The 55931-nt window shown below is 66.9% G+C and carries 58 protein-coding genes and 1 tRNA gene (1 of these 59 running past the window's edge); 45 read left to right on the top strand and 14 right to left on the bottom strand.

Going from position 1 to position 55931, the window contains the following annotated elements:
* From M9978_RS16465 to M9978_RS16335, 27 genes are all read left to right on the top strand, one after another.
* Positions 1-640 carry the end of a ClpP-like prohead protease/major capsid protein fusion protein gene (locus M9978_RS16465; RefSeq protein ID WP_254295098.1) on the top strand. It extends 1256 nt beyond the left edge of the window, so 640 of the gene's 1896 nt are visible here — the last part of the coding sequence; its start codon lies beyond the left edge, outside the window; the stop codon is at positions 638-640.
* Positions 641-703: 63 nt separating this feature from the next.
* A complete protein-coding gene (locus tag M9978_RS16460) occupies positions 704-1003 on the top strand; it encodes a hypothetical protein (RefSeq protein ID WP_254295096.1) in 300 nt (99 codons plus the stop codon).
* Positions 1000-1332 (top strand): DUF2190 family protein, encoded by a 333-nt coding sequence (locus M9978_RS16455; protein WP_254295094.1) that lies wholly within the window; start codon positions 1000-1002, stop codon positions 1330-1332. Before M9978_RS16460 ends, M9978_RS16455 begins: the two co-directional genes overlap by 4 nt.
* A gap of 61 nt (positions 1333-1393) precedes the next feature.
* On the top strand, positions 1394-1708 hold the full coding sequence (locus tag M9978_RS16450) for a hypothetical protein (protein WP_254295092.1): 315 nt from the start codon (positions 1394-1396) through the stop codon (positions 1706-1708).
* On the top strand, positions 1708-2025 hold the full coding sequence (locus tag M9978_RS16445) for a hypothetical protein (protein ID WP_254295090.1): 318 nt from the start codon (positions 1708-1710) through the stop codon (positions 2023-2025). The genes M9978_RS16450 and M9978_RS16445 overlap by 1 nt, the downstream gene beginning before the upstream one ends.
* The gene (locus M9978_RS16440) at positions 2022-2465 is read left to right on the top strand and encodes a hypothetical protein (protein ID WP_254295088.1); all 444 of its coding nucleotides are present in this window, start codon (positions 2022-2024) and stop codon (positions 2463-2465) included. Before M9978_RS16445 ends, M9978_RS16440 begins: the two co-directional genes overlap by 4 nt.
* A 9-nt stretch (positions 2466-2474) precedes the next feature.
* Positions 2475-3713, top strand: coding sequence for a hypothetical protein (locus M9978_RS16435; RefSeq protein ID WP_254295086.1), 1239 nt, complete (start codon positions 2475-2477; stop codon positions 3711-3713).
* Between the two features lie 11 nt (positions 3714-3724).
* Positions 3725-4438, top strand: coding sequence for a hypothetical protein (locus tag M9978_RS16430; RefSeq protein ID WP_254295083.1), 714 nt, complete (start codon positions 3725-3727; stop codon positions 4436-4438).
* 121 nt (positions 4439-4559) lie between these two features.
* The gene (locus tag M9978_RS16425; protein ID WP_254295081.1) at positions 4560-5252 is read left to right on the top strand and encodes a hypothetical protein; all 693 of its coding nucleotides are present in this window, start codon (positions 4560-4562) and stop codon (positions 5250-5252) included.
* A gap of 36 nt (positions 5253-5288) precedes the next feature.
* Positions 5289-5528, top strand: coding sequence for a hypothetical protein (locus tag M9978_RS16420; RefSeq protein ID WP_254295078.1), 240 nt, complete (start codon positions 5289-5291; stop codon positions 5526-5528).
* A 79-nt stretch (positions 5529-5607) separates the two neighbouring features.
* On the top strand, positions 5608-9555 hold the full coding sequence (locus tag M9978_RS16415) for a peptidoglycan DD-metalloendopeptidase family protein (protein WP_254295076.1): 3948 nt from the start codon (positions 5608-5610) through the stop codon (positions 9553-9555).
* The gene (locus tag M9978_RS16410; protein ID WP_254295074.1) at positions 9555-9917 is read left to right on the top strand and encodes a hypothetical protein; all 363 of its coding nucleotides are present in this window, start codon (positions 9555-9557) and stop codon (positions 9915-9917) included. The genes M9978_RS16415 and M9978_RS16410 overlap by 1 nt, the downstream gene beginning before the upstream one ends.
* Positions 9914-10720 (top strand): hypothetical protein, encoded by an 807-nt coding sequence (locus tag M9978_RS16405; RefSeq protein ID WP_254295072.1) that lies wholly within the window; start codon positions 9914-9916, stop codon positions 10718-10720. The genes M9978_RS16410 and M9978_RS16405 overlap by 4 nt, the downstream gene beginning before the upstream one ends.
* Before the next feature lies 1 nt (position 10721).
* Positions 10722-13889, top strand: coding sequence for a coiled-coil domain-containing protein (locus tag M9978_RS16400; protein ID WP_254295070.1), 3168 nt, complete (start codon positions 10722-10724; stop codon positions 13887-13889).
* Complete coding sequence (locus M9978_RS16395) at positions 13886-14179, top strand: hypothetical protein (RefSeq protein ID WP_254295068.1); 294 nt, start codon at positions 13886-13888, stop codon at positions 14177-14179. Before M9978_RS16400 ends, M9978_RS16395 begins: the two co-directional genes overlap by 4 nt.
* 1 nt (position 14180) lies before the next feature.
* On the top strand, positions 14181-14876 hold the full coding sequence (locus M9978_RS16390) for a hypothetical protein (protein WP_254295066.1): 696 nt from the start codon (positions 14181-14183) through the stop codon (positions 14874-14876).
* A gap of 40 nt (positions 14877-14916) precedes the next feature.
* Positions 14917-16578 (top strand): hypothetical protein, encoded by a 1662-nt coding sequence (locus M9978_RS16385; RefSeq protein ID WP_254295064.1) that lies wholly within the window; start codon positions 14917-14919, stop codon positions 16576-16578.
* 25 nt (positions 16579-16603) lie between these two features.
* Positions 16604-16852: a hypothetical protein gene (locus M9978_RS16380; protein ID WP_254295062.1), complete on the top strand. Its 249-nt coding sequence runs from the start codon at positions 16604-16606 to the stop codon at positions 16850-16852.
* A gap of 3 nt (positions 16853-16855) precedes the next feature.
* Positions 16856-17404: a hypothetical protein gene (locus M9978_RS16375; RefSeq protein WP_254295060.1), complete on the top strand. Its 549-nt coding sequence runs from the start codon at positions 16856-16858 to the stop codon at positions 17402-17404.
* Positions 17401-17778 carry a hypothetical protein gene (locus tag M9978_RS16370; RefSeq protein ID WP_254295058.1) on the top strand — a complete coding sequence of 126 codons (378 nt, stop codon included), beginning with the start codon at positions 17401-17403 and terminating at the stop codon, positions 17776-17778. Before M9978_RS16375 ends, M9978_RS16370 begins: the two co-directional genes overlap by 4 nt.
* Positions 17779-17806: 28 nt before the next feature.
* Positions 17807-18493, top strand: coding sequence for an N-acetylmuramidase domain-containing protein (locus M9978_RS16365; RefSeq protein WP_254295056.1), 687 nt, complete (start codon positions 17807-17809; stop codon positions 18491-18493).
* Positions 18490-18870, top strand: a complete 381-nt coding sequence (locus tag M9978_RS16360; RefSeq protein WP_254295054.1) for a hypothetical protein — start codon at positions 18490-18492, stop codon at positions 18868-18870. The genes M9978_RS16365 and M9978_RS16360 overlap by 4 nt, the downstream gene beginning before the upstream one ends.
* On the top strand, positions 18863-19180 hold the full coding sequence (locus M9978_RS16355; RefSeq protein WP_254295052.1) for a hypothetical protein: 318 nt from the start codon (positions 18863-18865) through the stop codon (positions 19178-19180). Before M9978_RS16360 ends, M9978_RS16355 begins: the two co-directional genes overlap by 8 nt.
* 42 nt (positions 19181-19222) lie before the next feature.
* Complete coding sequence (locus M9978_RS16350) at positions 19223-19669, top strand: hypothetical protein (protein ID WP_254295049.1); 447 nt, start codon at positions 19223-19225, stop codon at positions 19667-19669.
* A gap of 9 nt (positions 19670-19678) precedes the next feature.
* Positions 19679-19918 carry an aminoglycoside phosphotransferase/kinase family protein gene (locus tag M9978_RS16345; protein ID WP_254295047.1) on the top strand — a complete coding sequence of 80 codons (240 nt, stop codon included), beginning with the start codon at positions 19679-19681 and terminating at the stop codon, positions 19916-19918.
* A 55-nt stretch (positions 19919-19973) separates the two neighbouring features.
* Positions 19974-23195: a hypothetical protein gene (locus M9978_RS16340; RefSeq protein WP_254295045.1), complete on the top strand. Its 3222-nt coding sequence runs from the start codon at positions 19974-19976 to the stop codon at positions 23193-23195.
* A gap of 285 nt (positions 23196-23480) precedes the next feature.
* Positions 23481-24227, top strand: coding sequence for a Mom family adenine methylcarbamoylation protein (locus tag M9978_RS16335; RefSeq protein ID WP_254295043.1), 747 nt, complete (start codon positions 23481-23483; stop codon positions 24225-24227).
* Positions 24228-24409: 182 nt separating this feature from the next.
* Here the strand turns inward: M9978_RS16335 and M9978_RS16330 are convergent, their stop codons facing one another.
* Positions 24410-24580, bottom strand: coding sequence for a hypothetical protein (locus tag M9978_RS16330; protein WP_254295041.1), 171 nt, complete (start codon positions 24578-24580; stop codon positions 24410-24412).
* Positions 24581-24660: 80 nt separating this feature from the next.
* On the opposite strand from M9978_RS16330, the gene M9978_RS16325 reads away from it, so the two are divergent.
* Positions 24661-25080, top strand: a complete 420-nt coding sequence (locus tag M9978_RS16325) for an HIRAN domain-containing protein (RefSeq protein ID WP_254295039.1) — start codon at positions 24661-24663, stop codon at positions 25078-25080.
* A 2-nt stretch (positions 25081-25082) separates the two neighbouring features.
* Here M9978_RS16325 and M9978_RS16320 read toward each other — a convergent pair whose 3' ends face one another.
* Both M9978_RS16320 and M9978_RS16315 read right to left on the bottom strand, forming a co-directional pair.
* The gene (locus M9978_RS16320; RefSeq protein WP_254295037.1) at positions 25083-26354 is read right to left on the bottom strand and encodes a tyrosine-type recombinase/integrase; all 1272 of its coding nucleotides are present in this window, start codon (positions 26352-26354) and stop codon (positions 25083-25085) included.
* Between the two features lie 177 nt (positions 26355-26531).
* Positions 26532-26617: transfer RNA gene (locus tag M9978_RS16315), tRNA-Tyr, on the bottom strand.
* Between the two features lie 117 nt (positions 26618-26734).
* Here M9978_RS16315 and M9978_RS16310 point away from each other — a divergent pair.
* Together M9978_RS16310 and M9978_RS16305 are read left to right on the top strand one after the other, a co-directional pair.
* Positions 26735-27487, top strand: a complete 753-nt coding sequence (locus tag M9978_RS16310; protein ID WP_254295034.1) for a TrmH family RNA methyltransferase — start codon at positions 26735-26737, stop codon at positions 27485-27487.
* A gap of 14 nt (positions 27488-27501) precedes the next feature.
* Positions 27502-28296 carry a hypothetical protein gene (locus tag M9978_RS16305; protein ID WP_254295032.1) on the top strand — a complete coding sequence of 265 codons (795 nt, stop codon included), beginning with the start codon at positions 27502-27504 and terminating at the stop codon, positions 28294-28296.
* 125 nt (positions 28297-28421) lie between these two features.
* On the opposite strand, the gene M9978_RS16300 is transcribed toward M9978_RS16305, so the two are convergent.
* Positions 28422-28739 (bottom strand): 2Fe-2S iron-sulfur cluster-binding protein, encoded by a 318-nt coding sequence (locus M9978_RS16300; RefSeq protein ID WP_254295029.1) that lies wholly within the window; start codon positions 28737-28739, stop codon positions 28422-28424.
* Between the two features lie 63 nt (positions 28740-28802).
* Here M9978_RS16300 and M9978_RS16295 point away from each other — a divergent pair, with 63 nt between their 5' ends.
* From M9978_RS16295 to M9978_RS16275, 5 genes are all read left to right on the top strand, one after another.
* A complete protein-coding gene (locus M9978_RS16295; protein WP_254295027.1) occupies positions 28803-29426 on the top strand; it encodes a DNA-3-methyladenine glycosylase family protein in 624 nt (207 codons plus the stop codon).
* Positions 29427-29631: 205 nt separating this feature from the next.
* Positions 29632-30744: an S-(hydroxymethyl)glutathione dehydrogenase/class III alcohol dehydrogenase gene (locus M9978_RS16290; RefSeq protein WP_254295025.1), complete on the top strand. Its 1113-nt coding sequence runs from the start codon at positions 29632-29634 to the stop codon at positions 30742-30744.
* Between the two features lie 54 nt (positions 30745-30798).
* On the top strand, positions 30799-31182 hold the full coding sequence (locus tag M9978_RS16285) for a VOC family protein (RefSeq protein WP_254295023.1): 384 nt from the start codon (positions 30799-30801) through the stop codon (positions 31180-31182).
* 14 nt (positions 31183-31196) lie between these two features.
* Positions 31197-32039 (top strand): S-formylglutathione hydrolase, encoded by an 843-nt coding sequence (gene fghA / locus M9978_RS16280; protein ID WP_254295021.1) that lies wholly within the window; start codon positions 31197-31199, stop codon positions 32037-32039.
* A complete protein-coding gene (locus M9978_RS16275; protein ID WP_254295018.1) occupies positions 32036-33643 on the top strand; it encodes a phytoene desaturase family protein in 1608 nt (535 codons plus the stop codon). Before fghA ends, M9978_RS16275 begins: the two co-directional genes overlap by 4 nt.
* Here M9978_RS16275 and dapF read toward each other — a convergent pair.
* The gene (gene dapF, locus M9978_RS16270) at positions 33640-34572 is read right to left on the bottom strand and encodes a diaminopimelate epimerase (protein ID WP_254295016.1); all 933 of its coding nucleotides are present in this window, start codon (positions 34570-34572) and stop codon (positions 33640-33642) included. The genes M9978_RS16275 and dapF overlap by 4 nt on opposite strands.
* A 137-nt stretch (positions 34573-34709) precedes the next feature.
* Between dapF and M9978_RS16265 the strand changes: the two genes are divergently transcribed.
* From M9978_RS16265 to M9978_RS16250, 4 genes are read left to right on the top strand one after another with little or no spacing between them, the layout of a single operon-like run.
* Complete coding sequence (locus tag M9978_RS16265) at positions 34710-37202, top strand: DUF2339 domain-containing protein (protein WP_254295014.1); 2493 nt, start codon at positions 34710-34712, stop codon at positions 37200-37202.
* Between the two features lie 46 nt (positions 37203-37248).
* Positions 37249-37677 (top strand): hypothetical protein, encoded by a 429-nt coding sequence (locus M9978_RS16260; RefSeq protein WP_254295012.1) that lies wholly within the window; start codon positions 37249-37251, stop codon positions 37675-37677.
* A 2-nt stretch (positions 37678-37679) separates the two neighbouring features.
* Positions 37680-38012 carry a hypothetical protein gene (locus M9978_RS16255; RefSeq protein ID WP_254295010.1) on the top strand — a complete coding sequence of 111 codons (333 nt, stop codon included), beginning with the start codon at positions 37680-37682 and terminating at the stop codon, positions 38010-38012.
* The gene (locus tag M9978_RS16250) at positions 38009-38170 is read left to right on the top strand and encodes a hypothetical protein (RefSeq protein WP_254295008.1); all 162 of its coding nucleotides are present in this window, start codon (positions 38009-38011) and stop codon (positions 38168-38170) included. The genes M9978_RS16255 and M9978_RS16250 overlap by 4 nt, the downstream gene beginning before the upstream one ends.
* Here M9978_RS16250 and M9978_RS16245 read toward each other — a convergent pair.
* Positions 38167-38646, bottom strand: coding sequence for a DUF6456 domain-containing protein (locus M9978_RS16245; RefSeq protein ID WP_254295006.1), 480 nt, complete (start codon positions 38644-38646; stop codon positions 38167-38169). The genes M9978_RS16250 and M9978_RS16245 overlap by 4 nt on opposite strands.
* Positions 38647-38733: 87 nt before the next feature.
* Here M9978_RS16245 and M9978_RS16240 point away from each other — a divergent pair, with 87 nt between their 5' ends.
* Positions 38734-39303: a helix-turn-helix domain-containing protein gene (locus tag M9978_RS16240; RefSeq protein WP_254295004.1), complete on the top strand. Its 570-nt coding sequence runs from the start codon at positions 38734-38736 to the stop codon at positions 39301-39303.
* A 72-nt stretch (positions 39304-39375) separates the two neighbouring features.
* The gene (locus M9978_RS16235) at positions 39376-40674 is read left to right on the top strand and encodes a tetratricopeptide repeat protein (protein ID WP_254295002.1); all 1299 of its coding nucleotides are present in this window, start codon (positions 39376-39378) and stop codon (positions 40672-40674) included.
* Positions 40675-40690: 16 nt separating this feature from the next.
* On the opposite strand, the gene M9978_RS16230 is transcribed toward M9978_RS16235, so the two are convergent.
* The 3 genes from M9978_RS16230 to M9978_RS16220 all read right to left on the bottom strand — a co-directional run bounded on the left by M9978_RS16230 (position 40691) and on the right by M9978_RS16220 (position 43245).
* Entirely contained in the window at positions 40691-41860 is a 1170-nt protein-coding gene (locus tag M9978_RS16230; RefSeq protein WP_254295000.1) for a dipeptidase, read from the bottom strand.
* 117 nt (positions 41861-41977) lie between these two features.
* Positions 41978-42454 carry a dihydrofolate reductase gene (locus M9978_RS16225; RefSeq protein WP_254295218.1) on the bottom strand — a complete coding sequence of 159 codons (477 nt, stop codon included), beginning with the start codon at positions 42452-42454 and terminating at the stop codon, positions 41978-41980.
* Positions 42451-43245 carry a thymidylate synthase gene (locus M9978_RS16220; RefSeq protein ID WP_254294998.1) on the bottom strand — a complete coding sequence of 265 codons (795 nt, stop codon included), beginning with the start codon at positions 43243-43245 and terminating at the stop codon, positions 42451-42453. Before M9978_RS16220 ends, M9978_RS16225 begins: the two co-directional genes overlap by 4 nt.
* Before the next feature lie 122 nt (positions 43246-43367).
* On the opposite strand from M9978_RS16220, the gene M9978_RS16215 reads away from it, so the two are divergent.
* Positions 43368-43763, top strand: coding sequence for a JAB domain-containing protein (locus M9978_RS16215; protein ID WP_254294996.1), 396 nt, complete (start codon positions 43368-43370; stop codon positions 43761-43763).
* On the opposite strand, the gene M9978_RS16210 is transcribed toward M9978_RS16215, so the two are convergent.
* The 4 genes from M9978_RS16210 to M9978_RS16195 form a co-directional block, all read right to left on the bottom strand.
* Positions 43760-44500, bottom strand: a complete 741-nt coding sequence (locus M9978_RS16210) for a class I SAM-dependent methyltransferase (protein ID WP_254295217.1) — start codon at positions 44498-44500, stop codon at positions 43760-43762. The genes M9978_RS16215 and M9978_RS16210 overlap by 4 nt on opposite strands.
* A 41-nt stretch (positions 44501-44541) precedes the next feature.
* On the bottom strand, positions 44542-45669 hold the full coding sequence (gene prfB, locus M9978_RS16205) for a peptide chain release factor 2 (RefSeq protein ID WP_254294994.1): 1128 nt from the start codon (positions 45667-45669) through the stop codon (positions 44542-44544).
* A 186-nt stretch (positions 45670-45855) separates the two neighbouring features.
* The gene (locus tag M9978_RS16200) at positions 45856-48369 is read right to left on the bottom strand and encodes a penicillin-binding protein 1A (RefSeq protein ID WP_436977197.1); all 2514 of its coding nucleotides are present in this window, start codon (positions 48367-48369) and stop codon (positions 45856-45858) included.
* A 67-nt stretch (positions 48370-48436) separates the two neighbouring features.
* The gene (locus tag M9978_RS16195) at positions 48437-49684 is read right to left on the bottom strand and encodes an N-acetylmuramoyl-L-alanine amidase (RefSeq protein WP_254294993.1); all 1248 of its coding nucleotides are present in this window, start codon (positions 49682-49684) and stop codon (positions 48437-48439) included.
* 611 nt (positions 49685-50295) lie between these two features.
* On the opposite strand from M9978_RS16195, the gene M9978_RS16190 reads away from it, so the two are divergent.
* The 3 genes from M9978_RS16190 to M9978_RS16180 all read left to right on the top strand — a co-directional run bounded on the left by M9978_RS16190 (position 50296) and on the right by M9978_RS16180 (position 55235).
* Positions 50296-53001, top strand: a complete 2706-nt coding sequence (locus tag M9978_RS16190) for an Rne/Rng family ribonuclease (RefSeq protein ID WP_254294992.1) — start codon at positions 50296-50298, stop codon at positions 52999-53001.
* Between the two features lie 135 nt (positions 53002-53136).
* Positions 53137-54486 carry a M48 family metalloprotease gene (locus tag M9978_RS16185; protein WP_254294991.1) on the top strand — a complete coding sequence of 450 codons (1350 nt, stop codon included), beginning with the start codon at positions 53137-53139 and terminating at the stop codon, positions 54484-54486.
* Complete coding sequence (locus M9978_RS16180) at positions 54483-55235, top strand: DsbA family protein (protein WP_254294990.1); 753 nt, start codon at positions 54483-54485, stop codon at positions 55233-55235. Before M9978_RS16185 ends, M9978_RS16180 begins: the two co-directional genes overlap by 4 nt.
* A 29-nt stretch (positions 55236-55264) precedes the next feature.
* On the opposite strand, the gene M9978_RS16175 is transcribed toward M9978_RS16180, so the two are convergent.
* The gene (locus M9978_RS16175; protein WP_254294988.1) at positions 55265-55738 is read right to left on the bottom strand and encodes a hypothetical protein; all 474 of its coding nucleotides are present in this window, start codon (positions 55736-55738) and stop codon (positions 55265-55267) included.
* Positions 55739-55931: the final 193 nt, after the last annotated feature.

The raw sequence follows: 55931 nt of genomic DNA, 5'->3' as shown, positions 1-55931 counted from the left end.
GACCAAGGGCAACATCATCACCCTGTCCCGTCAGGCCCTGATCAATGACGATCTGGGCGCCTTCTCCGACATCGCGACCGACCTCGGCCGCGCGGCGAAGCTGACGATCGAGGTGGACGTGTTCGCGTTCATCAACTCGAACCCGAACACGAGCGACGGCAATGCGTTCTTCTCGGCCGCGCATGGCAACCTGCGCGCGTCGGGTGCTGCGCCCACCGTTGCCGAGGTCGATGCGATGCGCCAGCTGATGGCCTCGCAGAAGGACATCAGCGGGAACGAGTTCCTTGAGATCAGCCCGTCGATCTGGCTCGGGCCGCTCTCGCTGGGCGGCGCCGCGCGGGTCACGAACGGCAGCCAGTATGATCCGGACACGGCGAACAAGCTGCAGCGCACCAACATCGCGCTGGGCGTGTACAGCGATATCGTCGACACCGCCCGCCTGACCGGCACCGCCTGGTACAACTTCGCCGACCCGGGCGTCGCCCCGGCGATCGTCGTGGGCTTCCTTGATGGCGTCGAGGAGCCTTTCCTCGACAGCGAGGAAGGCTGGCGTGTCGACGGGACCGAGTGGAAGGTCCGGCTCGACTATGGCGTCGCGGGCGTCAATCCGCAGTCCGCAGCCAAGAACAACGGCGCTTAATCGCCGCTGACCGCAACTTGCGGGGGCGGTGCAGCGCCGCTCCCGCACAGTGGGAGAACCACCATGTCGAAGTTCGTCAAGCTGCTCACCTCTGCCTACGTCAACGGCGTGCTTCGGCACCCGCACGAAGGCGCCCTGCACCTCGAAGACGATGAGGCCAAGCGCCTGATCGACAACGCGGCCGCCGAAGACGTTTCCGACGGCTTCACCAGCGCGCAGGCCAAGGAAGTCCCGGTCGAATCGATCGAGGCCGCCAAATCCCCCGCCGCCCAGCTGGCCGACGAGGGCATCGACCATCAGGCCAATCTGCCCCCGGTGACGGGTGAGCCGACCGCCAAGCCGAAGAAGGAGACCTCGAAGTGAAGGGCTATATCCAGGACGGTGACACGATCACCCTCACCGCGCCGTATGACGTCGTCAGCGGCGGCGGCGCACTCGTTGGCGCGATCTTCGCCGCCGCCCTCCAGCCGGTGCTCAGCGGCAAGACGGGCGAGTTCCGGCGTCGCGGCGTCATGGACCTCGCCAAGGCCACCGGCGAAGCGTGGACCCAAGGCCAGAAGGTCTATTGGGACAACACCGCCAAGAAGCTGACGACCACCTCGACCAGCAACACGCTCGTCGGCGCGGCCGCGCAGGCGCAGGCGTCCAACGACACCGTCGGCCGCGCGATGATCACCGGCCAGGTGGTCTGATCCAGTCCCCTGCCTGGCGGCTCAGCTCCGGCTGAGCCGCCATTTCCTACGGGAGAGCGATATGCTCAAGAAAATCGTGCTGCATAGCTCGGCGGTGGACAGCACCGGCAAGTTTCACGATGCCGGCGCCGAGCTGGACGTGATCAGCGAGGGCTCGAAGGCCGGTGCGGTGGTCGCCTCGGTCGCGCAGGACCTGATCGGCCAGAGCCGCGCGCTGTCGATGACGCAGGCCGTGGCTGCGAAGCCGAAGGCGCCCGCCAAACCGACCCGCAAGGCAAAACCGAAGGCAAAGAAGCCGGCCCCGCCGGTTCCGGCGCCAGCGCCGGCGGTTGAGCCTGCGCCGGTCACGCCGGTGAGCGAACCGGCTGACGACTGATGCTTGCCCATGAGCGCGCGGCGCTCGAAGGAATCCGCGCGCTCTACGGGCGGCCGGTCGCCTATACTGGGGCCGGGCTGACCGACGAAACGATCATCGCGATCCGCTCGGACACCCGTGCCGTGCCGCATGAAGGTTTCGCAGGTCGCCCGAACGGCCTCAGCTTCGAGATATTCCGCGACGATTTCCCGCAGGAGCCGCGCAAGGGCAACCTCATCGTCGAGGAAGACGGCTCGCGCTGGTCGGTGATCGACCGCAACGAGGCCGACGACATCGACAGCTGGATATTGTCGGTCGAGGAGGCCCCTGCGCCATGACCGCGCTGTCCCAGATTTTCGGCGCTATCGACGAGCGCCTCGCGCTGCTGATCGCGCAAAGCAACGGCAGCTATGAGCGGATGCCGTCGGGTGATCCCGACATCTTCCCAGCGCTGCATGTGTTCGACGAGGGCGATGACCCGGCTGAGCAGGAGGCCGTAGCGACCCGCCTCGATCTGGAGATTTCGGTCGAAGGCTACATGGAGGGCCATGGCGGCGCGGCGACGCACGACGCCATGCTCGCGCTCCACGCCGACACGGTCAAAGCGATGTGCGGCGACATCCTCTTCAATCTCGACGGTTTGGTCGAGAATATCGAAATCATCGGCCGCCGCCGCGTTCAGGTCGTGCCCCTCGCCGAAAAGCGCCGCCTTTCCTTCGCCCAGGACTTCCTCATCACCTTCGCCACGGTTCGCGGCGATCCCAACGAGTTTGCATAGGAGACAGCCATGCTCGAGCCTACCATTCGCCCGCAGAACGCCCTGCTGCTGATCGCCGTTCAGAGCGGTCCCGGCGCGCCCGCTACGCCAGATCCCACGCTGCATGCCATCTCGTTCGAAGCCGACAGCTTCACGAAGGGCCAGCCGTGGGGCAGCGAGGACGTCAACGAGGCAACGGGCAGCTACGTCGCCGGTGCGCCGATGCGCATCGGCCAGGAGGTGCCGCTCAGCTTCCGCTCGCGTATCCGCGGAGCCGGTCCCAACGTCACCTATACCAGCTCGGTCAAGCCGCCGCTCCATGTGGCCCTGCAGGTGGCCGGCTGGCGCGGCCAGTTCACCGCGGCGATCACCGCCGCCGCGCTGACGGCGGGCTCGACCACCTCGGCAACGCTCGGGACCGGCTTCGGTACCACCGCCCAGGCATATCGCGGCATGCCGCTGGCGATCACCGCAGGCGTCGGCAATGGCCGCATTCCGCTGATCTCCGACTATACCACGGGCAAGGTCGCAACGCTGGTCGACCTGTTTGGCGCCACGCTCGACACGACCACGACGGCGGGCATTCCGGCCAACTGGACCTATGCGCGCACGTCGCCGGCCGACGCGACCGCGCGCGAGACCGACCACCCGCTTGCGACCGTCTATTACTACGAGGACGGCAACCTCTATAAGTGGCAGGACGTCCGCGGTGTCCTCGACATGGAAGGCCAGACCGCACGTCCGGGCATGGGCACGTTCAATATGAGCGGCACCTATCTCGGCTCGGAAACGGCCGCCATGCCCGCGAATGCGGTGGTCGCCAGCCATTCCGCGCCGGTGCTCGCCAAGGGCGTCGGCGGCGTCAACGGCGCGGCGCTGGTCAACCGCGCCGAAGTGGCGATCAGCCGCTGGGCACTGCGAACTGGTGGCGATCTGGAAGGCGTCGTCGATCCCAACACGCCCTACGGGTTCGGCGCGAGCGAGATCGTCGGCCGCGCGCCCACGTTCGAGGCCGATCCGCTGCGCACGCTGGTCAGCACCCGCGACGCCATCGCCCAGATCGCGAATGACGAAGAGCATATCATCGCGCTTCGTCACGGCTCGATCGTCGGCAACCGCTGGGGCCTCATCTCGCCCAAGAGCAAGCCGATCACCGCGACCGACGAAATGCGCGGCCGCCTTCGTGCCGATGCGATGGTGTGGCGCGCGTTGAACCCGGGCCGCGACAATCAGGGTCGCGATGGCGATGCCATCCTGACCTTCTTCTGATCGGAGCGGGCATGATCCGAACCACGAAAGCACCGTTCGCCTGGCCGATCCCGTGGGGCGACGGCCAGGCGGTGTTCTGGCTGCGCGCCGGCGACGTGATCGAACGTAGCGAGTTTGAAGCCGAGCTTGCCGAATATCGCGCCCCGCGCGTGTTCGATTTCCAGCTGTCCGAAGCACTCATGGCGGGCGTCGCCGAACTGCTGAAGGACGATCCCGACGACATCGAGCGTATCCGCGAGATCGCCGCCGCGCTCGAATCCGGCGATGATGTCGACGCCGCCGATCGCGCGCTGTTCAGCGGCGTGCAGGAGGCGGTGGCGCAGCACTGGCCAGCGTACCGCACGCTGATCGGTCAGGCCGCGCGCCGCAACGAGCTGATCCCGACGCTGGCGTTTCGGCGGTTCTGCACTGGCTGGGAAGGCGACGGCCTGCCTCTGCACCAAAAGGGGCCGGACGGGTTGCTGACCCTCGCCGCCATGGACAAGCTCGAACCGCTCCTCATCCGCCTTGCCGGCATGCGCGCTTATCAGGCGCTCTATGCGACGGACGACTCGGGAAACTCCGTGCTGCTCTCGCCACCCGGCGCGAACCAGCAGCATTCGAAGCCGGGACAGCAGAAAAAGGCTGGATCATCGGCGAAGCGATCTGGCTCGAAAACCCGCTCACCACGGTCCCGCAAGGCATCTTTGGCGTCGTCGACCTCTGGCTCTCCTGCCGGCGCCTGACGCCGGTAAGCGCGATGGGCCAGGGCGTTCCGCCGCTGCCGTGCCCGGGTAGCGTCGGCGAGCAGCCTGCCGCGCTGATGGACGCGTTCGCGCTGCTCGATAGCTGGGCAAAGGATGGCTGATGGCTGGCCTTGATCTGATCTTCGACATCGATCTCGACCAGATCGCGGGCGTTCGCGACGACCTCACCCGCAGCCATCTGCGCGCGGCGAAGGACGCGGTCGCGGACACCACGAAATGGCTCGAACGCGAGCTTGAGGCGATTACCCGCGGGGCGGTGCCGGGCAGGCTATGGCGAGCATGGGCGTCGAATGTCTATCCGCGTGAAAAGGGCAAGATCGCCCGCGATCCGGCCGGCGAAGTGTACGTCAACGGGCGCGACCGAACCGTCGGCGCCATGACGTTCTGGAGCAAACCGGGGCGGATCGTCGGGAAGCGCGGTCAATGGCTGGCAATCCCCAGCGCCGCCGTCCCCCGGCGAGGCCGCAAGCGCCAGCCGCTCACGCCGGTGGAAGTTGAGGCGGAGTTCAACAAGGAACTGATCTTTCTCCCGCCCGGTCGCGGCAGCAAATATGCGTCGCTGGTGCTGGAGGGTGTGACCAACGGGCGAACGGGTGCCTTTCGGCCGCGGACGCGCCAGCGGGTCGCCGCCGATCGCCGTCGCGGCATCGAGCGGCATCTTGAGCGGATCCTGATGTTTACCCTGATCCCCTTCGTCGCCCATCGGAACGCATTTGCAGTCGAGCCCGTGGTGTTCCGCGCTGGGAGGCGACTGACGGACGAATATGTAGCGCGGGCCGGTCGCATTCGGTAAGCAAGCGGCATGAAGGGTGCCTCGTTCGCCGCCATCATGTTCGTGCTGACCTTGTCCGGTTGCGGCAGGCCAGAGCCGACCGCCGTGGAAAAGGCCGAGCGGCGCTATACCGAAGCGAGGAAGACCGGCACGAAGGAAGACCAGTGCCGTGAGGGCCGACGTCTTCTCGAGGCATGGACTGAAGCTGGCGAGACGCGGAACGTGCCGATGTGGAAGAACAACATCGACATCACATGCGGCGCGCTCGAAATAGAGCGCGCAACCCGGGTTCGCTGACATCGAACTAAGTTGAGCGCGCGGCTTATCGCCGCATGCGCGCGCCTCCTCATATCATCGAATGTTGCCGGAGGTGCCGATGGGCCGCCAATCGACGGACATTATTGCCCGGCTTCAGCTCAATGGAGCGCAGTTTTCGTCCGAGACCCAGCGGGTGTTCGGGCAGATGCAGAACGGCGCCCGGGCTGCTGCGGCGGACCTGAAATCCGAATTTACGAACGCGTACCAGCAGATCGAGCGAATGGCGCAGACCGCCGTTACTGCACCTCGAACCAAGTCCGGCTCGCTCGACATTAACGCGGCTGGCGCTCGGCTCGCGGCGCAAGCCGCGGAAGCCGAGGCGATTGCGCTCCGCGAGGTTGCCAACGCCGCCGAGCGTTTGGCAAAGCAAAAGGGGGCTCTTACCGAAGCGAACTCTGCTCAGGTCATGGGCATGCGCGCCGCCGCGGATGCGGCCGAGGCGCATGCGCGCGCAATGGTGCAACAGGCCAATTTCGCCGACCTGCTGCAGGCCGAGCTGGGCCAGACGGCCAGCGCAACCGAGCTAATCGTGGCCAAAAATCTTCTGCTCGAACGCTCCACTCGGGGCGGCGGCATGGCGGCCATGCAGGCAGGGCAGCAGTTTCAAGATTTTGCTATCCAGGTGCAGTCTGGGCAGAACCCCATTGTCGCCGCCAGCCAGCAGCTCTCGCAGTTGGGTGCGGTCCTCTACGCTTCCGAGGGTGCGGCAGGCAAGTTCGGACGGTTCCTGGCGGGCGGATGGGGTACGATGCTGTTCATCGGGGTCGCCGCGCTGTCGACCTTTATTTCCGCAATCTCGAAGTCGGGCAACGAGGTCGCGAACGAGACCAAGGAGCTCGAAAAGAACGCGCAAAAGACGCGCCTGATGGAGGCCGCCAAGGCTGCGTACGCGAGGACGGTCTGGGGCCATATCGAGGCGCTGAAGAAGGAAACGGCCGCGCTTGAGGCGCAGAATCGGACGATCGAGCAGAACATCCAGCTTCAGCGGGACCGTCTCTATGCGCAATTGAATAGCGCCCGCGGAGACCGGCCGAACATTGCGCTGAACCAGCTCCAAGCGCAGCAGCAGCTCGAAACCGCGAAGGAAGCGCTTCGCATCCAGAAGGAGTTGATGCGCGATCCGGGCGCAGCTGGGGACGCAGCCCGAGCCACGCTGCACCTCTATCAGCAAGAGGTTGAGCGCCTACAAAAGCGCATTGAGAGCCTAAACCGCGCCCGCAAAGAGAACGAGGAGATGATTGCGGCCGGCGAACGCGGCATGCGCCAAATCGATCGGCAGGAATCTGATATCCGGGTCCAAGAGCGCATTGACCCGGAGGCAAAGGCGGCCGGGGAAAAGCGCCGCGCGCTGCAAAAACTGGCCGAACAATACGATGCCAACCGCATCAGCCTTGAGAAATACGAGGCCGAGAAGCTCAAGGCCGAGAAGCGCTATCAGGCTCAGATCGAAGCGATCCGGGCGACCGCGAAGGCTGAGCGTGACGCTGGAAGTGCGCGCGAGCAGCGCATGAAGTTGCTCGACCCTGTCACTGGGGGCCAAGTTCGTTCGGGATTCGGCGCGCGCACGCCGCCCAAAGCGGGCGCGTCATCGAACCATAAGGGGATCGACATCGCCGTGCCGGTCGGTACCGGCGTTAGGGCGGGCGCCGACGGTGTCGTCGTGTCGGTTGGCAACATGGGCAAGCTCGGCAAGGCCGTGATCGTCGATTACGGCGACAAGGTCATCGCGACCTACGGCCATCTGAGCGAAATTCTTGTCGCCAAGGGGCAAACGGTGAGCGCGGGCGACACGATCGCCCGCTCCGGCAACACTGGCAACTCGACCGGCCCCCACCTGCATTACGGCGTCACGAAGGATGGTCGGCCGATCGATCCGCGGCGCGCCACCGTGCGTGAGGGTGCCGGCGACAAGGCGGCGACCGATGCCGCGCGTGAGCGTGCGGAGCAGCAGAAGCGCGAAGCCGACCAGCGTGACCGTATTCTGGCCGCATCGCAGAAGCAGCTCGACGTCGAAGCAGAGAGCCTGCGCTTCATTGGCATGCGTGTGCGCGGCCTAGACGAAGAGGCCGCGGTCGAGGCGGATATCGCGCGCAAGCAGCGCGAGCATTATGAGCGCATGGCCGAATTGACGGCGGCGGATCGCGCCGAGCAGTCGAAAGTGCACCCGATGCTCATCGCCGCACTGGCCGTGCTGCGATCGCAGGCCGACATCTACGCCGATCTGGTCGAGAAAGCCGGGGATCAGACTGATCTGACCGAGGATCAGCGTAAGGCGCTCGACGATGCGAATGCCGCCATGCTGACGCAGCTCGATGCCGCGCGAACCCTCGCAAAAACCGCCGAGGAGCGGTTTCAGATCGAGGCCGCCATCGCGAGGGTCCAAGCCAGACTTTCGACCGCCCAAGACAAGGGCAATGATCGCTCGAAGGCCGAGAAGCGTGCAATTGAGGAGGCGGAAAAGGACCGCGAGAAGTCCGACCGCGATCTGCACGAGCGCCGCCGTGATCAAATTTACTCGCTCGCCAGCTTTTATCGCGACGCCATGGACGGCGGCACGAAGGGCATCGTTCAGCGCTTCCGCGACGAGATGAAGGACGCGATCGCCGAGATCGCGGCGCGCTACACCGTGGCGTTGCTCACCGGGCAGAAAACCTCGTTGGGCAGTATCCTGTCCGACATGGGCGCGACCTCCGGCGGCGGTGGCGGCGGATTGCTGGGCGCGCTCGGCGGACTTCTCGGCGGCAAATCGAAAGCGGACAAGTTCGCCGGCGGATTGATGCCGGGCGGCGAAATCTTCGGCGCCACGAAGGCGAGCGGCGTGCTTGGCGGACTGGGCGGGATCGGCAGCGCGATCAGCTCGGCATTGCCCTACGCGGCGATCGCCATGGCGGTTCTGCCGATGATCACGAGCCTGTTCACGTCGCCGAAATGGGGCAGCGCGAGCCTGTCGCTCAATGGTGGCGTGGTGTCCGGCGCGCAGGGTGTCGGCAAGGGTGCGAGCCAGATCAAGGCCGCGACCGGCAACGCCGGATCCGTCGCGGAAGGCATCAACCGCCTGGCCGAACAGCTCGGCGCAACGATCAGCAGCATCCCGGGCGTCACCATCGGAAGCTGGGACGGCAAGGCCCGCGTCGCGCTCACCAGCACGAACGCCAAGCTGCACAGCAAGAATTTCGGCCCCGATGTCCTCAAGGATTTTGGCGAGGGCGGCGAGCAGGAGGCGATCCAGTACGCCATCCAGTATGCGTTCACGAACGCGGCGCTGGAGGGGATCAGCCAGGCCTCGAAGAATATCATCAAGGCCGGCGGCGATGATGTCGCGTCCGCGATCACGAAAGCCCTGCTGATCGAGGACGTGCCGAAGCGTCTGCAGGCGATCATCGATCCCGTTGGCTACGCGGTCGATACGTTCAACAAGTCGTGGGAAAAGACGATCGCCGCGCTCAAGGAAGGTGGCGCGTCCGCCGAGCAGATGGCCGAGGCGCAGAAGCTCTACAAGCTGGAGCTCGAGCAGACCAAGGCCAGTGCGCAGGAGGCGTCGGCTGACCTCAAGGCGTTCCTCAACGGGCTTAACATGGGGTCTTCTTCGCCCTACTCGATCCGCGATCAGGAGCGGATGGCATACAATGCGTTCAAGCCGTTCGAGGAAGCGATCTTGCGCGGCGAACGCGTCGATCAGGGCAAGTTCACCGAGGCTGCGCAGACCTGGCTCGATCTGCAACGCCAGCTGTTCGGCTCGACCGGATCGTTCTTCGAGGCGATGGACAAGGTTCAGAGCCTCACCAACAAGGCGATCAGCGATATCGACAATGCCAAGCCGATCCGGGTTGAAACCGACCCTTGGGTGAAGGCAACGGCGACCAGCACGCAGGCGAGTGCCGAACTGCTTTCGCAGGTTTCCGACCAGCTTAGCACCATCAGCGCACAATTGGCCGCGATGGGCGGCGGAAGCGGCGGCGAGTTCATCGGCGCTGACGGCCGCCTTTTTGACAATCGGGCCGCCTGATGCCCGCGCTTCCAGCAGACATCGCCGCCGGCACGCGCTCGGCACGCATCGAAACATGGTCAGACCCGGACATGAAAACCCGGTATCCGAATGCGCGCGACGGCAGCGAAACACCGTCGCCGGCGTATTTCGACAGTGCAGCGAACGCTGTCACAGCGCTCGTGGCCCGCGGCGCGCTGATCGGCGTCGAGCGCCGCCGGTTCAAGGTGGTGGTCGACCAGCTGGTTATCCCGCACCCGGAACTGGGCATGCCGACCGTCACGTTGCGCGATACAGAGCAGGCGGTCGACGCGCCTGCCATTGTGTGTCGCGTCGAATGCCAGCCCGAAACCGAACAGACGATCTATGAGGTGATGGCATGAACGCCTGGGCGATGTTGCCGCTGCGTCCGGCGTCCATTTCAGCATCGTCGAGCGCGTCGGGCCACACGGCCGACCTTATGCTCAACGATTATGCCGGCATTGTCTGGAAAAGCGCGGGTGGCGCGGCAAGCGTCATCATCGCCGTAGATCTCGGCGCGGAAAAGTCGGTCGACGCCGCGCTGTTCTTCGGATGCACCGGCGCATCGCTCGACTGGACGCTCAAAGTCGAGAGCGCGACCAACGCCAGCTTCACGACTGGCGTGACCACCCTCGCCGACGGCATTCCGTTTCTGGCGGGCGAACGCTTCCCGACCCATGGGCGAGGCGTCGGGTTTTGGCAGTCGGAGGCGGCGGTCACCGCGCGCCGCTACTGGCGGTTCACCATCGCATCGCTATCGAGCGCGCAGGTCAGCGTTGCCCGGCTCGCGCTGGGCGCGCGGCTGCAGCTCGGGCGCAATTTTGCATTCGGCGGCGGGCAAGGCGTGCGCGATCTGGGATCGGCGGACTTCTCGGCACAGGGCGTTCTCGTCCGCCGCCGCGCCGCCCGGTTGCGCACGCTCGGCGTCACGTTCCCCTCGGTATATCGCGATGAAGTCGAACAGAAGGTGCAGCCGCTGATCGAGATGGCCGCCGGGCAGGAGCCGGTCGTTATCGTCACCGATCCCGAGGAAGGGCCGGAGCGTCAGCGCAATTGCTGGTTTGGCCTGCTGTTCGGCGAACTCGGGACGGTCCGCCGCAATGCCGCCGGCTGGGAATGGCGCGTCGGCCTGGTCGACCTCGTACCGATCCCCAAGCAGGCCTGACGTGACCATCATTCTCGCTCAGATCGACGGGCGCGACCCGGTGAGCGGCGATGCCGTGATCCTGCGCGCGGCCAGTGTCGACGATGATCGGGTTTGCCACCTCGACGGCCAGCTATGGTGGCCCGCGCTCTCGGCCCTGCCTGCGCTGCGCTATGATCTGTTCGACGGCGCATTCGGCGCAGCGATCACCACGCCGCAGTCGAGCATGGGCCTCGCGATCGGCGCATGGCCGAGCCTTCCGGCCCTCATGCTCGCCGATGCCCGCGTGCAGCTATGGGCTGGCAACATCGGGCAGGCTTGGGCGGATTACGCCCCGCTATTCGACGGCCGGATCACCGCGCAGCCGCAGATCGCGAATGGCAACGCCTCGCTGAATGTCGCTGTCGACGACCGGTGGCTCGACGAGCCCTTGCTTGACACCTATGCGGGCACGACGGGCATTGAGGGGGATGCGGCGCTCAAGGGCCAGCCCAAGCCACTCGCGCTGGGCGCGCCTCGCTACGTGTCGGGAACGCTGATCGACGCGACCAACACCGTCGTCCAGCTGTCGGCCTATGGTGAGATCGAGGCCGTCGAAGTCGCAATGGACCGGCTCGCGCGCTTTTCATCGTCCGTCGGCAATTATGCCAGCTACGCCGCGCTGGTCGCCGCGACGATCCCCGCGGGGAACTGGGCGACCTGCAGGGCGCAGGGCCTTGTTCGCCATGGGGCACCGCCCGAAGGGCGGCTCAGCTATCTGGTTCGCGGCGACAAGGCCGGAACGGGGGGATGGGTCCGCAAGCCCGGTGCGGTGATCAAGCGCATCGCGATGATGCGCGGCGCGAGCGACCGCATTGATCACGATTCGCTCGACGCGCTCGACACCGCGCGACCGTGGAATATCTCGGTCTATGTCGGGGAGCAGACGACGGCCCGCGCGCTGATCCAACAGATCGCAGCGAGCGTGAATGCCGTCGCTGGCGTGACATGGCTCGGCAAGCTGTTCGTGACCCCGGTCGAGTTCGGCACGCCTGACACGACGCTCGATGCTTCAGGTGCCACGATGCCCCCCGTGGCATCGGTCGAGCAGCTGGAAATCGCTTCGCCGTTCCACAAGCTGGCGATCGAGGCAGAGAAAACGTGGAGCGTCCACGGTCTCAGCGAGGTCGCATTCTCCGCCGTGCTGGTCGAGCGCGGGCTGTACGATCCTGCGGAAAGCTATCGTGAGGGACATATCGTCGCCCTCTCGGACGGATCGCGTTGGCTGTACGTCGCCACCACGCCGAGCAGCGGCAACGCGCCAGCGGATGGCAGCATCTATTGGGACATGTTGAACGGCCCGACCGTGCCGATCTACGCCGACGGCACCCCGGTCGAGGATCTCAAGCCTGCCGCGCCGGGCGCCACGCCAGGTGCCCCCGATGGCTGGATCATCGGCGGTACGCTCGATCCGCAGACCGGTGAGGTGGTCGGCGGCGTCGAGGCGGGTGAACTGGTCGGCATCGTCGAGGATACCGAATCCGGGCTGGCGATCGTGGAGATCGAGGTTGCCGCCGCCGAGGGGCGTCTCGATGACGCCGAGGGGCGGATCGATGCGGCAGAGCTCGAGCTATCGTCAGCGGTACTTGATATCGTGGACCTCGACCGGGCGCGGCTCAGCAGTGAGGCCGCAGCACGGCAGTTGGAGCGGCAAACTTCTACGGCGGCCGATGCGCTGCTGCGGACCATCATGGATGCCCGCAAGACCCGCGTGCGGATGCGCGACGCTGGCATCGTCGTCGATCCGGCGGACGGGTCCGTCAACATCCGGGCCGTCGACGAGCAGGGCGAGCGGCTCAACGCCGCCGAGATCAGGCTCGTCGCCCAAGAGGCGCTGATCCAGCTGCGCGCGACGTCGTCATGGGTGCTGGAACAGATCTCGCTCGCCGCGATCGACCCCAGTCAGATCGCGGAGCTCGAAGACATCTTCGCCCGGTTGAGCGAGGCCGAGATCGCGATCAGCGGCCTGCTCGCCAGCATCGAACTCAAGGCCAGCACGGCCGATCTGTCGGCGCTGGGGCTCACCGTTACCAATCTCGGCATTACCATCGACGCGCTGGCCGGCACGATCACGACGAAGGCCGACACCAGCGTCGTGACCGCGCTCGACGCCCGGGTCGGCAGCGTCGAATCGGTGATCGAAACGCTCGGCGACGTCAGCTCGATCACGACGACGATCCGGCAGGTCCGGTTCATCGCCGAGGACAATGCCGAGGCCACGCTCAAGGGGTTGCTCGCCCAGCACGCCGCCAACAAGACGCGCCGCGTCCAGCTGGCCGAGGTTCGCACCGAGGGGTTTGCGCGGCTCGCCGATGGGCTGGCGGCGGAGGCCGGTCAGCGCTTGCTCATCGCGGCCGACGTTTTGTTGAACAAGGCAGCGATCGCGGCCGAGCAGACCGCGCGCGCCAGTGGTGACGCCGCCAACGCGACGGCGATCACCACGCTATCGGCATCCGTCACCACGCTCGAAGGCGAGGTGGAGGCCGAGATTGCCCGGCTTGATGTCGCGGACGCGACCGAGACCACGGCGCGCGCCGCGGCGATCTCAGGGCTCGACGCACGGCTCGACGGCGCCGAGGCCTCCATCCTCACCGTGCAAGAGGCGATCGTCGACCTTGAGGCGGGCAAGGCGGAAGCGAGCGATCTGACCGCGCTTGAGGTGCGGATGGATGGTGCCGAGGCTGGCATCTCGACGATCAACCTCGCGATCATCGATCTTGAGGCCAGCAAGGCCGAAGCGAGTTCGGTCACGGCATTGTCGGTGCGCATGGACGATGCCGAAGCGGAGTTGGTCACCGTCAACGCGGCGCTGGTCGACCTCGATGAAGGCAAGGCCAGCGTCAGTTCGGTCACTACGCTGGCCGCGCGGATCGATGATGCGGAGGCCGAACTGGTCATCATCGCCGCTGTCGCCGCCGAAGCCGAGGGCATCGCAAAGGCGACCTGGGGCTTCCGCATGACGGTAGGCAACGAGGTCTCCGGCATGCTGTCCGAAAATGACGGCGAGTTGTCGACGGTCACGTTCAAGCAGGACGTGTTCAAGATCGTCGGCGAAGACGGCGAGCCTCGCACGGAATACAGCGACGGCCTGTGGAAGGTGCTGAGTGGTTCGGGCGTCGCCATGCTCGAATGGGGCGTGGAGGAGGTATGACGCTCGCCCCGGTGTTCCGTATCCGTCGTCCCGACGGCACCGTGAAGCTCGATCTCACAAAGCGGATGTTCCGGTGGCTGGGCACGGTGGAAACCGGGACCAGCAACGGCTCGATCGATCATCCGGGGTTTGCCCAAGGCACGCCGGTCTGGCGGGTGTTGCCGGCCGCCGCCGATGCGGTGGGGTATGCGCCGAAGGTGACCGTCAGCGGAATCACGCTCAGCTGGACGTTCGAGAGCGGTTACAGCGAGGCGAAGGCGAACAGTCGCATTCGCTTCGGAGTGCGCTGATATGCTGGCGCCGGTCGTTCGGGTGTTCAACACCAGCGGCACGGTCCTGCTTGACCACACCTACAAGAACCTCGCCCTGCGGTCGAAGGCCGTGGTGGCAACCGACACGGTGAGCGATGGGGGCAGCTTCCGCACGCTGACCATTTCCGACTGCGACCAGCCCATGGTCGCGATCGCCTGCACTTCGCATTTCGCGACGGTGACGAAGGAGGTGGTATCCGGCTCGGACCTGACCATCACGATTGCGTGCAACGGTCCAGTCGGCACCTCGGTCACGCTCTATTATTTTGACGTGCCGCTGCCCAATCCGACGCCGTCCGGGATCGTGTTTCGCATGCGGACCGACGCCGGCGAACTCACCTTCGATGCCGACTACGAATATATGGATGTCGTCGACTTCCTGCTTGACGGGGAATCGGCCGACGGCGGCGAATATGCCGAGGATCGAGACTACGCCGTTGTCGTATGTCGACCGGGTATCACGGTGCATGACATGCCGCTGACCGGAACCGGGAGCGGTGGGCAGCCGGACGTCGCGGTTGTGATCGGCACGTATGGATTCCGGTCAATCGCCGGCGGGGTGGAGATGCAGGAGTTCTTGACCTCCGGATACATCTACTACGCCCCGAACGTGCCGATCATCTCGCCGTTCAATGCCCCCGGGGATGCCATGATCCTCGACGTGACTCACTTCTAATCGCGCTCCGGCGCAACCCTCTACAAATCGGAGAAACTGCATGACCTGGTATGGCACCGGCACCATTGCCGTGACCAACGGCAGCGCGGCCGTCGTCGGCACCGGCACCGCTTTCGTCGAGAATGTAAAAGCTGGCGACGCGCTGCGCGGTCCCGATGAACGCCTGTACCAGATCGCTTCGGTCAACTCGGCCACGTCGATCACGCTGACCCGCAACTATGCCGGTTCTACGGCGAGCGGGCAGGCCTATGAGATCATGCCGCTGCAGGATGCTCTCGCCACGCTGGCGAAGAACGTCGCCGAGCTGATCGAGGATTATCAGGACGTCGTCGACAATGCCGGCCAGGGCATGTTCGGCGATGGCTCGGTCGGCACGCCGGGCATGCGCTTCGGGTCGGATCAGGACACGGGCGCTTTTCGGCCCGGCAGCAACATTATGGCCTTCGCGACCGGTGGCTCTGAACGGGTGCGCTTCAGCAGCACTGGCGCGGAGGTCACGGGCCGGGTTTCGATCCACCCGACTTCAAACCCGACTTCGGTCGCCACGGCTCGTCAGGTCTATATCGGGGAGAGCTCTGCCAACTCTGCCTATAATGTCACCGTAGGATACTTTGCTGAAAGCGAAGTCTGGAAGGGCTGCATCCAGGCGCTGGCTGGTGGAGCCGGGACGCATTTGCTGCTCAATCCTAGCGGCGGTAATGTTGCTATCGGCAAGACCGACCCCGGCAATTACCGGCTCGCTATTGCAAGGGGTGATAACAACCTTCTGCAACTCGAAAATACCGTTGGAAACGGCACCAAGATCACCCTGATTGATCAGGCGTGGAGTGCCGAGATCGAGCAGTCCCAAGGCAACCTGATCTTCAAGGCGGGTGGCACAACTGAGCGAGGGCGGATTGATACTTTAGGCAACCTGCTCGTCGGCGTGGCGAGCGGAAGCTATCACATCGTCCGTCGCAATGTTGCAGCCTATGAGGCGGGCCACGTCATCCTTGGGGTCGAAAGCAACGCCGGTGCACCTTGCGCCAGCTTTATCGCCGTGAGTGGGTGGGGTGCGAACGCAGCAAATGCCGCTGTGAAGTTTGGCTATGACGCCACAACGTCGCGCTCCCTCAACGCTGGCGGCACGGTCAACGTCAGCGGCGCGGACTATGCCGAGTACATGACGAAAGCCGAGGGCTGCGGCACGATCGCGCCTGGCGACGTCTGCGGCGTGGATGCCAGCGGCCTGCTCGTGACCAACTGGGCGGATGCAATCAGCTTCGTTGTGAAGTCGACGGACCCTTCGCTGGTCGGCGGCGACACCTGGGCGTCGGACCTCGATCCGAAGCCCACGCCGCCGGCCGGGTTTGGTTCGATCGACCCCGGCTTGATCAATCCTGATTATGCCTCTGAGCTCGAGCAATACGAGGACGACCTTGCCGAGTGGGAAGCGGCGTTCGAAGCGGCGCGTCAGACCGTCGATCGCATCGCCTTCAGCGGACAGGTCCCGCTCAATGTCGGGCCGGCCACGCTTGCCTCGATCGAGGATGCGCTTGGCGACGGCGTCGGCGTGTATCTGGTCGCGCAACAGGCCGGGACCGGCATTACCGCCGCGGCCGTGCTGGAACCCGATATGACGCTTCCGCTCTACATGCGCCGCCTCGGCAAGGTCTGGGCGGTCCGAGACGGCCGTCCGATCATCGACGTCCAGCACGGCTAAAATCACCACCACAGGAGAAATGACGATGGCGAAGCTGTCTATCGACGAGATGCGCGCGCAGGTCGAGGCGCATGATGCGAAACTGCGGGCCGAGAAGGCGGTGGAGGTCGGCAAGCTGATCGCCTCGCCAGCATTCGCCGACGTGCTGACGCAGATCGAGGCGCTGGGCACGGAAGGGGACGCCGTGAAGCCGTTCGGACCAGCGACGAAGGCGGCGCGCCTCGGCCTGCAGATGCTCGCCAGCGCGCACCAGCGCGAAGTGAAGGCGGGTTGAGCGATGCCACCGCGGTTCCCGCCCGTCTTCGACGATAGCCCGGTCGCCTATGCGTTCGCGCTGTTCAGCCTCAGCCTGATCTCGGCCATCGCGCTGGCGATGCTCATCGGCTCGATGCTCGAAGAGCGGCGTGCGCGGGAGGTCGACCGGATCGTCCACAACCGCGTCCGCCGCGCCCCGAAGCGGGTCGAGATGACACTGCTGCAGCTGCACCGGCTGATCGTATCCGGCTTCCTGCTTACAATCCTGTTCGGCGCGCTGCCCGATGTGATCGTCATGCTCTCGTGGGGCGAGGCCGACGACGGCACGATGTTCGCGCTGTTCCAGCTCGACCGGTTCTTCGACGGCCTGACCGCCTTCCCACTGGTAGGCTCGTTCATCCTGTCCACGATGGCGGCGCAATCTGTCGATCACCGGCTGTTTACGGACCCGGCGCCGCCGCCGGTGCGGCTGTCATTCCGCTGGACCTCCTTCGGGGACAAATTGAAGATTGGGGGACTGGTGCTGTGCATCGCGGTTGGGGTGACGCTCTACAAGGCTGGATTGCGGTGAAGGATGGCGGCGTTGCCGTTGCCGCGGTCGCCGCGCCAACCATCGGGCCCGCCATCGTCACGATCGCGGGCGTCGATGTGCCGATCATGGCGCTGGCGCTGTCGGTCGCCGGGCTGCTGCTCGCCCGGTTCATCGCTCCGCCGCCGCTGCGCAAGCTGTCGCTGTGGCAGGAACGCGCGCTGACAGCGCTGCTGGTGATCCTGCTGTTCATGGTGGTGACCGGCCAGTTCGGCGACGGAAAGCCGCTTGGCGCGGGCATGGCGGTGATGATGGGGATCGGTCTGGGCTTCTCGGGACTCATGATCGTCGAACTGTTCGGCGACCGCGCGCTCGCCGCTCTCAAGGTGCTCTTCGGCGTCCGCGACAAGCAATAGTCGCCGCCGACAATCGAAAGGACGAATGATGGACGTAGCGCAGCTTCAGCGGCGCCTGATGGCGCTCGGCTTCGATCCGGGGCCGGATGATGGCAAGGCAGGTCCGCGCACGCGCGCGGCCGTCATAGCGGCCCTGACGAACCGCAGCGCGCCGGCGCTGACCAAGGACGACATCGCGGCGGCCGCCAGTGACCTGCGGGTGCCCGTGGGGCATATCAAGGGCGTGCGCAAGGTCGAAGCGCCGCGCGGGCCGTTCGACGATCAGGGTCGCCCCTCGATCCTGTATGAGCCGCACGTCTTCGCGCGTCAGTCCGGGCACGAGTTCAACGTCTCGCATCCGAAGCTGTCCTATCGGCAATGGAAAGCCGGGGCCTATGGTCCGCTCAGCGCGCAGTACCCCAAGCTGCTCGACGCCTGCGCGCTGGCGCCTGATGCTGCGTTCAAGGCATGCAGCTGGGGAGCGTTCCAAGTTCTGGGCGAGAACGCCGGGCTGCTGGGCTATCGTGATGCGCTCGACATGGCGATCGCGCTGACCAAGAGCGAGGCCGCGCATCTCGACAGCTTCGTGCGGTTTGTGCGGAGCAAGCGCGCCGAGGATGAGCTTCGCGCGTGCCGCCCCGGTGATCCGAGCAGCTGCGAGCCGTTCGTGGCGATCTACAACGGCACCGGGCAGGTGAAGAAGTACGCCGGGCTGTTAGCGGAGGCGATCGCGTGAGAGAGCGCACCGACGCCGATGATATCGTGCAGGGTGCCTATAATCGAGCGTTGCTCGACCTGATCCTGCCGCCGATGCGCCGCGTAGCCAAGGATCTCGGCTACGCGCTGACGGTCCACGGGTCGCTCAACCGCGATATCGATCTCGTCGCGATCCCATGGCGCGAACACGGCGTCCGCGATCCCGATCGCCTCGTGACTGCATTGGTCGGCGCGGTCTCCGGTGTGACGGGCCGGTGTTATCCGCACGCGGACTGGACGGAAAAGCCGCACGGCCGCCGCGCGAAAATCCTGCTCGCATGGTGCGGCGAGACGACCGGGACGCTCGACCTCAGCGTCATGCCCGCCCTTTCCCCAACGGAGAGCGAAGATGACTGACCTCAATCCAGACACGCCCGATAAGCCGATCGAAGTTTCGGCATCGCCAGCGCCCGCGCAGACCGCGACCGGTGCTCGCGATATCCTGTTGCTGGTCGCCGCACTGCCTGCGCTGGTGGCGATCCTCGGCAAGCGCGACGTGAAGGCCCTGATCGACTGGCTCGCCAGCGAGCCGGGCCTCGCGTTCGTCGGCCTGCTGCTCGCAATCGGCACTGCGGCGTATCGCCAGTGGCACGCCCGCCGCACGCACGCCGAGCAGCTGAAGATGGCAGAAGCCACGCCGGACCGGGTGGCCATCGTCAAGAAGTGACCCCGCCGGCGGGTCGCCGGCATCCCACGAAAGGAGCGCATCATGCGCCGTCTGATCATCTGCGCCATCGCGTGCCTCGCGGTGGCCTGCACCCCCATGTCCGGCATCGAGCCGCCCGGCTCGGCGCCGCCGTCCCGCACGGACGCGATCGAGCAGGTCGCCGTGGTCGCGGCTGATCTCGCCGATGCGCTGCAGGTCGCGCCGCCGGCGGAACTCACCGCCACAGTGACGATCGACGACAAGGCGGTTCGCATCGCTTTCAAGTCGTTCGACGCCGCGCTGAGCGTGATCGATGCCTTCGTCGCCACCGGCGCGATCGTGAAGAACAGCCCGACCGCGATCCGAATCCGCGATGGCATCCGGCTGACCCAGCGATGGCTCAACGCCGCATCCGCGGCGCAGCGGGTCGGCGATGCGAAGAGCTACCGTGCGGCGCTCGAGCAGGCCAAGGCCGCGCTCGCCGGCGTCCAGTCCGCCCTCGGTCGATAGGAGGCCACCTTGGAAATCAAGAAAATCGCCGCGCACGCGCTGGAGATCGGCACTGCCATCGCCAAGCTGCATCCCGCCACCGCCGGGCTCGCCGTTGCGGCCGAGAAGGTCGTCGCGCTGGTCGACGAAATCCGCGAGACCGCCGAGCTGTCACCCGACGATGCCCGCAAGCTCGAGGAAGCGCGCGAGCAGCTCGAAGCGCGGGTCAACGCCCATGCTGACGCGACGGCGGCCAACCTCGCCGACTGACCTGTTCTGACCCCGCCGCCCAGCTGGCGGGGTCAATTTCTCGAAGGAAGTTCGAATGGCGCGACCACGCATTCCCAGGGCGCTTGCCGCCGCCGTCATTCGCGCTGCCGCGGCCAGCCGTAGTGCAGATGGCACGCCCACGCCTTCCCCAACGCCGGCGCCGTCTTGGTCCGTGCAGCCTTCGATCAGCGGCACGCCACAGGTTGGCGAAACCCTAACCGGCGGCGATGGCACTATCAGCAACGGCACGGTCTCGGCGCGCGCTTGGCTGCGCAACAGTTCAGCGATCAGTGGGGCGAATGGCACCACCTACCTGCTAGTCGGTGACGACGAGGGCGCCGATATCTCGTTCAAGGTGACCGCGTCCGGTGACGGGGGCACGACCGACGCGACCTCGGCCGAGGTCGGCCCAGTGGAGGCTGCGCCCGAACCATCCGAGCCTGCGCTGTTTGGCGTCAACGTCAATCCCAGCTTCCAGCGGACGTACAACAACCTGCTGGCGAAGCGCCCGTGGATCGATCCGGTTGGGGACTACGACTACACAGCCTACCCGCACGTCAACGCCGCTGGCGCGCTGGTGTCGGTGCCCGCGGGCCTGAGCTACGTCTCGCGCGACGTTCTGAACCCCGGCGCAGGCACCACAGGCTGGTTCCGCATCGTCATGACTGGCGGTGGGGATGGCTCGACCGTTTACGTCAGCGCCGACCCGGCCACGACCGAGGGCGCGGTCGTGCAGATCGACTCGCACACCTGGGAGTTCCAGTTCGACGTTCCGGGGGGAACCACTGGGCCGAACTCCGGCGTCGAGGTGCGGTGTACGGCTACTCCCAGCACACCCATCACCAACATCGACTGCCGCGAGATCACCGGCGCTGAGGGCGCGTATGTCAGCGCCGACACCTGGCATCCTGGCTTCGTCGCTCGCCTTCAGGCCAACGCGGACTATTTCCGCACGCTGGATTTGCAGGGCATCAACAGCCCGCATATGCCCACGCGACTCTATGACGACTGGGCCGATCGCGCCCTCAGCCGGGACGCGCTTGGCTACCGCAGCGCGAAGCTGGTGCACGGCACTGGATCGAGCAAGCTCAAGCTGGTCGTCAAAGCTTACGTCGAGACCGATGAGCAGGCAGAGCTGCTGGCTGAGCGCATGGCCACGGACACCATGTGGACAGGCTTGGGCGGCAACGAGCTCACCCTGACGATCTTGGCCGCCTCGGGCGCTGGCTCGGTGGCGCTGAACGGCGACCTGGACATTGTGGTCACACCCGCAGCCGGGGCCACCAGCGCCGCTCAGATCGCAGCCCAGCTCTACGCGCACGCCGAAATCCCGCTGATGGTCAACATCTTCGCTGGAACGAACACGGCACCCGTCGGCTCGGATGAGTACAACGCTGGGCTGGCAGCTGGGGCCGTGGCGACGCTGGCCGAGACGAACTTCAGCGGCGGTTTCGACGGCGCGATGGGCGGCTACTGGCCTGACCTCATCCAGCTTGCGAACGACGTGGGCCAGGCTGGACCCTGGCTGCACATGCCCTTCAACGCGAACGAGAACTACGCCACCGGGCTGGGCGCGATGCTGGACGCCGACCTGGACGAGGAGCTGCGCGACTATACGATCGTGGAGATTCACAACGAGGCCTGGAACTTCGCGACGCAAGCCACCCGCTGGCTGCTCGCCGTCGCCCTGTTCGAGGGCCAGACGGGGAGCACCGAACAGGAGATCATCCTCAAGGGCGTGGCCGACCGGGCGGTGCAGAATTTCGCCGCTCTGCTTGTGGAGGCCCCATGGGTCCGCACCAGCGTCGGCTCGCAGACGGGCAGCCCGCAGGTCACCCAGTGGCTGCTGGATTATCCGGGGTTCGACAGCAGCGTGGTGAAGATGATCGCCTTCGCCCCCTACTTCTATCCTACGCCGCCGCTGCCCTCGGACGACGACGAGTACTTCGCTCAGCTGTACGCAAGCGCCGCCTTGATCCCGGGGCTGGTCGAGGATCAGCTCGAACTGCTCGATCCGGTGGACATCGAGGCTGACTTCTACGAGTGGGGCCAGCACGATAATTTCGAAGATGACATGACGGAGGCGGAGCGCCGGCGCGACGACCCTCGCATGGGCGATGTGCACAACTTCGCGGCTTCCGAACTCGCTCGCCGCTGCGGTGTCGGCGTGACGCGGCGCCTGACCTTCTTCAACGATTACTCCCCGACGGGGCTGGGCACCAGCGGGCAGTGGGGCCTGTATCGGTACGTGGGCGAGGCCCCGACGCCGAAGTCCATTGCCTGGGCTGCCATTCGCACTGGGCAGTATCTGCCTTACAAGCTACCTGCCGCCGCGCTGTCGGTCTCGGGCACGCGCGTCGAAGGCTCGGACCTGACGTATGTGATCCCCGCAGTGTATCGCACAGACACGATCACGGTGCAGCCCACGCGCGATGGCGTGGACTTCGGCTCGCCGTTTGTGCTGGAGCCCGGCGATCCGAACCCGACCTACACACAGGTATCGGGCGATATTGGCACGATCATCAGCGGCTCGATGTTGCTGGAGAACGCACACGCCAGCGTGGAATACACGTTTGCGGATGGGGCCGCGACTGAAGCGGACATCCCACCGTTCAGCCTCGATGACCTGACCGACCTGATGGCGCGCTGGGACGCCAATGTCAGTCTGTCGAACAGCCTCGGGCAGAACGTTTGGCTGGCGGCGCAGGGCAGCGGCACGCTACAATCCGTGGGCAATCCAGCCACCATCGGTACGGCGGACGGGCACCCGGCGCTGATATTTGCCAAGAGCACCTATGATAACGTGCCCAGCAATGTGGACGTAGGCACGGGCGACTTCACGTTCCTGATCGTGGGCAAGCTGGCGGGCAGTGGTATCGACGGCGACAACACCCTGTTCGGGTGCGTAAACAACAACGGCCCAAGCGTTGATATGCAGGGTAGCGGTACGACTCTGCGGCTGGTGCGGCAGATGATCGCGGTGCAGGGCAGTGTGACTGCGGGTATCGACCTCACCGATCGGTTTGTGATCACGGCGCGCTACCGGACCTCGGACAAGCACTGGAGCTTGCGCGTCAACAACGTCGAGGTCGGCAATGGCACGGGTGGCGCGGACTTCTCGGCGGGCGTCATTCACCTCGGCTTTAACGTTGGCAACGGCGCGGGCTTCAATGGGCCGATCCACTGCTTCGCGGTCTGCAACAGCTACCTGTCAGAGGGGCTGGTCGCCGCGTGGGAAGCGTTCGAGGCCGATGCGTGGGATATCACGCTGACGTGATCGGTTCGGCAGCGCCGTGCAATGCCGATTTCCTTTCGGTTAGAATCCGGGGTCAAGGCCGCAGAAAACCGCCACTTTTGACCGATTTCCTCGGCAAAACAGCCGAGTTCGGATCCTACCCTCTTTGAACACGTCCGCAGGTCTACGGGAATCCCCGTAGGCCGAGCGGGGGTGCCGTGCTGAAACACGGCAACCGACGGGCTGGAGACCCGTCACGCGCGGCTGGCCCAGCCGCAACGCCCCGCACCCGCGCAACGGGCAGGGCTTTCGTGAGCCATTTTCCCTATGGAGTCGTTAAACGCGCCCGCGTCGCTGACGTTTGTCGGCGGCGCTGCTGGTGAAACCACCGGCTATCTTTTCGATCCGGCCGCCGATCTGCTCGGCCGGCGCGAGGCTATCGGGTTCGGCGAGGCGGCGTTCTACGTCCGCACGATCGACCGCGACCTCGCCAACCGCATCATCATCGCGAACCACTACAGCCGGCGCGTCTATCTCGCGTCGACGCTGCACCTCGGCGTCTTCATTGGCGGCGAGCTGCTCGGCGTGCTGCAATATGGGTTCGCCATGAACCCGGCCTCGGGCGCCAGCGTCGTCACCGGCACCGGCCTGCGCGAGTATCTCGAATTGAACCGCATGTGGCTGGACGATCGCGCGCCCCGCAACAGCGAGAGCCGGGCGCTGGCGGCATCAATCCGCCTGATCCGGCGCGTGCGCCCGGACGTGAAGTGGATTCAGTCGTTTGCCGACGAGCGCTGCGGCTTGTTCGGGACCGTCTATCAGGCGGCGGGCTTCACCTTCCACGGTGAGCATCGCGGCATCTTCTGGGAACTGGACGGCGAGTTCTATCACAACAGCCTGGCGACGAACGCCAAGACGGCCAACTCGCCGCGCGCCGCCCATCTGCTCGCGAACCTCGACCGCGCCACGCGCCTCACCCTGCGCCAGTTCCGATATCTGCGCTTCCTCAAGCCGCGCTTCGCCAAGGGGTGCCGGTATCCAGCCCGGCCATATCCGAAGCCGGACTATGGATAGGTTGGGAATGCCAACCATTTTCGCCGCGCCCCGAAAAAGGTGCGTGACCCTATGTGCACGCACGATCTGCTGTTGCAGTTCGCCGCGACCAGCGGCACCAGCAGGGGCGCGGCCCGTCCAGCGGACGAGCGCCCTCCCCGGGCGTGCGAGGACGGTGCGACCCCGTCGGGCCGCTCCACCATCTATCCCCCCAGCTCGCTCGGCGGCACGCCCAGAAACCGGGCGAGGCGCGTGATCTCCTCGATCGGCAAGTCGAGCAGATAGGTGTCGGCCTTGAGCCGCTTGCTCAGGTAGCTTTCGCTCCTCCCGATGATCCCCGCCGCCGCCTTCACCGAGACGCGGTTGTCGCGCATGAGCTGCAGCAATCGGGGGAGTGGTCGGATCGGCGCGGCCATGCGTGACAAATTGCCGGAAATTCCGGTATTTTCAATCGATGGATGAGCGCGAACTGAGTCTTGCCGTCGTCGGTCTCGACTTCCCGAATAAGGGCAAGCCGAAAGGCAACCGCCGATTCGAGATGCTGGCCTGCAGGCCCGGCGAGCCCGTCGAACTGCGGCTTGAGCCTAAGAACCCCGCCGACCCGAACGCGATAGCTGTGTTCAGCATCCGCGGCATTCAGCTCGGCTATCTGACCGCCGAGCGAGCGCCGTGGATCGGCAGCAAGATAAGGAACGGCGAGCCCTTTGAGGTCCTGTTCCAAGAGCCGTCCGCGACAGCCGCGTGGATACGCATCCGGTTCGGCGGCGGTGCGCCGACGTTGCGTCCCGCCCGGCCCATGCCTCCCCCGCCCGACGACTTCCCGCCCGATGCCGAGCCGCCCGACGATTTCAATCAGGATCAAGGCGGCTGGTGAGCTTAGTTGCGCGGACCCTCCAGCAGCGTGGCGGCCGGCGCTGCATCGGTTAGCACCATATCGGCCCAGATTTGAGCCAGCTCTACACGGCGCTCCATATGCGCGGCTCTGTTATAGGCTCCCTCAACCTTGTCCTCGACGACGTGCGCCAGCATCAGGTTGATCACCTCGCGATCGTCCGGCCGCCCTTCCTTGCGTCGCCACTCGTTCATGATCGACGAGAATGACGAACGATATCCGTGCGTGCAGTGCTTGTGCCGGTACGCCCCGTCGGCGACGCGGATGATCAGCGCTCGCACCGCGTTTTCGGTCATTGGCCTGTGGGCGTGGCGGTCGTTCGGGAAGACATAGGGCAAGTGGCCTGTCAGCGGACGAATCGCCTCGAAGACCTCAACAGCCTGGCGCGACAGCGGCGCGAGGAACTCGAACGTCTCGTCGTCCTTCAGCCTGAGCATCAGCTTCATTTCGGACGGCGGCACGCGCCACAGAGGGGAGGGGCCGTCGAGGCCCTCCAGATGCTCCCATTTGCAGTGCCGCTGAACCGACGAGCGCACGGCCGTCAGCGCGACCAGCCGGTTCGCGAGCTTGGTGATTGGGCTGGCCGGAGCGGCCTCGACATCGCGGATCAACTGCCGCAGCGCCTCGATGTCGGTGATAGCTGGCTGCTTCGAGGCCTTGGGCTTGGGCTTGAGCAGCGACTTGATCACTGCGGCCGGGTCACCGGTGCGGAGCCCCGCCGCCGCGGCATAGGCAAAGACGTCGCTGGCGCGCTGGCGGATGCGGGCGGCGGTCTCGATCGCGCCGCGCTTCTCGACCTTGCGCAGCGCGTCCAGCAAGAGCGCTTCGGTCACATCCTTGACCGGCAGGCCGCCGACCGCGGGGAATAGATCGGCCTCCAGGCTGTTGATGACGTTCCGGGCGTGCACCTTGCCCCAGCGAGGCGCGTTGAGCGCATGCCAAGCGCGAGCGCATGCCTCGAAGGTGTGTGCGGTGCCGATCGCCTGCGCGGCCTTCTGCTGCTTCTTCTCGACGCCCGGGTCGCGTCCTTCACGAATGGCACGCTTGGCGGCGTCACGACGCTCGCGCGCCTCGGCCAGCGACACATCGGGGTATATGCCGAACGTGAGCAGCTTCTCGACCTTGCCGAAGCGGTACTTGAGTCGCCACGACCGCGAGCCGGTTGGCGAGACCAGCAGGAAGAGCCCGCCGCTGTCAGAGAGTTTGTACGCCTTCTCGCCGCCCTTGGCTTTGCGTACCTGCGTGTCCGTCAGCATCCCGCCTCCAGTGGGGGTATCGCTACCCCCCATTTCCGAATCATACCCCCGCCGATACCCCGGACGGGTCGCGCTTGGGCTGGATCGGATCGGACAATGCCGGACGCTAGAACCCGCGCGCTTCTGCGCCTGTTCTACACATGTTCGGATGATTTCGGAAGCCTACGGACAGGCGCTTGGTGGAAGGGACTGGATTCGAACCAGTGTACGCTCACGCGGGCAGATTTACAGTCTGCTGCCTTTAACCACTCGGCCACCCTTCCATGCGGCACGCCGAAGCGAGTGCGGGCCAATGCCGAAGCCGCTGCCCTGTGTCAACGCCCTGTGCGGGGGATTTGTGCCGCTTCCGCCGCAGGCCGAAACGCTCTAAGCGCAGCATCATGAGCAAGGGACCGAAACGCGGGCATCGCCCCTCCACGCAATCCAGCGCGCGTCCGCGTTTCTGGGGCCGGCATCCGGTGACGGCGGCGCTCGCCAATCCCGAGCGCGTGGTGCGCAAGGTGTGGGGGACGCGTGAGGCGCTAGGGGCGCTGGAGCTGCCGCCGGTACTGCCGATTACCTATGCCGAGGCGGCTGACCTCGCGCGGCTGGTGCCGTCCGACGCGCCGCATCAGGGTATCGTGATCGAGTGCGATCCGCTCGAGGAAATCTGGCTCGGCGACTTGCTCGATCAGGGCGCGGGCGACCAGCGGCCGCTGCTGGTGCTCGACCATGTCACCGATCCGCACAATGTCGGCGCGATCCTGCGCTCGGCGGCGGCGTTCGACGCGCTGGGGATCGTGACGCATGACCGGCACACCCCGCCCGAATCGGGCACGCTGGCGCGAGCCGCTTCGGGTGCGCTGGAGATCGTGCCGTGGGTGCGCGTGGTGAACCTGGCGCGGGCGCTCGACGAGATCGGCGAGGCGGGGTTCTGGCGGATCGGGCTGGCGGGCGAGGCCAAGGGCACGCTGGCGCAGGTGATGGGCGACACGCGCCCCGCTCTGGTGCTGGGCGCCGAGGGCGAGGGCATGCGGCACAACACCGCGCAGCATTGCGACGAGCTGGCGCGGCTGCCGATCTCGCCGCGGATCGAGAGTTTGAACGTGTCCAATGCCGCGGCCATCGCGCTGTATGCGGCGGTGTCGCGCTGACGGGGGGAAGAAGGATGTTCGTGCCGCTAAGGGGTCTGGCGCTGGCCGTGATGGCGCCGCTGCTGCTGGTCGGCTGCGCGTTCAGTCCCGGCAAGTTCACCGCGGCGCTGACGATCCTGGCCGACCGCAGCTTCACCTTCAGCTATCAGGGCGAGGTGATCGCGGTCGATCTGGCGGGCGAGATGGCCAAGGGCATGGGCGACGCCTTCAAGAGCGACGGAAAAGACGAAGAGAAGAAGGAAACGAGCGACACCGCGCTGCTGCAAGCCGCGTCGTGGCAGGCGGCGGATGACGCGGGCAACGAGACCGACAGCGGTGCGGCCGAGCAAAGCGCGGAGGACAGCGCCAAGGAAAAGGCCGAGGACAAGGCCAAGAAGGAAGCCAAGTTCAAGGCGATCGGCGAGGCGCTGACCAGGGAAGCGGGCTATCGCTCGGTCAGCTACAAGGGCGACGGCGTGTTTCTGGTCGACTATCAGATCAGCGGCAAGCTGACCCACGGCTTCATGTGGCCGTTCAATGTCGACGCCGAGGTGATCTTCCCGTTCGTGATTCTGGAACTGCGCGGCAAGGACATGGTGCGGCTAAAGGCCCCGGCGTTCGGCGACAATGATTCGCCGGCGAAGGGCAAGATGGACGACAAGTCGAAGCTCGACGGCGTCTTCACGCTAGTGACCGATGGCGAGATCGTCAGCCAGAATAACGAGGACGGCGCCAAGGCCGACGGCAAGCGCCGCACGGTGACGTGGAAAGCGACCCCGCTGAGCAAGGACGCGCCAATGGCGGTGGTGAAGCTGGCGCCGCTGAGTTGATGTTGAAGCGGCACCGGCCCGCTCCCCCACCCGGCCACCCATAGGATACTGGCGTTGGGTGGCCGGGTGGGGGAGCGGGCCGGTGCCGCAACCGGTTCAGCGTCCGCTGAACCGCGCAAACAACCTCAATCCTCGGCGGCGATGGTGACCTTGAGGCCGTCCAGTTCGGGACCGAACTGGAGCTGGCAGGAAAGGCGCGAATAGTCGTTGCGGTCCGACGAACTGTCGAGCAGGTCGTTCTCGTCCTCGCTCATCGGCGGGAGTTTGGCCGCAAATTCCGGGTCGACATGGACATGGCAGGTCGCGCACGAGCAGCAGCCGCCGCACAGGGCGAGCAGTTCGTCGAACCCGTTGTCGCGGATCACTTCCATGACGCTCAGGCCCGTTTCGCCCTCCACTTCGCGTTCTTCTCCTTCGCGCGTGACGACGATAAGCTTGGGCATGATGGTCTCCTCCGTGGCGCGGGCCAATGCCTGCAAATCGCGCGCGTTTCAAGGATACAAGATATGGGCCTGAGCGCCGACCAGTTGAAAACCTCGCTCGACGCCATTGCCGCGGCCGAGCCGCTGATCGCCGCGGCGGTGGCGCGCGTGGGCTATCCCGAGCCGCGGCTACGCGATCCGGGCTATGAAACATTGCTGCGCACGATCGTCGGCCAGCAGGTCAGCGTCGCGGCGGCGGCATCGATCTGGAACAAGCTGGCGGCGGGGCTGGGCGACCTGACCGATCCGCGAGTCGTGGCGGCGGCGTCGGACGAGGCGCTGCGCGCGGCCGGGCTGTCGCGGCAGAAGGCGAGCTATGCGCGCAGCCTCGCCGAGGAGGTGACGAGCGGGCGACTCGACCTGCACAATCTGTCCGCCGACGACGAGGAAGCGATCGCGCAGCTGGTCAAGGTCAAGGGCATCGGGCGCTGGTCGGCGGAAATCTATCTGCTGTTCGCCGAGGGGCGGCCGGATGTGTGGCCGGCCGGCGACCTGGCGGTGCAGATCGAGATCGGGCGGATCATGGGCCATGACGAACGCCCGTCCGAAAAGCTGACGCGCGAGATCGCCGAAGGCTGGCGCCCGCACCGCGGCGCGGCGGCGATCCTGGCGTGGCACCACTACAAGGCCGACATGGATGTGATTTGATTCGTCTATCACTCAAAGGCAAAACCAACTGGAAATACCCATGACGGCTTGTCAAAGGGCGTAAGTCATTTTTGTCTCGGCACCGGCCCGCTCCCCCACCCGGCCACCCATAGGATACTGGCGTTGGGTGGCCGGGTGGGGGAGCGGGCCGGTGCCGCCGCGGTTCAGCTTGCTGAACCAAAAAACTCGAGGGAGCCGTGAAGCCATGAAGACCCGTGCAGCCGTCGCGTTCGAGGCGAAAAAGCCGCTGGAGATCGTCGAGCTGGACCTCGAGGGTCCGAAGGCGGGCGAGGTACTGGTCGAGATCATGGCGACCGGCATCTGCCATACCGACGCCTATACGCTCGACGGGTTCGACAGCGAGGGCATCTTCCCGAGCGTGCTGGGGCATGAGGGCGCCGGCATCGTGCGCGAGGTCGGGCCGGGCGTGACCAGCGTGAAGCCGGGCGACCATGTCATCCCGCTCTACACGCCCGAATGCCGCCAGTGTAAATCGTGCCTGTCCGGCAAGACGAACCTGTGCACCGCGATCCGCGCGACGCAGGGCAAGGGGCTGATGCCCGACGGGACGAGCCGGTTCAGCTACAAGGGCCAGACCATCTTCCACTATATGGGCTGCTCGACCTTCTCGAACTTCACCGTGCTGCCCGAGATCGCGGTGGCGAAGATCCGCGAGGACGCGCCGTTCCAGACGAGCTGCTATATCGGCTGCGGCGTGACCACCGGGGTCGGCGCGGTGGTCAACACCGCCAAGGTGCAGGTCGGCGAGAATGTCGTGGTGTTCGGCCTTGGCGGGATCGGCCTCAACGTGCTGCAGGGCGCGAAGATGGCGGGCGCGAACAAGATCATCGGCGTCGACATCAACCCCGACCGCGAGGAGTGGGGCCGCAAGTTCGGCATGACCGACTTCCTCAACAGCAAGGGGCTGTCGCGCGAGGAAACGGTCGCCAAGGTGGTCGAACTGACCGATGGCGGCGCGGACTATACGTTCGACGCGACCGGCAACACGGAAGTTATGCGCACCGCGCTGGAGGCGTGCCATCGCGGCTGGGGCACCAGCATCGTCATCGGCGTGGCGGAAGCGGGCAAGGAGATCGCGACGCGGCCGTTCCAGCTCGTCACCGGGCGCAACTGGCGCGGCACGGCATTCGGCGGCGCGAAGGGCCGCACCGACGTGCCCAAGATCGTCGACTGGTATATGGACGGCAAGATCGCGATCGACCCGATGATCACCCATGTGCTGAGCCTCGAGGAGATCAACAAGGGCTTCGACCTGATGCACGCCGGGGAGAGCATCCGCAGCGTCGTGGTGTATTGACCGGACGCTCACCGCCCGACAGGTTGCGATTTGCAACCAGATTAGGAGGGGCCGATGTTCAGTCATGTGATGCTGGGGTCGAACGACGTCGCCGCGTCGAAGGCATTCTATGATGCCGCGCTCGGTGCGCTCGGCGCCCGGCCCGGCCGGGTCGATGACAAGGGCCGCGCCTTCTACATGCATAATGGCGGGGTGTTCATGCTGACCACGCCGATCGACGGCGAGCCGGCGTGCCACGCCAATGGCGGTACGATTGGTTTTGCGGCGGACAGTGCCGAGATGGTCGACGCATGGCACGCCGCCGGGCTTGCGCATGGCGGCACGGCGATCGAGGATCCGCCGGGCGTGCGATCGAACGCGTTTGGCAGCCTCTATCTCGCCTATCTGCGCGATCCGGCGGGCAACAAGGTCTGCGCAATGTATCGCTTGCCGGCCTGAAACAGGATTGATTCATGACCCTCGAGACGCTTTCGACCAACAAGGCGCATGGCGGCGTGCAGGGCGTGTATCGCCACGAGGCCACGACGACGGGCACGCCGATGACCTTTTCGGTGTTCGTGCCCGCGCATGAAGACGGCGCGAAGCTGCCGATGCTGTGGTATCTGTCGGGGCTGACCTGCACCCATGCCAACGTCACCGAAAAGGGCGAGTATCGCGCGGCCTGCGCCGAACATGGCGTGATCTTCATCGCGCCCGATACTTCGCCGCGCGGGGACGAGGTGCCCGACGATGACGGCTATGATTTCGGCAAGGGCGCGGGCTTCTATGTCGATGCCACCGAGGCGCCGTGGTCGGGCAATTACCGCATGCGATCCTATGTCGAGGATGAGCTGCCGGCGCTGATCCTGCGCGAGTTTCCGATGGCGGACCTGTCACGGCAGGGGATCACCGGCCATTCGATGGGCGGGCATGGCGCGCTGACCATCGGCCTCCGCAATCCCGACCGCTTCAAGTCGGTGAGCGCCTTCGCGCCGATCGTCTCGCCGCTGCATTGCCCATGGGGCGAGAAGGCGCTGACGGGCTATATCGGCGGCGATCGCGAGGATTGGCGGGCCTATGATGCGTGCGCGATGATCGCGGACGGGCTGCGCGTGCCCGAAATGCTGGTCGATCAGGGCGATGCCGATCAATTCCTGAGCGAGCAGTTGAAGCCCGAATTGCTCAAGGCCGCGTGCGACGGGGCGGGGATCGAGCTGACGCTGCGGATGCAGCCGGGCTATGATCACAGCTATTATTTCATCTCGACATTCCTGCCCGAGCATGTCGCCTGGCATGCCAAGCGGCTGAACGGGTGACCAAGCGCTACGACGCGCTGATCATTGGCGGCGGGCATAACGGGCTCGTCTGCGCCTTCTACCTCGCCCGCGCCGGGCTGAAGGTCCGCGTGCTCGAGCGCCGCGACGTCGTGGGCGGCGCCGCGGTGACCGAGCAATTCCATCCGGGGTTCCGCAACTCGGCGGCGAGCTATACGGTGAGCCTGCTTCAGCCCAAGGTGATTGCCCACATGAAGCTGGCCGAGCGCGGCTATCGCGTGATCGAGCGGCCGGTGAGCAACTTCTTCCCGTTGGAAAACGATCATCTGCTGCTCGGTGGCGGCGGCGAGCGGACCCGGGCCGAGTTTGCGCGCTTTTCGGCGAAGGATGCCGCTGCGCTGCCCGGCTATGAGGCGGCGCTGGAGCGCGTGGCGGACTTGCTGCGAAGCATGGCGCTGAAGACGCCGCCCAATGCCGGCGGCGGGATCACGGCGCTGTTGGCGGCCGCTGCGCAAGGGCGCGAGGCGGCGCGGATGCCGATCGAGGGGCAGCGCGATGCTCTGGCGCTGTTCGTGCAGTCGGCGCGCGAGTTTCTCGATGGCTGGTTCGAGAATGAGCACGTCAAGGCGGCGTTCGCGTTCGACAGCGTGGTCGGCAATTACGCCGGGCCGTCGGCGCCGGGGTCGGCCTATGTGCTGCTTCACCATGTGTTCGGCGAGGTGAACGGCAAGAAGGGTGTGTGGGGTCATCCGGTCGGCGGGATGGGCGCGATCACCGGCTTCATGGCCGAGGCGGCGCGCGAGGCCGGGGCTGAGATCAGCCTGGAGGCGCCGGTTTCGCGCGTGCTCGTCGATGGCGGTCGCGCCGTGGGCGTGCGGCTGGAGGGCGGCGAGGAGATCGCGGCGGGAATCGTCGCGGCGAATGTCGGGCCGGCGCTGCTGTACCGCAAGCTGGTCGAGCCGGGCGATCTGGACGCGGATTTCCGGCGGCGCATCGATGGCTTCAAGACAGGGTCGGGCAGCTTCCGGATGAACGTGGCGCTCTCCGAACTGCCCGACTTCACCGTGCTGCCGGGCAAGGATGGCGAGCATCACCGCAGCGGCATCATCATCGCGCCGACGATGGACTATATGGATCGCGCGCACGCCGATGCGGTGGCCTATGGCTGGTCCAACGCCCCGGTTGTCGAGATGACGATCCCGTCGCTGGTCGATGACAGTCTCGCCCCGCCAGGCGCGCATGTCGCCAGCCTGTTCTGCCAGCATTTCGCGCCGGAATTGCCGAATGGCCGGAGCTGGGATGATGAGCGCGAGGCGGCGGCGGACGATATCATCGACACCTTTACGCAATACGCGCCGAATTTCCGCGCGTCGGTGATCGCGCGGCAGATCCATTCGCCGCTCGATCTGGAGCGTAAATTCGGGCTGGTCGGCGGCGACATCTTTCACGGGCGCATGTCGCTCGACCAGCTCTGGGCGGCGCGGCCGGTGCTGGGTCATGGCGATTACCGCGCGCCGATCGCCGGCCTCTATATGTGCGGCGCGGGCACGCATCCGGGCGGTGGGGTGACCGGCGCGCCGGGGCACAATGCCGCGCGCGAGATCCTGCGCGACCGCTCGCTGGTCGGTAGGCTGCTGCGGCGTTAGCGGGTGACGCTGGCCCAGGCGGCGACTTCCCCGCCGCGGTCGCGCGTGATGCGCAGCGGGCCGATCTTGTCCGTATCGATCTCGACCACCGCATCATATTCGAAGGTCGCGTTGCCAGCGATGGTGACGCGGTCGCCGCCGCCCGGGCCGCTCGCCATGATGCGCACACGGCCGCCTGGATTGTGGACGGTGATCTCCTGCCCGAACGGGACGCGGCCGGTGAGGCCCGCGGCGTGGGTCGCGCCGCCCATCGCGGTACCGCAGGCGTTGGTCAGGCCGACGCCGCGCTCGAAGGTGTGGACGAACAGCCCGTCGGGCCGCGTCTCGCAAAAGCTGACATTGGCGCGGTCGGCGAGCAGCGCGGGACGCCCCTCGCACCACTCGCCGAGGGCGGTCAGCTCGGCGACGTCGATCTTGTCGACGAAGGTGATCAGGTGCGGGTTGGGCATCGCCAGCGCGGTGAAGGCGCGCGGGTTGGGCAGGCCGGGGATCGCTGCGTCGATCACGGCCGCGTCGACATGCAGGCCGACATCCGCCGGGTCGGCGGAGGCGGGGCCGGCGATGGTCTGGATGGTGACCACGCCCGGCGCGAGCTCGGGCTGGCGCGCGACCTGCGCGGTGCTGGTCTTGAGCTTCACCCGTGCACTGTCGAGAACGAGCGCGTCGAGCCCCGCGCGGCCGATGCAGCGCAGGCCGTTGAGGCAGCTTTCCGGCTCGCTGCCGTCGGCATTGATCACGCGCATGCCGAAAGCGTGATCGTCGTCGCCCGCCGTCAGCAACAGGATGCCGTCGGCGCCGACCGGCCCCGCACGGTCGCACACCAGCCGCGCGACCGGCGCCCAGTCGATCGCGGCAAGCGTCGGATCGCGCGCATCGACCAGCGCGAAATCATTGCCCGAGCCGTGGCATTTGGTGAAGGCGAGTTCCATCGCCCTGCACTTAAGCGCTGTCGAGGCGCGTGCAACCGCAGATCCGCTTGACCCGTTGGTAGCCGGGGCTGGCGCGGGGACGCTGGCGATGCGACAAGGGTGGCGATGACCGACGGCAACGATCTGCGAGCCATCGCTTGACCGGCATCCTCCTGCTGGCGGTGGTCGCGCTGGGCATCGTGGTCGCCAATCTGACGACGCGGGTGAAAACGCTGTCGCGGCGGATCGACCTGCTCGAGCGTGAGCCACGGACGGTCGCGGCGCCACGCGTCGCGCCGATAGTCGCGGCCGAACCGGAGATCGCCGAGGAGGTCTGGATTGCGCGGCCAACGCCGCCCGAACCGCCGCCTGTCGCCGAACCGGCACCCCTTGAACCGCCAGCCCAGCCCGAGCGCGGCTGGAGCAAGCCCGGCTTCGAATCGCTGATCGGTGCACGGCTGCCGGTGTGGATAGGGGCGGTGGCGCTGATCGCGGCGGGCTTCTTCCTCGTGCGTTACGCGATCGAGAGCGGGTTGCTCGGGCCGGGGGTGCGGACGTTCGCGGCGGGGCTGTTCGCGCTGGTGCTGGTCGCAGCGAGCGAAGCGGCGCGGCGGTTGCCCGCCACCGCCGACGATCCGCGCATCGCGCAGGCGCTGGCCGGGGCAGGGATCGCGAGCGGCTATGGCGCGCTCTATCTCGCCGCCGCGCTGTACGATCTGGTGCCGCCGCTACCTGCCTTCATCGTGATGCTCGGCGTGACCGCGCTGGCGCTGTTCCTCGCCTTGCGGCACGGGCCGCCGACCGCGGTGCTGGCGCTGGCGGGCGGGTTCGCGGCGCCGCTGGTCGCCGGCTATGATGCCGCGGGGATCACGCCGCTGCTGGTCTATCTTGCGCTGTTCACCGCTGCGCTGTTCGCGCTGGCGGTGCATCGCGGCTGGGCGTGGCTGGCGATCGCGGCGACGGTCGCCGGGTTCGGCTGGATCAACTTCCTGCTGGTGGTACTCACCGACGGCCATGGCGCCGCGGCGGCGTTCGCGGTGGTGCTGGCGGTCGCGGCGAGCGTCGCGCTGCCGCGTGCCGGCGTGGGATCGCCCTGGATACGGCTCGCGCCCCTGGTCGCGGGACTGGTGCAGTTGCTGGCGTTCGCCCCCGCGCTCGATTTCGGGGGGCTGGCCTGGGCGCTGTACCTGACGCTGGCGGGCGCGACCCTCGTGCTGGCGTGGCGCGACGAGCGCTATCTGTCCGGCGCGCTCGCCGCGGCGGTGCTGGCGCTCGCGTTGATCGCCACCGGGCTCGCGCGGCCGGACGTCGGCGCATCGTTGGCGGGCGCTGCGGTGACGGCGGTGATGTTCGGAGCCGCCGGCGTCGCGCTGCTGGGCCGGGCACGGGGTTGGAGCATGGTGGCGCTGGCCGGGATTGCCGGGCCGTTGCTGATTGCCAATGCGTTCGAGCCCTCGCGGCTGGCGGACTGGCAATGGGCGGCGCTGGGACTGATCGCGGCCGGGTTGGCCGGGTTCGTGAGCTGGCGGCGGGAAGCGGCTGCGAACAGTCGCGATCCGGGGCTGGTCGGCGGGGCGCTGACCGCGGCGCTGCTGGTATGCGTCGCGGTCGGACAGGTCGTGCCGCTGGTCTGGCTGGCGCCGGTGATCGTCGCGGCGGCGGTTGCCGTGGCGGCATGGGCGCGGCGGACCGGCGACGCCGACCTGTTGCTGGCGCCGGCGATCGGCCTGCTGGTGGCGCTGGCGGCGGGCGGGGAAGCGGTGGCGGCGTATCTCGACGCGATCATTAGGTCGGTGGGCGGCGACAGGCTGCCGTTCGTCCACCTCCCCGCGCTTGCCGACGGACTGCGCGTGCTGCTGCCGGTCGCAGCGGCGGTGCTGCTGCTGCGCGCCGAGCCGCGGATGTTCGGACGGCTGCGCACGGCCACGCTGATCGGCGGGATCGCGACGGGGCTGATCCTGATCTGGCATCTCGCCAAGCTGCCGCTGGCGATCGGCGACGCGGCGCGTTTTGTGAGTTGGGGCTTTGTCGAGCGCGCGCTGATCAGCCAGGCGCTACTCGGCGCGGGCTGGTGGCTGGTGCGGCGCCCCGGCCTCGGCGCGGTCGGGATCTACCTGTTCGGCCTCGGGCTGGCGCGGATCGTGTGGTTCGACCTGCTACTGCTCAACCCGGCGTTCGTGGCGCAGCAAGTCGGGATCATCCCGCTCCTCAATGCGGCGGTGGTGCATGCGGTGCTGGCCGCGGTCTGGTGCTGGCGGTTCGCGCTCGACGCGCCGTGGCGGCGGCTGGGGATGATGTTCAGCCTGGTCGCGGTGCTGGCGCTGGTGCGGCAGGCGGCGCACGGCACACTGCTGACCGGGCCAGTCACGACCGGCGAGAATTACGGATACTCCGCCGCGCTGCTGCTGCTCGCGCTCGGCTGGCTGGCGGCGGGTATCCGCAGCGAGGCGCGCGACCTGCGCGTCGCGGGGCTGGTGCTGCTCACCGTCGTCACGCTCAAGGTGTTCCTGGTCGATGCGGCGGCACTGGACGGCGTGTTGCGCATCCTGTCCTTCCTCGGTCTCGGCATCGCGCTGATCGGGATCAGCTGGGTCTATGGCCGCTTCCTCGGCCGCGCCGCGCGACCGAAACCGTCAGTGGCGAGCGACTGACCCGCCCGGCACAAGGCCTGTGCAAGTTCACAGGGAGATGCCGCAAATGACCGACCTTTCCACCCCCCGCCAGCCCGCCGCCCCCGCTTCGCCGGCGCAGACCATGTCGCTCGCCGCCGAGCTGGCGAACTATGCCCGCGCCGCCGCCGATCCGCTGGCGATGATCGAGGCGGCCCGGACGTTGCGCGGGGTACAGCGCGAGCTGTTCAAGCCGGGCATGGCGACCCCCGCGACGATGTTCGCCGAGGCGCGCATCCTCGCCGAGGGCGATCCCGAGATGCTCGCCGAGATCGACTGGGTGCAGAACGACACGCCGCGCACGCTGCGGATCGTCGGGGGCAATTACGTCGCGGAGAGCTGGGCGTTGCGCCATCAGGGCGACGGCATCGGCCTGAAGCCGATGGTGAACACGCTGCCGCCGCTGCGCAACGCGAGCGCGGTGTGGGGCGTGACGTTCCCGGGCAAGGCCGCGTGACCATGCGGTGGGTTCGAGCGCTTGCCGGCGGAATTGCACTGCTGGCCGCGACCGGCGCGGGCGCGCATGACGCGCCGCCCTCGCCGCAAGCCGAGAAGCTGTACGCCGAGGCGCGCGAGCTGGCGAACGGCGATCCCGTGATCCTCGCCGAGATCGAAGCAGCGCAGGCCGAGGTCTCGCGCGGCGTGCTCGACGGCAAGGCGGTGGCGATGCGCCAGATGATCCCCGGCGGTGCGAGCTGGTCGGTGCCGCTGGCGCGCCGCATGGGCGAGCCGCTGACGATCGCGGTGCGGCGCGTCGGCGCGATGCCGGTGACATTGCGCGTGGTCCGGTGACATTGCGCGTGGTCGATGCGGCGGGCGCGCAATTGTGCGCCGACACCACCGCGGGTGCGACACTCACCTGCCGGATCGCGCCGGGCAGCGGGGCGATCGCGGTGAAGGTCGCCAATCCGGGTGCCGCGCCGGCCGAGGCGATGCTGATCACCAACTAACGCAACTGATAGTGATCGGCGATGCGGTCGAGCGCGAGGGTGAGCACGAGCTTGCCCGCGCGCGCCGGCCAGCCAAGCGCGCGTTCGGCGGCGGGGATGCCCTCGCACGCGCAGATCACGCGCCACAAGATGTCCGACAGGCCCGGCCCGGCGGCGGCGATGGCGGCGTCGAAGCGGCGCTTGGCCGAGATCTGCGCGAGCGTCGGGTCGAGCGGTTCGCCGGGGCCGCCGTTGCGGCGATGCGACGGGCTGGCGTCCCAGCGCATCGTGACGCGTGCACCGAGCGAGGCCGTCTCGTAGTCGGCACGCAGCCGCTCGCCCGCCTCGAACTGACGCGGCGTCACAAGCTTTCGCGCATAGAGCCAGCCGAGCGGCGATTCGGCGAGGTTGAGGCTGACGCTGCGTCCTGCCTTTCGCGCCGGTGCGCCGTGGATGATATGGCCGTTCTCGATCGTGCGTTCCGCCAGTTCGCGCATGGTTCATTCTCCCGAATTGCGAATCGGGATTGCCACAGTGGATGTTCTGTAGGAAAGTGAAGAACCAATCAGGTTCAAGAGGCGCGGATGATCACGGCAATCCGGGAAGTGCGGCGGGCGAAGGGGCTGACGCTGGAGGAGGTCGCGCAACGCTGCGTGCCGCCGACAACGGCGCAGACGATCGGCCGGCTGGAGACGGGAACGCGCACCGTATCGGTCGGCTGGCTCAACCGCATCGCGGCGGCGCTGGGCGTGACCGCGGCCGATCTGGTGACGCTGCCCGAGCGGCCCGACATTCCGGTCGCCGCGCTGCTCGACGCCGGCGGGGCGCATGCGCCGCGGCGCGAGGCGGTGGTGGTGCCGCCGAGCGTCGAGCCGGGGCTGGTCGCGGTGACCGTTTCGGCCGGGATCGGTGACTATCGCGCGGGCGACACGATCTGGTGCCGGCGGCTGGATCCGGACAAGTTCGGCCAGGCGCTCAACCGCGATGTGCTGATCCCGCGCCCGGCGGGCCGGTTCCTGTTCGGGCGGCTGATCGATGTCGAGACTGGCGGGGGACGGCTCAACGTGCTGCCGCTGGGACCGGGCGCCCGGCAGCAGGTGGTGGCGGACCCGGCATGGATTGCGTGCGCGGTGCAGCTGGTGCGGGGCTTGTAGCGGGGAGACCCGCCGCGCATCGTCAGAAAGCGGCGCTTGCAACCGCAGGATGAGTATGTTGGCTGTGTCGCCATGTCAGGCTCACGCTATATCGTCCGGACCGCCATCGCCGTCATTGCCGCGTCCCTGCCGCTGACCGCCCATGCAGCGGAACGGTGGTCGCGCGTCCGGCTCGACAAGCAAATCGCGATCGATTCGCTCGATTACAAAACGATGCGCCGCATCGGCGAAGAGGAGCTGACCCGGTGCGAGGCCGCCCGCCCGATTGCCGACGAATGCCTCGAGTTCCTGATCTCGCTTGGCTACAATACCGGTCCCTCCGGCGATCCCGCGGCGGGAGAGCGTTATGCGCGCGCCGCAGTGGCGCTGGCCGACCGCACGCTGCCCGCGGGCCACAAGGATATCGAGCGCAGCCTCGAGTCCCTGCGCAGCGCGCTGGAATATCAGCGCGATTATGCCGCCGCCGAGATGGTCTTTCGGCGTGTCGTCGCGATCCGACGCAGCGAGGTTCCCGGCGATCCCGCAAAGCTCACAACCGCGCTAAAGCAACTCGCCGACAATCTGGTCGAGCAGGGCCGGTTTCTCGATGCGGAGACGGTTTACCGCGAGGCGCTCGTGCTGGGCGAGGCATCGAACGACACGGAACTGATCGTGATCGGCCTGGGCAATCTCGCCTACATTCTGAACTTGCAGGCGCGGCATGCCGAAGCGGAAAAGATCTATCGGCGCCTGCTTGTCATGGCCGCCCGGATCGTCGGGCCGGAAAGCGCGGACATGGCGAAGATCATCCAGAATCTGGCGACGACCGTGAATGCGCAAGGGCGGCATGCCGAGGCCGAAGCACTGCTGCGCCGTTCGCTGGCAATGCAGGAAAAGGCGCCGTTCTCTTCGGATTCGGCCAATGGCGCCACGATGCTCAACCTGGCCGGCAATCTGCTCGATCAGGGGCGGCCGGCCGAAGCCGAAGCGCTGGCTCGCCGAACCGTGGTGGCGTGGAATTATGTCTATGCGTTCAATAGCGAACTGCGCATCGCCACCGAACTGCTGGCCGACGCGCTGGCGGCACAGGGCCGCATGGGCGAGGCGGAAGCGCTGTATCGCAAGGCGGCGGCGGTCGGCATGGGATTGCCGCTGAATCATCCGGACCATATCGGCACCGCCCACCGGCTGGCCAAATTCCTTCGAAAACAGGGCAACCGGTCGGCCGAGACGCGGACGCTGTTTGGGATTGCCGGGCGCGGCGCCTTGCTGCGCATGGGTACGTTCAAGGGGTTCGACCGCTCCGCCGAGGCGGAGCTGCGCCGGTACCGGCCTATTTTCCTTGGGCAGGTGCGGACCGCATGGGACCTGTCGCGCAACAGGAAGTCCTGAACGCGCGCCAGGCCGCTCACCGCGCCGCGGCGATCCCCGCCTGTAATACCCGCAGCACATTGCCGCCCATCACCTTGCGGATTTCCGCCGGCGTGAAGCCGCGGTCGACCAGCGCCTGCGTCACATAGACCAGCTGCGCCGTGTCGAATCCCGTGGTCACCGCGCCGTCGAAGTCCGATCCCAGCCCGACATGGTCGATGCCGACAAGATCGCGAACGTGCGCGATCGCGGCGGCCACTTTCGCGGGCTCGGTGCCGCAGATCGCGGCGTCCCAATAGCCGATGCCGATCACGCCGCCGGTCTTCGCAACGCCACGAATTTCGGCATCGGTGAGGTTGCGGTTGACCTTGCACACCGCCTGCACGCCGCCATGGCTGGAGACGACCGGGCGTTTCGCCATTTTCAGGATTTCGGCGACCGACTGGTGGCTGGCATGCGCGATATCGACGATCATGCCGAGCTGTTCCATCCTGCGCACAGTTTGGCGGCCTAGCGGGGTGAGGCCACCCTTGGCGGTGCCGTGCATCGATCCGGCGAGCTGGTTGTCGAAGAAATGCGCGAGGCCGGCCATGCGGAAGCCGGCGGCGTGGAGCTTGTCGAGATTGGCGAGCTTGCCCTCCATATTCTGCAGCCCCTCGATCGACAGCAGGCCACCGACGCGGGTCTTGCCCACGGCGCGGTCGGCAAGGAGCGCGTCGAGATCGGCGGGGGTGCGGATGACGCGCAGCTGGCCGTTCGAGGCCGCGGCTGCGCGGTCGAGCTTTTGCGCGTGGAACAGCGATCGTTCGAGCAACGACGTCCAGGTTCGCGGCGGCTGGAGCTGGGCGAGCGCGAGCAGCGTGATGTTGTCGGTGTCGGCGCTGTTGGCGTCGTAATTCTGGTTCTTGGGCGTCTTGCTGACCGAGGAGAAGACTTGCAGCGCCACATTGCCGTCGATCAGGCGCGGGAGATCGACCTGACCCTGACCCGAGCGGGTGAGCACATCGCGCTTCCACATCAGCGTGTCTTCGTGGAGGTCGGCGATCTGGAGGCTGGCGTGGAGTTTCCGCGTCTGCGGCGTGACGGTGGGGAGCGTGGTGGCGACGACCTTGTTCATGCCGCGCTCGACGATGCCGGGGGCGAGCGCGAAGAAGGCGAGAAGCGCGAGCAGGAGGAGGGCGAGGAGCCAGAGCCACTTGTTCTTCACGCGACCGTGCCCTCCTCGTCATGCCGGCCTCGTTCCGGCACCCACCGTGCCGCGAGCCACGGACGGCATTGTGTGCCGCCCGGTGGACCCCGGCACAAGGCCGGGGTGACGATGGATTTAGCGGTGCCGCTCTAGTGTGACGAAGCTGTAGGCGGGGCGGTCGCTTTCGGCTTCGTGGTCCTCGCGGAAGGTCTCATACCAGCCGTCGCCAAAGGGCGGGACCGTCGCGTCGCCCTCTGGCGAGATATGCACCTCGGTCAGCTCGATTCGGTCGGCTTGCGGAAGCATCAGCGCAAAGATTTCAGCGCCGCCGATCACCGCGATGTGCTCGCTGGCGGCGAGCTTGAGCGCTTCGTCGACCGAATATGCGACCTCGGCACCTTCCTCCCGCCACGTCCGATCGCGAGTGAGCACGATGTGGCGGCGGCCGGGGAGGGGGCTGGGGAAGCTCTCGAACGTCTTGCGGCCCATGATCATCGGCTTGCCCATCGTCTGCGCCTTGAAGCGCTTGAGATCGGCGGGCAGCCGCCAGGGCAGGCCGCCATCGACGCCGATGACGCCATTATCGGCACGCGCGAGATGGAAGGTGATCAGACCGCCACCGCCGCCTTGATGTGCGGCTGCGCGACATAATCGTGCAGTACGAAATCCTCATACTCATACGCGTCGATCGACGGCGGCTTGCGCAGGATTTCGAGGCGGGGGAGCTTGTCGGGCGCGCGCGACAGCTGCAGCTCGGCCTGCTCGACATGGTTGGAATAAAGGTGGCAATCGCCGCCGGTCCAGATGAACTCACCCGGCTCCAGATCGCATTGCTGCGCGAGCATGTGTGTGAGCAGTGCGTAGCTCGCGATGTTGAACGGCACGCCGAGGAAGATGTCGGCGCTGCGCTGGTAGAGCTGGAGCGAGAGCTTGCCATTGGCGACGTGGCACTGGAACAGGCAGTGGCATGGCGCGAGCGCCATCGCGTGCAGTTCGCCCGGGTTCCAGGCGGAGACGACCATGCGCCGCGACGCGGGGCTGGTTTTGAGCGTTTCGATCAGTTCCTTGATCTGGTCGATATGGCGGCCGTCGGGCGATTCCCAGTCGCGCCATTGCTTGCCATAGACCGGGCCGAGATCGCCATTTTCGTCGGCCCATTCGTCCCAGATGCTGACCTTGCGGTCGTTGAGCCATTTCGTGTTGGTGTCGCCACGCAGGAACCACAGCAATTCGACGATGATCGAGCGCAGATGCAGCTTCTTGGTGGTGAGGACCGGAAAGCCATCGGACAGGTCGAAGCGCATCTGGTGGCCGAACACGCTGCGCGTGCCGACGCCGGTCCGGTCATTCTGCACCGCGCCATCGCGCAGCGCGCGTTCCATCAGGTCGAGATATTGCCGCATCGCGCGAGCCTAACCGAGCGGGGGTGAGTCGCCAATCGGGTTCGTCCGATGTGGCGCGGTTTTGGTCCGCGGCGGAGGCGGTTCGGCTCGACCGGATGCGCGGGAGCGGCGACTCGTGCGTCATGGCTTCACCAGCGCTCGCCCGGCTTGCCGATCCGTTCGAGGCCGTCACGCGGCAGCTCACCTCGCAAATCGCGGATGAGCGGGTGGAGGTGGCGGTGTTCGCCTATTGCGACGGGCACGGGCGGGCGCTGGGCTTTCGCCATGCGCGCTCGGGGCTGGCCGACGCGGTCGAGCTGCCGGTGCGGCGGATCGCGATCGATGCGCTGGCGTTCGATGCGGCGGTGGTGATGATGGCGCACAACCATCCCTCGGGCGAAGCCTGGCCGAGCCGGGCGGACCGCGAGGTGACGCGGCGGATCGCGGCGGCGCTGAGGGTGCTGGGCGTGCGGCTGCACGACCATGTGATCGTGGCGGGGCGGCGGCGCTGGAGCTTTCGCGGCGCCGGCTTGCTCTAGGCGGGCTTGTGACCCTTGCGCGGACCCGCCGGGGTCGCGCTCGCGCCCGGCGTCGGCAGCCCGCGATTCTTGCACGCCTTGATCGCGCGCGGTTCGGGGCGCGGGCCTTGCGCGCGGAACATGGCGAGATAGCCGCCGGCCGAGGGCATGTCGCGCATCGTCACGAGCTTGTAGCCGACCGCCGCCATCTCGCATTTGAGCAGATCGGGCGGGGTGCCGTGATTCTGCGTCTCGCGGTTGGCATCGACCACGATGACCGTGCCGTTCGGGCGCAGCGACGGGCGCATCCGCCACAGGAACTCATAGGGTTCCTCGATCTCATGATACATGTGCACCATGAAGATGCGGTCGAAGCTGGCGTCGGGCAGCTTGGGGTCCTCGGGATCGCCGAGGCGCACGCTGACATTGTCGAGCCGCTCGCGCGCGACGCGCTGCGCGAGGCCGTCGCGGACTTCGGGAATGATGTCCTCGGCCAGCACGCGGCCGTCCTTGCCGACGCGCGCGGCGAGGCGGATGGTGTAATAGCCCTCACCCGCACCGATATCGGCGACGGTCATGCCGGGGCGGATATCGGCCATGTCCATGACCTTGTCGGCTTCGTTGACACGGTCGCGCGCTTCCTCGGTCGACCAGCGCGACGAGACGATGGTGGCGACCGGTCGGTCGGCCGCGGGGAAGGCGTGATCGTCGGTCGGGGTCGGCGTGGGGCGCGGGCGTGTCGAATCGCAGCCCGCCAAAGCGAGCGCGATCAGCAGTGCAAGCGCGGCCCCCGCTCGCTTCAATCGACGTCCTCCACCTCGACCGTTTCGCCGGTCACGCGCTGTGATAGCGCAGCGGCCATGAACGGGTCGAGTGCCCCATCGAGCACATCGGACGGCGCGAAGGAAGTCACCCCGGTGCGCAAATCCTTCACCTGCTGATAGGGCTGAAGCACATAGCTGCGGATCTGGTGGCCCCAGCCGATCTCGGTCTTGGCCGAATAGGTGCCCATTGCCGCGGCCTCGCGCTTGGCGAGTTCGGCTTCGTACATCCGCGCCTTGAGCATCCCCATCGCGGTCGCGCGGTTCTTGTGCTGCGAGCGGTCCTGCTGGCTGGCGACGATGATGCCGCTGGGGACGTGGGTGATGCGCACCGCCGAGTCGGTGGTGTTGACGTGCTGCCCGCCGGCGCCGGACGCGCGGTAGGTGTCGATCTTGAGGTCGCTCTCGTTGATCTCGATGTCGATCGAATCGTCGATCACCGGATAGACCCACACCGACGAGAAGCTGGTGTGGCGGCGCGCCGAGCTGTCATAGGGACTGATGCGGACGAGGCGGTGCACGCCGCTCTCGGTCTTGGCATAGCCATAGGCGTTCTCGCCCTTGATCAGCAGCGTCGCGCCCTTGATCCCGGCCTGTTCGCCGGCGTGATAGTCCATCAGCTCGACCTTGAAGCCGTGCCGTTCGGCCCAGCGCGTGTACATGCGCTGGAGCATCTCGGCCCAGTCCTGGCTTTCGGTGCCGCCGGCGCCGGCATGGACTTCGAGATAGGTGTCGTTGGCGTCGGCCTCGCCCGACAGCAAAGCCTTGACCTTGTCCTCCTCGGCGCGCGCGGCGAGCGCGGCTAGGCCCTCGACGCCCTCGTCGCCCATCGCGGTGTCGCCCTCGTCGTCGGCCATCTCGATCAGCTCGAGCGTGTCGGACAGTTCGCGCTCGATCGATCGCGTCGCGTTGATCGATTCGTCGAGGCGGCGGCGCTCGCGCATCACATCCTGCGCGGCCTTGGGATTGTCCCATAAGGTCGGGTCCTCGACCCGCGCGTTGAGTTCGTCGAGCCGGCGCAGCGCCTTGTCCCAATCGAGGAAACGGCGCAGCAGCGCGAGCGCATCGTTGATCTTGTCGGCGTAAGCCTGCGCTTCGGCGCGCATTGGTAAACCTTTCAATCGTTCGTGGCCGCAGCGCGAGCCAAACTATCTTATCCGTCACCCCGGCCTTGTGCCGGGGTCCACCGGGAGGCAGGCGACGCGGCAGAGGTTAGAGTTCATCCCTTCGGGCACCATGGACCTCGGCACAAGGCCGGGGTGACGAAGGGGGTCTTTGCGTCGTTCAACGCGCTAGTAGATTCCGTCCTCGCGTTGCAAGAAGTCGCTGTCCCGCGGCGCTTCGCGGCGGACGGCTTTCTTGGTCGCCTCGGCCTTGGGCGCTTCCTCTTCCTCGCCGCGGCGGATGCGGCGGCGGGGTTCGCTTTCGGGCTTGAACGCTTCCCAGATCACCTGGCCCTTGGGGTCGCTTGTCGGCCAGGCGCCATAGACCGGGCGGCCGCTGGCGCGGTCGATGCGGACCATGCGGATACCCGCAGGCGCGGTGAAGGGCAGCACGTCGAGCCGTTCGAACGCCTTTTGCGCGAACTGCTTGAAGATCGGCGCGGCGAGCGTGCCGCCCTGCGCATAGCCGCCGAGATTGGTCGGCGTGTCATAGCCGATATAGAGGCCGCCGATCATCTGCGGCGTGCCGCCGACGAACCACACGTCGCGCGGGCCGGACGAGGTGCCGGTCTTGCCCATGATCGGGCGGCCGAGTTCGCGCAGCGTGGTTGCGGTGCCGCGCTGGATCACGCCTTCGGTGATGTGCACCATCTGATAAGCGCTCATCGCGTCGAGCACCTGGCGCGAGCGGATCACCGGGCGCGGCATCGGCTTGCCGTCCCAGTCGGGCGCGTTGCAACGGTCGCAGGCGCGCCAGTTTTCCGGCCAGATCACCTTGCCCTTGCGGTCCTGCACGAAGTCGACAAGGCTCGGGGTCAGCGCGCGGCCGTGATTGACGAGGATCGAGTAGGCGTTGACCATCCGCATCACCGTCGTGTCGCCCGCGCCGAGCGCGTAGGAGAGATAGGGCGGCAGCTTCTGCTGGGTGACGCCGATGCGCTGGATCAGGTCGACGACCTTGTCCATGCCGGTGGTGTTGGCGGCCTGCACCGTCATCAGGTTGCGCGACTGTTCGATGCCCCAGCGCATCGTCTTCGGCCCCGCGCCGCGCATGTTGCCGAAGTTGCGGAAGCATTTCTGGCCGAGCGCCGCGCCCTGATAGACGCAGAACGGGCCATCGACGATGATCGAGGCCGGCGTCATGCCGTTCTCGAGCGCGGCGGAATAGACGATCGGCTTGATCGTCGAGCCGGGCTGACGTTGCGCCTGCGTCGCGCGGTTGAAGCTCTGGATGGTCGCGTCGAACCCGCCCTGCATGGCGAGGATGCGGCCGGTATGCGGGTCCTGCACCACCATGCCGCCCGACACCTTGGGGACCGAGCGCAGCGCGAACACGCCGCCCTCGGGCGCGACCGCGATCACGTCGCCGGGCTTGAGCTTCGCGAACGCCGTGCCGCCCTCGCCGCGTACCGGCATCTGCGCGCCTGAAGCGGGGAGCGTGCCGACATTGCCGTTGCCGAAGCCGATCTGCGCCGCCCCGCCGCTCTTCGAGATGACGATGGCCGTGCGCCAGTCCTCATAATCGAGGTTGATGTTGGTGTTCAGAAGCCCGCTGCGCCAGTTGTCGCCGCTGAACGGCACTTCGCGCATCGGACCCGACCAGCCGCGGCCGCGGTCATAGCGCAACAGGCCGTCGCGCAGCGCCTTTTGCGCCGCCTTTTGCAGCTCGGGATCGAACGAGGTGCGCACCCACAGTCCGCCGGCATAGACGCTGAACGGCCCGGCCTTTTCGGTCTCGCCGAACTTGTCGAGCAGCTGGCGGCGCACTTCCTCGATGAAATAACCGCCGAGCGGGCTGGTCGATGGCGTCTGGCGCGGCACCGCGCCGAGCGGCGAGGCGACCGCGGCGTCATGCTGCGCCTGATCGACATAGCCGTTTTCGAGCATCTGCCCGAGCACCCAGTTGCGGCGCTCGACCGCGCGCGCCTCATGCCGCTCGGGCATGTAATTGGACGGCCCCTTGGGCAGGATCGCCAGATAGGCGAATTGCGGGAGGGTGAGGTCCTTCACCGGCCGGTCGAAATAGGCGTGCGCCGCCGCCTCGACCCCGAACGCGTTGCGGCCGAGCGCGATCTGGTTGAGGTAGAGTTCGAGAATCTGCTCCTTGGACAGCGTGTTCTCGATGCGGAAGGCGAGGATCGCCTCGCGCGCCTTGCGGATGTAGCTGACCTCGTTGGTCAGCAGCAGGTTCTTGGCGACCTGCTGCGTGATGGTCGAGGTGCCGCGCGGGGTCTCGCCGCTGGTCATCCCCTGCCAGGCGGCGCGGATCAGGCCGGGATAGTCGACGCCGCCATGATCGAAAAAGGTCTTGTCCTCGGCCGACAGGAACGCGCCGACGAGCAGCTTGGGATATTCCTCATAGGACAGCTCGACGCGGCGCTCGCGGGCATAGCTGCGCAGCGGCGTGCCGTCGCCCTGCCGGACATTGGTCGGCAGCGGCGGCTCATAGGCGCGCAGCGCATCGACCGAGGGCAGGTCGCGCAGGAACAGCGCCCATACCAACGCTGCGCCGATGCCCGAAAGCAGGGCGAGCCAGGCGAGCACACGAAACCACCAGCGCCGGCGAAGGCCATTGAAACCGCCGCCGTTGCCATCGTCGCGCATGAACTTCAGCGTGAAATTGGGTTGGTACGCATCCGACATCTTGGGCGCGGTTTAGCAGGATATCGGAGCGTTGCCAGCGGGGGATGCGACGACTTGCCAGATGGTCTCAGCGTGACGCCATTCGGGTCGCAAAGTGGATCGCCACCGCGCGTTCGACGCTCTGCGCGATGCGGCGGCGGCCTTCGGTGGAATTGAGCATCGCGACGTCGCTCTCGTTCGAGATATAGCCGGTCTCGAACAGGATCGAGGGCATGTCGGGCGCCTTCAGCACTAGCAGCGACGCCATGCGGTGATAGTTGGGCTTGACCGGAATCAGGCCCTGAGCTTCGCGGCCGAGCAGGCGTGCGAACTTGGCCGAGGCGTTCATCGTCTCGCGCTGAGTCAGGTCGATCAGGATCGAGGAGACGTCGCGATTCTGCGTGCCGAGATCGATGCCGGCGAGGATGTCCGACTTGTTCTCGCGCGCCGCCAGCCGCGCCGCTTCCTTGTCGGAGGCGACTTCGGAAAGCGTATAGACCGTCGCGCCGGTCGCATCGGGGGTGTGCGCGGCGTCGCAATGGACCGAGATGAACAGCGCCGCGCCGAGCTTGCGCGCCACCTCGAACCGGTCGCGGTGGAGCAGATAGCGGTCGTCCTCGCGCGTCAGCGCGACGCGCGCGCGGCCCGATGCGACGAGCTCGTCGCGGATCGCCTTGGCGATCCTGAGCGCGACGTCCTTTTCCTTGACCCCGCCGGCCGAGACCGAACCCGGATCGTGCCCGCCATGCCCTGCGTCGATCACCACCAGCGGCCGGTCGTCGTCGCTGCCGTAGATGCGTGGCAGCGAATAGGGCGCGGCGCGCGCCGGCACCGGTACCGACACGCTATAGGCGTGACGGGTTGAGGCGCGGGCGAAGCTGAACGGGGGCAGGAAGCTCATCCTTCCTTCCGCTGCGGCGCGGGCGAAGCGGGCGTCGTCGACCGTTCGCAGTTCGAGCGTCAGCGTGGCGCCGTCGGAAGCGAAGCTGCCCTGGCTGACGATCGCGGGCCGGGCGAGGTCGAACACCACGCGCGCGCCGTCGCCGCGTGCCGCCTGGCGGATCGCGGTGACCGGCCCGCCGGTTTCGGCGCGCGCGCCGGGCTTGGCGCCGATCAGGTCGAGCGCGATGCGGTTGGGACCGGCGAGGACAAAGCTGCTCGCCTCCGCGACGCGCTGGTCGAAGCGGATGACGACGCGGTTCGACTGGACGTCGATATCGCGGATCGTGCCTGCCCAACTCGGTGCGCCGGTGAGAAATCCGGCGAGGAGGGCAAGGAAGAAGGACACCCGGGCGATATGCCGCGCCGGGCTGGGGAGGGTCCAGCCCAAAAGCATGCAACGAAACTCACACAACGATTTAGCCTGACTTGAGCGCACTAGCGGGCCGGGCCTTCAGACGCGGTGAAGCGGTGCGGTTAACGGCGCGTTCGGCATGATTTTGCCGGCAAGGGCGGCAGCGCCTTGCCGTTGGTTTGTTTGATCCAGCTGCGCTGGAAGGCGGTACCGGCCCGCTCCCCCACCCGGCCACCCATCAAAGATACCCTGAAGTGGGTGGCCGGGTGGGGGAGCGGGCTGGCGCCGCAGCCGGTTCAGCTCGCTGAACCAACCAAAAAAGGCCATGTTGCCCGGTCCGTCCCGGGGTGCTACGCATCGCGAACCGGCCCTTGTGCCGGGCGTTCGCCGCCCCGATTTATGGGCGGTAATTCAGGTTGATGCTGTGATGTCGCAATTTTCCCGCCGCTCCGATTGCCAGGCCCTTGCGGCCGGCCGGGCAGCGACGGTGAAGCATCCGGGCCGCGGGCTCGGGCGTGCGCGCACAGCAGACGCACATCTTCAAACCAACATCTTTCAATCCAGGCTCGCGCGGTCCGTCAGGGGCGGGCCGGGCGAATTTCATGATCGCGCGCCGCGGCTGACACCCGCACGGCGCGCCCGGAGAACATTAAATGACCACGCGTATGCTGATCGACGCACGCCACCGGGAAGAAACCCGTGTGGCCGTCGTCAAAGGGAACCGAATCGAGGAGTTTGATTTCGAGTCCGCCGAGCGCAAGCAGCTCAAGGGCAATATCTATCTGGCCAAGGTAACCCGCGTCGAACCGTCGCTGCAGGCGGCGTTCATCGAATATGGCGGCAACCGCCACGGGTTCCTCGCCTTCAGCGAAATCCATCCCGATTACTATCAGATCCCCAAGGAGGATCGCGAGGCGCTGCTGCGCGAGGAGGCCGAGCACGCCGCCGAGGAAGCGGCGCTGCGCGAGGAGGCCGATGACGAGGATCATGACGACGATCATGATCACGATCATGACGACGAGGACGGCGGCGACGTCGAGACCGTCGAGCGTGGCGACGACGACGAGGACGGCGCCGAGACCGGCGAGGGCGAGAACGAGGACGGCGAAGCGGGCGAAGGCGGCAACAACCGCCGCCGTGGCCGCGGGCGCGGCCGCAAGGGCAGCGACGATCAGGTCGAGGCGCTGCGCCAGCGCCGCATGAGCCTGCGCCGCCGCTACAAGATCCAGGACGTGATCCGCCGCCGTCAGGTGCTGCTGGTGCAGGTCGTCAAGGAAGAGCGCGGCAACAAGGGCGCGGCGCTGACCACCTATCTGTCGCTGGCGGGCCGCTATTGCGTGCTGATGCCCAACACCGCGCATGGCGGCGGCATCTCGCGCAAGATTTCGAGCTCGGCCGACCGCAAGCGGCTGAAGTCGATCATGTCGGACCTGAAGCTGCCGCCGACGATGGGCTGCATCGTTCGCACTGCGGGGCTTCAGCGCACCAAGACCGAGATCAAGCGCGACTTCGACTATCTCGCGCGGCTGTGGGACGAGATTCGCGACAAGACGCTGGCGTCGGCCGCGCCGGCACTCGTCTATGGCGACAGCGACCTGATCAAGCGTGCGATCCGCGACATCTATAACCGCGACATCGAGGAAGTGATCGTCGAGGGCGAGGACGGCTATCGTCACGCCAAGGACTTCATGAAGCTCCTGATGCCGAGCCACGCCAAGAAGGTGAAGCATTACTCGGATGCGGTGCCGCTGTTCCAGCGCGCGCATGTCGAGGACCAGCTCTCGGCGATGTACCATCCGGTGGTGCAGCTGAAGTCCGGCGGCTATCTCGTGATCAACCCGACCGAGGCGCTGGTGTCGATCGACATCAACTCGGGCCGCTCGACGCGCGAGCATAATATCGAGCAGACCGCGACCGCGACCAACCTCGAAGCGACGCAGGAAATCGCGCGCCAGCTCAGGTTGCGCGACATGGCGGGTCTCGTCGTCATCGACTTCATCGACATGGACCACGGGTCCAATGTCCGGAAGGTCGAGAAGGCGATGAAGGAAGCGCTCAAGAACGACCGCGCGCGCATCCAGGTCGGCCGCATCTCGCCCTTCGGCCTGATGGAAATGAGCCGCCAGCGGCTGCGCACCGGCGTGCTCGAGGCATCGACCGTGACCTGCCCGCATTGCGAGGGCACCGGTCTCGTCCGCACCGCATCGTCGGCGGGCCTTTCCGCGCTGCGTCTGATCGAGGACGAGGCGGCGCGCGGACGCGGCTCGCTGCTGACGCTGCGCTGTAGCCAGGAAGCGGCCTTCTATGTGCTCAACAAGAAGCGCGCCGACATCGCCGAGATCGAGGACCGCTATGGCGTGACCGTCGAGATCCTGTCCGACGGCGAGCTGGAAGGCGCGCGCATGTCGGTCGAGGCGAGCGGGCCGCCGCCGGCCTATGCGCCGAAGTTCGCGCAGATCGTCGAGGAAGCCGAGGACGACATCGTCGAGGAGATCGACGAGGAGGAAGAGGAAGAAGCGGTCGAGGCCCGGGAGCCGCGCGAGCGCCGCGACCGGCCCGAGCGTGCCGAGAGCGAAGGCGAGGGCCGCAAGCGCCGCCGCCGCCGCCGCGGCCGCGGCCGCCGCCGTGACGGTGAGCAGGGCGAGGTTGCCGAAGGCGCCGAGGCCGGCGAAGGCGATGACGGCGATGACGGCGAGGCCGTGGAAACGGTCGAGACCGCCGAAGCCGATACGCCTGCCGCCGACGAAGCGAGCGCCAATGAAAGCGCCGAGGGCCGCAAGCGCCGCCGCCGTGGCCGCCGTGGCGGCCGTCGCGGTGCGGGCGACGAGCTGAGCGCCGACATCGCCGAAGCCAGCGAGGATGCGGGCGTGGTCGATGCGGACGAGGCGGCAGCCGTCGCCGCCGAGCGGCAGCCGGTCGCCGACGAAGCGCCGGCCAAGCCCAAGCGCAGCCGCCGCAAGAAGGCCGACGAGGCCGTGGCGGATGTCCCGGTCGCGGCGCTCGACCTGGCGACCGCCGAGGCCGGCATCGCCGCCGAGCCGCAGCCGGAAGCCGAAGCGCCCGCCAAGCCGAAGCGCTCGCGCAAGAAGAAGGCGGACGACGTGGTCGAGGCCGCGCCGGTGGAGACACCTGCCGAAGCGGCCGTCGAAGAAGCGCCTGCCGAGGACGTGCCCGCCGAGGACGCACCCAAGCCGAAGCGCCGCACTCGCGCCAAGGCCGCGACCACCGCAGCCGAGCCGGCACCGGTGACGCAGGACCTCGTCCCCGCCGGCGCGGATGCCGAAGCCGCCGATGCCGAGGGTGAAGGCGAAGGCGGCGAGCCGCGCCGCGGCTGGTGGCAGCGCACCTTCGGAGCATGACGAAAACGGGGCGGGCGGCACCAGCCGTCCCGCCCCTTTTCATCCCCTGTTCATGCGGCTCGACCCATCCCGCAACGAAGCGTCCGGACCAAAACGTCCGTTGATCGCCGGGGATAATCCGCCATGATGCCGGCCATGAAGCGCCTCGTCAGCCTGTTCGCGCTGTTTCTGTTGATCGGTGTCGTCAATCCGGCATTCGCCCAGTCGATCCTGCGCGATGCCGAGAGCGAGGCGCTGCTCGCCGACATGTCGCGCGACCTGATCCGCGCCGCGAACCTATCGCCCGCCAATGTCCGCATCGTCCTGATCAACGATCCGTCGATCAACGCCTTCGTCGCGGGCGGGCAGGCGGTCTATATCCATTCGGGCCTGATCGACGCCGCCAGCAGCGCCAACGAGGTGCAGGGCGTGATCGCGCACGAGCTCGGCCATGTTACCGGCGGCCATGTGCCGTTGCAGGACCGCATGGCCAAGGGCGCGACCGCGATCACGATCCTGTCGCTGCTGCTCGGCGCGGCGGCGGTCGCAGCGGGCTCGCCCGATGCCGGCCTCGGGCTGATGCAGCTCGGCCAGCGCGCCGCGCTCGGCAACTTCCTCGCCTTCAGCCGCGCGCAGGAAGCCACCACCGACGCGGCCGGCGTCAAATATCTCGCCGGCGCCGGGATCAGCGGCCGCGGCATGCTCGATTTCTTCAAGAAGCTTCAGCAGCAGGAATATCGCTACGGCATCAAGCGCGGCAGCGACACCAGCTACGTCATCAGCCACCCGCTGTCGGGCGAGCGCATCGCGACGCTGACCGCCGACCTGCAAGGCGCGCCGGCATGGAGCAAGCCCAACGACCCGGCGCTGGAGGCGCGGTTCAAGCGCGTGCAGGCGAAACTGCGCGGCTATGTCGCCGATCCCAAGGACACGCTGCGCAAATATCCCGAGACCGATCAGACCGTGCCGGCGCGCTATGCCCGCGCCTATGCCTATCACCTCTCCGGCTATCCGCAGCAGGCGGCGGGCGAGGCGGCGGCATTGGTCAAGGCCGAACCCGACAATCCCTATTTCCTCGAGCTTGAGGGGCAGATCCTGCTCGAATCCGGCAAGGTCCGCGAGGCGATCCCGCCGCTGCGCGAGGCCACCGCGCGGACCAACTATCAGCCGCTGATCGCCACCACCTTCGGCCATGCCTTGCTCGCGACCGAGGACGCGGCACTGCTGCCCGAGGCCGAGCGCGTGCTGCGCCAGTCGGTCGCGCGCGACCGCGAGAACCCGTTCGCCTGGTATCAGCTCGGCATGCTGTACGAGCGCAAGGGCGACAGCGCGCGCGCCGCGCTGGCGACGGCGGAGCGGTCGAGCATGACCGGTGAGATCGGCCGTGCGCTGGCGAGCGGGCAGGCGGCGATGGCCGGGCTGCCACAGGGCTCGCCCGACTGGATTCGCGCGCAGGATATCGTCATGGCGAGCCAGGGCATGCTGCAGGACAGGAAGAAGAAGTGATCGAACGCGCCGCGAAGTCGCCACTGGCGCTGGCCGGCTTGCTGGTCGTGTCCGCGGCGCTGGGCGGCGGCGTGGTGCTGGGCGTGCAGGCGCTGAACGGCGGCGACGCGGTGAGCACCGACAAGGCGGCGATCGGCAAGGTCGTCCGCAACTATGTGCTCGAAAACCCCGAAATCCTGCCCGAAGCGATGCAGCGGTTGCAGTCGCGCGAGACCGGCAAGGCGGTCGCGGGCAGCAAGAGCGCGATCTTCGAACCCTATGCGGCGGCGTGGGAAGGCAACCCGCAGGGCGACGTCACCGTCTCGGTATGGATGGACTATGCCTGCGGCTATTGCCGCGCGAGCCTGCCCGAAATCGCGCGGCTGGTGGCGGAGGACCCCAAGGTCCGCATCGTCTATCGCGAGCTGCCGGTGCTGAGCGAAGTCAGCCGCGTCGCCGCGCGCTGGGGGCTGGCGGCGGCCGAGCAGGGCAAGTTCAAGCCGTTCCACACCGCGCTCTATTCGGGCGGCCAGCTGAGCGAGCAGAGCATCGCGGCGGCGGCGGCGCAGGCCGGGCTGGACGAGGCGGCGGCGAGGACCGCAGTGATGTCGCCCCGCGCCGAGGCCGAGATCGCGCGCAACCTCGAGGTCGCAAGCAAGCTCGGCGTCACCGGCACGCCGAGCTGGGTGATCGGCGACAAGGTGATCTCCGGCATGGTGCCGTATGACACGCTGAAGCAGGCGGTCGCGGCGGCGCGGGGGGCGAAGTAGGCGGCTGATATCGGGTGGGAAGCCGGCGGTCAGGTGGTAGGCTCGCTGCCGTCGCCAATATGTAGACGTCCTTCGCGAACGGTGAACCATTGCTCTTGATCGCCGCGACGGTCCACCAGATGCCATTGCGGCTGCCCGTCCGTGGTAGAGAAGGAGAGGAAGCGGATCCCGCTATCGAATGTGATCGCGACTTCCGGCAAAGCGCCGAAAAGTTCGCAGCGCGCGATACGAGCATTGCGCAGTGTGTCGAACGCCGGTTCCCAAAGGCTTTCCTCGCTCCAACTGCCACATCGGATTGCTGCTTTGTCTTCGATGCGCCAACTCCACTCAACGCCCAGCGAAACCTCGCCGTCTGGATTGCCGGGTGAACCATCGCGCCTACTGACAGGCGAAAGCTTGCCGCACTCGATGAAAACAGCGGAGCCATAGCCCCGCCAAACATGGCTTATAGGTAAGCCAATCACCGATGCTGCGAAAGGTTCGAAGGCTTTCAGGGGGGTCATGGCGACGTTCTTACCGTCATTTCGACACGTCCGGTATGGGGTCGAACCCTGTCGGTCCAAAACGGCGTAATGTGAAGGGTTTCGGGGCGCCGAAGGCGTACGAAAGCCTCTAATGCAGGAACCCGCGGGCCGCACGCGGTGCATTATGGGGATTTCGGTTTTCCGCTGATCTTGGTGAAGTGAAGCGCGGCTT

Origin of the sequence: Sphingomonas tagetis (assembly GCF_024211275.1) — a bacterium.
In the GTDB taxonomy this organism is placed as follows: Bacteria; Pseudomonadota; Alphaproteobacteria; order Sphingomonadales; family Sphingomonadaceae; genus Sphingomonas; species Sphingomonas tagetis.
The sequence above is the reverse complement of the archived record's forward strand: the minus strand, read 5'-3'. Positions and strand labels throughout refer to the sequence as shown.

Excerpts from the sequence above, each read along its gene's own strand:
- M9978_RS16460 (WP_254295096.1), top strand. The coding sequence starts at position 704 with ATGTCGAAGTTCGTCAAGCTGCTCACCTCTGCCTACGTCAACGGCGTG.
- M9978_RS16450 (WP_254295092.1), top strand. The coding sequence starts at position 1,394 with ATGCTCAAGAAAATCGTGCTGCATAGCTCGGCGGTGGACAGCACCGGC.
- M9978_RS16445 (WP_254295090.1), top strand. The coding sequence starts at position 1,708 with ATGCTTGCCCATGAGCGCGCGGCGCTCGAAGGAATCCGCGCGCTCTAC.
- M9978_RS16440 (WP_254295088.1), top strand. The coding sequence starts at position 2,022 with ATGACCGCGCTGTCCCAGATTTTCGGCGCTATCGACGAGCGCCTCGCG.
- M9978_RS16435 (WP_254295086.1), top strand. The coding sequence starts at position 2,475 with ATGCTCGAGCCTACCATTCGCCCGCAGAACGCCCTGCTGCTGATCGCC.
- M9978_RS16430 (WP_254295083.1), top strand. The coding sequence starts at position 3,725 with ATGATCCGAACCACGAAAGCACCGTTCGCCTGGCCGATCCCGTGGGGC.
- M9978_RS16425 (WP_254295081.1), top strand. The coding sequence starts at position 4,560 with ATGGCTGGCCTTGATCTGATCTTCGACATCGATCTCGACCAGATCGCG.
- M9978_RS16420 (WP_254295078.1), top strand. The coding sequence starts at position 5,289 with ATGTTCGTGCTGACCTTGTCCGGTTGCGGCAGGCCAGAGCCGACCGCC.
- M9978_RS16415 (WP_254295076.1), top strand. The coding sequence starts at position 5,608 with ATGGGCCGCCAATCGACGGACATTATTGCCCGGCTTCAGCTCAATGGA.
- M9978_RS16410 (WP_254295074.1), top strand. The coding sequence starts at position 9,555 with ATGCCCGCGCTTCCAGCAGACATCGCCGCCGGCACGCGCTCGGCACGC.
- M9978_RS16405 (WP_254295072.1), top strand. The coding sequence starts at position 9,914 with ATGAACGCCTGGGCGATGTTGCCGCTGCGTCCGGCGTCCATTTCAGCA.
- M9978_RS16395 (WP_254295068.1), top strand. The coding sequence starts at position 13,886 with ATGACGCTCGCCCCGGTGTTCCGTATCCGTCGTCCCGACGGCACCGTG.
- M9978_RS16390 (WP_254295066.1), top strand. The coding sequence starts at position 14,181 with ATGCTGGCGCCGGTCGTTCGGGTGTTCAACACCAGCGGCACGGTCCTG.
- M9978_RS16385 (WP_254295064.1), top strand. The coding sequence starts at position 14,917 with ATGACCTGGTATGGCACCGGCACCATTGCCGTGACCAACGGCAGCGCG.
- M9978_RS16380 (WP_254295062.1), top strand. The coding sequence starts at position 16,604 with ATGGCGAAGCTGTCTATCGACGAGATGCGCGCGCAGGTCGAGGCGCAT.
- M9978_RS16375 (WP_254295060.1), top strand. The coding sequence starts at position 16,856 with ATGCCACCGCGGTTCCCGCCCGTCTTCGACGATAGCCCGGTCGCCTAT.
- M9978_RS16365 (WP_254295056.1), top strand. The coding sequence starts at position 17,807 with ATGGACGTAGCGCAGCTTCAGCGGCGCCTGATGGCGCTCGGCTTCGAT.
- M9978_RS16355 (WP_254295052.1), top strand. The coding sequence starts at position 18,863 with ATGACTGACCTCAATCCAGACACGCCCGATAAGCCGATCGAAGTTTCG.
- M9978_RS16350 (WP_254295049.1), top strand. The coding sequence starts at position 19,223 with ATGCGCCGTCTGATCATCTGCGCCATCGCGTGCCTCGCGGTGGCCTGC.
- M9978_RS16340 (WP_254295045.1), top strand. The coding sequence starts at position 19,974 with ATGGCGCGACCACGCATTCCCAGGGCGCTTGCCGCCGCCGTCATTCGC.
- M9978_RS16335 (WP_254295043.1), top strand. The coding sequence starts at position 23,481 with ATGGAGTCGTTAAACGCGCCCGCGTCGCTGACGTTTGTCGGCGGCGCT.
- M9978_RS16330 (WP_254295041.1), bottom strand. The coding sequence starts at position 24,580 with ATGCGCGACAACCGCGTCTCGGTGAAGGCGGCGGCGGGGATCATCGGG.
- M9978_RS16325 (WP_254295039.1), top strand. The coding sequence starts at position 24,661 with ATGGATGAGCGCGAACTGAGTCTTGCCGTCGTCGGTCTCGACTTCCCG.
- M9978_RS16320 (WP_254295037.1), bottom strand. The coding sequence starts at position 26,354 with ATGCTGACGGACACGCAGGTACGCAAAGCCAAGGGCGGCGAGAAGGCG.
- M9978_RS16310 (WP_254295034.1), top strand. The coding sequence starts at position 26,735 with ATGAGCAAGGGACCGAAACGCGGGCATCGCCCCTCCACGCAATCCAGC.
- M9978_RS16305 (WP_254295032.1), top strand. The coding sequence starts at position 27,502 with ATGTTCGTGCCGCTAAGGGGTCTGGCGCTGGCCGTGATGGCGCCGCTG.
- M9978_RS16300 (WP_254295029.1), bottom strand. The coding sequence starts at position 28,739 with ATGCCCAAGCTTATCGTCGTCACGCGCGAAGGAGAAGAACGCGAAGTG.
- M9978_RS16295 (WP_254295027.1), top strand. The coding sequence starts at position 28,803 with ATGGGCCTGAGCGCCGACCAGTTGAAAACCTCGCTCGACGCCATTGCC.
- M9978_RS16290 (WP_254295025.1), top strand. The coding sequence starts at position 29,632 with ATGAAGACCCGTGCAGCCGTCGCGTTCGAGGCGAAAAAGCCGCTGGAG.
- M9978_RS16285 (WP_254295023.1), top strand. The coding sequence starts at position 30,799 with ATGTTCAGTCATGTGATGCTGGGGTCGAACGACGTCGCCGCGTCGAAG.
- fghA (WP_254295021.1), top strand. The coding sequence starts at position 31,197 with ATGACCCTCGAGACGCTTTCGACCAACAAGGCGCATGGCGGCGTGCAG.
- dapF (WP_254295016.1), bottom strand. The coding sequence starts at position 34,572 with ATGGAACTCGCCTTCACCAAATGCCACGGCTCGGGCAATGATTTCGCG.
- M9978_RS16260 (WP_254295012.1), top strand. The coding sequence starts at position 37,249 with ATGACCGACCTTTCCACCCCCCGCCAGCCCGCCGCCCCCGCTTCGCCG.
- M9978_RS16255 (WP_254295010.1), top strand. The coding sequence starts at position 37,680 with ATGCGGTGGGTTCGAGCGCTTGCCGGCGGAATTGCACTGCTGGCCGCG.
- M9978_RS16245 (WP_254295006.1), bottom strand. The coding sequence starts at position 38,646 with ATGCGCGAACTGGCGGAACGCACGATCGAGAACGGCCATATCATCCAC.
- M9978_RS16240 (WP_254295004.1), top strand. The coding sequence starts at position 38,734 with ATGATCACGGCAATCCGGGAAGTGCGGCGGGCGAAGGGGCTGACGCTG.
- M9978_RS16235 (WP_254295002.1), top strand. The coding sequence starts at position 39,376 with ATGTCAGGCTCACGCTATATCGTCCGGACCGCCATCGCCGTCATTGCC.
- M9978_RS16220 (WP_254294998.1), bottom strand. The coding sequence starts at position 43,245 with ATGCGGCAATATCTCGACCTGATGGAACGCGCGCTGCGCGATGGCGCG.
- M9978_RS16215 (WP_254294996.1), top strand. The coding sequence starts at position 43,368 with ATGGCTTCACCAGCGCTCGCCCGGCTTGCCGATCCGTTCGAGGCCGTC.
- prfB (WP_254294994.1), bottom strand. The coding sequence starts at position 45,669 with ATGCGCGCCGAAGCGCAGGCTTACGCCGACAAGATCAACGATGCGCTC.
- M9978_RS16200 (WP_436977197.1), bottom strand. The coding sequence starts at position 48,369 with ATGTCGGATGCGTACCAACCCAATTTCACGCTGAAGTTCATGCGCGAC.
- M9978_RS16195 (WP_254294993.1), bottom strand. The coding sequence starts at position 49,684 with ATGCTTTTGGGCTGGACCCTCCCCAGCCCGGCGCGGCATATCGCCCGG.
- M9978_RS16190 (WP_254294992.1), top strand. The coding sequence starts at position 50,296 with ATGACCACGCGTATGCTGATCGACGCACGCCACCGGGAAGAAACCCGT.
- M9978_RS16185 (WP_254294991.1), top strand. The coding sequence starts at position 53,137 with ATGAAGCGCCTCGTCAGCCTGTTCGCGCTGTTTCTGTTGATCGGTGTC.
- M9978_RS16175 (WP_254294988.1), bottom strand. The coding sequence starts at position 55,738 with ATGACCCCCCTGAAAGCCTTCGAACCTTTCGCAGCATCGGTGATTGGC.